Here is a 57,166-nt window from a genome sequence, read left to right as displayed (position 1 = left end):
GGGTTGTGCGAGCATCAGTTCGATGGCTTTCGGCTGGTCGAGATCGGCTTTGCGTTCGTCGTCGAGTTTGCGAAAGGTCGTGCCTGCGCGGTTCAACACCACTTGCCAGCCGTGCTCATCGCACCATTGGGTCAGGTGTTCACGGTCGATACCGGCCGTTTTGTAATCATGAAATTCATAGCTGACTGCGTGTTCATCGAGCCAGGTGCGCGCCTTCTTCATGGTGTCGCAGGCTTTGATGCCAAAAAGGTGCAACGTTTTGCTTGAGTCGGTCAAGGAATTGCCCCCTTTGCAGGTGCTGGAAAAAAAAGGTGAAAGATTATGCCATGGCCTTTGAGTTAATGGCGGTATTCAGGCGGGCCTGCGATGTCGTGCAACATTGGTGTAACGGCCTGCAACGAGTCTAAGCGGCTAATATGGCACTTCTACGCTGTCGATTGCCTGGGGAGCCGCGCTTTATGCAAACCGCCTACACCGTCCTGATCATGCTGATGCTGGTCAGCGTTTCACGCCTGGTTGGACGGGTGATACCGCTGCCGTTGCCACTGGTGCAGATCGCTGCAGGTGCGTTGCTGGCCTGGCCAACACTGGGCCTGCACGTGGCGCTCGACCCTGAATTGTTTCTTTTTCTGTTTCTGCCGCCGCTGTTGTTCTCGGATGGCTGGCGCATGCCCAAGCGCGAATTGTGGCGCCTTCGCGGGCCGATCCTGACGTTAGCGGTGGGTTTGGTGCTGTTTACCGTGGTCGGCGCCGGTTATTTCATTCATTGGTTACTGCCGAGCATTCCGCTGCCGGTGGCGTTTGCGCTTGCGGCGGTGTTGTCACCCACCGATGCCGTGGCCGTTTCGGCGATTTCCCAGAACCGCTTGCCCACACCGTTGATGCACATGCTGCAAGGTGAAGCCTTGATGAATGATGCATCAGGTCTGGTGACGTTCAAGTTTGCTTTGGCCGCGGCCGTCACCGGCGTGTTCTCACTGGCTAACGCCAGCCTGACGTTTGTCCTGGTCGCCGCAGGTGGCTTGGCTGTCGGCGTGGCATTGAGCTGGCTGGTAGGGCGCATGCGTTCCTGGATGATTGCCCGAGGCTGGGACGATCCCGCCACTCATGTGGTGTTCATGTTATTGCTGCCGTTTGCTGCGTATGTGCTGGCTGAGCGACTTGGCGCCTCGGGGATCCTTTCGGCGGTGGCGGCGGGAATGATGCAGAGCTGGCTTGATCTGCTACCGCGTCAGACCAGCACTCGACTGCTCAACCGCAGCGTTTGGTCGTTGTTGGAGTTCGCTTTCAATACCCTCTTAGTTTCTCCTACCTTTCCTGCTGTTGGGGTTGCAGCTGCCGGACATCATCAAAGCGGTCACCAGTCACGAAGCCTCGCTGTGGCCGACGCTGCTTTATCGTTGCCTCGATGTGGTAGCGATTTTTTGTGTGCTGTTGGTGCTGCGGTTTATCTGGGTGCAGAGCACCTGGCGGCTTTCAGGATTGTTGCGCCGCCTGCGCGGGCAGGCTGAAATGACACAGGTTCCGACTGCGCGCTCATGCTGGTTGCTGACGGTCGGCGGCGTGCGTGGGGCCGTCACGCTGGCAGGTGTCTTGTCAGTGCCGCTTTTGATGGGCAGCGAGGCGTTTCCAGAGCGCGACGTGATGATCTTCATTGCCGCCGGGGTCATTTTGCTGTCGCTGATCGCCGCGTGTATCGCCCTGCCGCTGTTGCTGCGCGGTATCGAGAAAAGTCCTGACGACAAACGTCGCAACGAAGTACGAGAAGCCTGGCGAAAAACCGCAGAAGCGGCGATTCATGCGTTGGAAGTTGAAGAGTCAAAACCACAGGACGCTGCCCAGGCAGCGCTGGCCACGGAACTCAAGGCGCGAATAATGTCCGAATATCGGCATCAACTCGATGTGTTCAACGACTCGGCTGAAGCCCAGGCGCTCGCGTTCCAAATGGACTTGCTGGAGCGACGGTTACGCTTGAAAGCACTGCGGGCGCAGCGCCTGGAGTTGTACAGCCTCAGTCGTCATCACCAGATTGGCGATGACGTATTGCGCGAAGTGTTGGGCGAACTGGACCTCAGCGAAGCCAACCTCGGCCAAGTGAAATAAACCCGTTCCCCGTAGGAGCGAGGCTTGCCCGCGAAGGCGTTTGACCTGACACACCGCTTTCGCGGGCAAGCCTCGCTCCTACAGGGGTGGGATTATTTGCGGCGCAGGATGAAGGTGCGAATCCGCTCGGCGGCTTCCACGCACTCGGCCAACGGCGCAACCAGCGCCATCCGCACTCGGCCAGCGCCCGGATTAAACCCATCGACGTCTCGCGACAGATAGGAGCCCGGCACCACGGTCACGTGCTCCTCAACGAACAGGTCTCGGCAGAACGCTTCGTCATCGCCTTCAACGTTTGGCCATAGGTAGAAACCGCCATCGGGGCGTTGTACATCCATCACCGGGCTCAGTATCTCAAGCACTGCATCGTATTTCTCGCGATACAACGCGCGGTTGGCGCGCACATGCACTTCGTCGTTCCATGCCGCGATGCTGGCCAGTTGCGTCTGAACCGGCATCGCGCAGCCGTGGTAGGTGCGGTACAGCAGGAAGCCTTTCAGGATGTCCGCATCACCGGCCACGAAGCCTGAACGCAAGCCGGGAAGGTTGGAGCGCTTGGACAGGCTATGGAATACCACGCAACGTTTGAAATCCTTGCGACCCAGTTCCACGCAGGCGCTGAGCAGGCCTGCTGGCGGCGTTTGTTCGTCGAAGTACAGCTCGCTGTAGCACTCGTCGGCGGCGATCACGAAGTCGTACTCGTCGGCCAGGGCAATCAGCTTTTTCAGGGTTTCGACCGGGATCAGTGCGCCGGTAGGGTTGCCTGGCGAGCACAGGAACAGGATCTGGCAGCGCTTCCAGATGTCGGGCGACACGGCATCGAAATCCGGGTTGAAACCGTTTTCATCAAGGCATGGCAGGTAATGCGGTTTTGCGCCGGCAAGGAACGCTGCACCTTCATAGATCTGATAGAACGGATTCGGGCTGACCACCAAGGCATCTTCGCCACGGTTGACTACGGTCTGGGTGAAGGCAAACAGCGCTTCGCGAGTGCCATTGACCGGCAGCACGTTGCGCGCAGGGTCGAGCCAGCCAGTCGGGACGTTGAAACGGCGTTCGCACCAGGCGCCGATGGCTTCGCGCAATGCCGGGATACCGAGTGTGGTCGGGTATACGGCCATCTGATCCAGGTTGTTTGCCAACGCTTCAGCGACAAAGCTTGGCGAACGGTGCTTCGGCTCGCCAATGGACAGTGCGATGGCACGTTTGTCCGGATTAGGCGTGACACTGCCGAGCAGTGCGCGGAGCTTCTCAAACGGGTAAGGCTGCAACTGGTTCAGAGCGTTGTTCATCGGGGGCCTCTTCTAATGTGGAAGCGAGTCATGTGGTGAGGGGATTTATCCCTCACCACACAGGCTCGCTCACACAGGGGGAATTTGTTAATTCAGATACTGATGCGTGACAGTTTGATATCCGGTTCCTGGCTGACGCTCAGCTGTTCGACGATGGCATCCTGCAAGCGGCTGCACAGCAAGGGGTCGGACAACGGCTGGTTGTTGGCATCGGTAATAAAGAACACGTCTTCAACGCGCTCGCCCAAGGTCGCAATCTTGGCGTTCTGCAGCGACAAGTCGAACTCGAGGAATATCGTCCCGATCCGTGCCAGCAATCCGGGCCGGTCGGGGGCGCTCAGTTCCAGCACCGTCACCGGACGCTGCGCATCGTTGTGAATGGTCACCTGGGGCGCAAACGCGAAATGCTTGAGCTGACGCGGCACGCGGCGCTGGATGATGGTCGGGTAATCGTCAGGGTTGCGCAGGGCTTCGGTCAGGCCGTCGCGGATCTGTTTGACCCGCGCCGGGTTATCGCCAATCGAGTCGCCATCGGTGTCGAGCACGATATAGGTGTCGAGCGTGAACTGACTGCTGGAGGTGATCACTCGCGCGTCGTGAATGTTTAGGTTCAACTGGTCCATTGCGGCCACGGTCACGGCAAAGAAATCGTGTTGGTCGGGTGCATAAATGAAGATCTGCGTGCCACCCTCGAACTCGCGCTGCGTGGTTTCCTTGATCAGTACCAACGGCCCGCCGTCAGCGGGTTGTTGCAAGATTGCATCACTGTGCCAGGCGACGTCGCCGGCGGTGTGGCGCAGGAAGTAGTCATCACCGAGTTGTGCCCACAGTTGTTCGACATCGTCCGGATCGGTGCCGCCACGTACCAGAATGTCCAGCGCGGCGCTCTGGGTTTGACGAATTTGCTCTTCGCGATCAACCGGGTTTTCCAGTCCGCGACGCAAAGCACGCTTGGTCTCGGTGTACAGCTGGCGCAAGAGGCTGGCGCGCCATGAATTCCATAAGGTCGGGTTAGTGGCGTTGATGTCAGCCACGGTCAGCACGTACAGGTAATCGAGGTGAGTTTCGTCGCCGACTATTTGCGCGAAGTCGTGAATCACCTGCGGGTCGGACAAGTCCTTGCGCTGGGCGGTGGTCGACATCACCAAGTGGTTCTGGACCAGCCAAACGATCAGACGGCTGTCCCACACCGGCAACTGATGGCGCTGGCAAAATGCTTCGGCATCCACTGCGCCAATTTCCGAGTGATCGCCGTGCCGGCCCTTGCCGATGTCGTGGTACAGGCCGGCGAGGTAGATCAGTTCAGGCTTGGGCAGCTTGGCCATGAGCTTGCTGGCCAGCGGGAATTTTTCCGACACCTGTGTGTACTGCAGCTTACGCAGATGCTTGATCAGGTTCAGCGTGTGGGCGTCGACGGTATAGATGTGAAACAGGTCGTGTTGCATCTGCCCGACAATAAAGCCGAACTCCGGCAGATAACGCCCAAGAATGCCGTAGCGGTTCATGCGGCGCAGGTTGCGGTGAATGCCGATCTTGCACTTGAACAGTTCGATGAACAGGCTGGTATTTCGAATATCGTTGCGGAATTCGTCGTCTATCAAGTGCCGATGTTCGCGCAGCAAACGGATGGTATCGGCGCGCACGCCTTTGATTTCCGGTTGCTGGGCCATCAACACGAAGATTTCGAGCATGGCAAACGGGGTGCGGCGGAACACATTGTCGTTGCGCGCTTCGATATAGCCATCGTGCAGCTGGAAACGCGAGTTGATCGGTTGCGGCGGTGTTTCGTCCTCCGGCGCCAGAATCACTTCTTCGAAGTGCTGGATGATCAAATCGCTGAGCTGGGCAATGCTCATGACCACGCGGTAATACTGCTGCATGAAGTTTTCGATGGCCTGCTTGGCATCGTCCCCTTCAAAACCCAGCAATCCGGCGATGGTGCGCTGGTAATCGAACAACAACCGGTCTTCGGAGCGTCCGGCAAGCATGTGCAGCGCGTAACGAACCTTCCACAGGAATTCCTGGGAAGAGGCGAGCAGAGCGTTTTCGCTCTCCACCAGGAAACCTTCGCCGGCCAGGGCGCGCAGATTCAGGGTGCCGTACTGGCGGCGCGCCACCCACAAAATCGTCTGGATATCGCGCAGGCCGCCGGGCGAACCTTTGACGTTGGGTTCCAGGTTGTATTCGGTGTCGTTGTACTTGTGGTGACGTGCTTTTTGCTCGGCTCGTTTGGCCAGGAAAAAATCCTTGCTGGGCCACATGTGCGCGGTGCTGGTGACGTCCAGCATGCGCTGGCGCAAGCGCTCAGGGCCGCAGATGGTGCGGCTTTCCATCAGGTTGGTGACGACCGTCAGATCGGCGCGGGCCTCAACAGCGCATTCTTCCACCGAGCGAACGCTCTGACCGACTTCCAGGCCAATGTCCCACAACAGCGTCAGAAAACGCTCAATGGAGTCACGGAAAATTTCATGATCGGCACTGTCCAGCAATATCAGCAGGTCGATGTCTGAATAAGGGTGCAACTCACCACGGCCGTAGCCGCCCACAGCGACCAGTGCGATGTCGGCGTCTTCGCTCCAGTCGAACTGCTCCCAGGCCTTTTGCAGGATGTTATCGACAAACCAGGCGCGGTCCTCGATCAGCCGGCGAATGTCGCGACCACTGCGAAAGCGCCCGTCGAGCACCTCGCGGGCCTGGCGAATAGCCTTCTTGAAGGCTGCAATGGGGCTAGCCTTCAGCGCCAGTTCAGCCTGGAACTGGCCGCGATCGAAAAGTTCTGGATCCACCTGCGGCATCGATTGGCTTTCCTGTCTATAAGGCTGAGAACTGCGCGTCTGAATCAGGCTGAAACGCGCGGGATGGTGTCATCGGCGCGCAACGTGAAAATCTCGTAACCGGTTTCGGTCACCACCAGCGTGTGTTCCCACTGCGCCGATAACTTGCGGTCCTTGGTGATCGCGGTCCAGCCATCGCCCAGCACCTTGGTGTCTGCCTTGCCCTGATTGATCATGGGCTCGATGGTGAAGGTCATGCCGGCTTGCAGTTCCATGCCAGTGCCCGCGCGGCCGTAATGCAGGATTTGCGGCTCTTCGTGGAACACCTTGCCGATACCGTGGCCGCAAAACTCGCGAACGACCGAGAAGCCGTTCTTTTCAGCATGCTTCTGGATCACTTCACCGATATCGCCCAAGCGGCAGCCGGGTTTGACGATTTCGATGGCCTTGTACATGCATTCCTGGGTGATTTTCGACAAGCGCTCAGCCCAGACCGGCACTGTGCCAACGTGGAACATGCGGCTGGTGTCGCCGTGGTAACCGTCCTTGATCACGGTCACGTCGATATTCAACGTGTCGCCATCCTTCAATGGTTTCTCGTTCGGGATACCGTGGCAGACCACGTGGTTGATCGAGGTGCAGATCGACTTGGGGTAGCCTTTGTAGTTGAGCGGGGCAGGAATGGCTTGCTGCACATTGACAATGTAGTCGTGGCAGATACGGTCCAGCTCTTCAGTGGTGACGCCCGGTTTGACATGTTCGGCAATCATTTCCAGCACATCGGCGGCCAGTTTGCCGGCGACACGCATTTTTGCAATGTCCTCTGGAGTCTTGAGGGTGACGGTCATACAGGCTCTCTCTGCGCTCGATGGCGCTTTCTAAAAACAGAACGGGCGTTTCGCAATCAGACTTCGCGGCCCTGAAAAACGCGATTCTAACAGACGATCAGGGCAAATCTGAGCCTCTGTGCATCGCTTCTCTCTATAGATAGGCGCATTCTTGAGCGATTCCAAGGGCGCAGATAAAGGCGCGCGTCAGGAATTGAGAATCCGGGTTCCGTTTTTTCAAGCTCTGTGATATAAAATGCGCCGCTTTCCGGGGATACCCCGAGAGGCTTAAATCCACACACGTGTCGACACGATGACCTGGGTGCCTTCAGCTGATGCTGCTGGTTGGTCATTGGGATACGTGGAGGCCAAACCCGACTTATTAAGGAACTATCATGTCCCAAGTCAACATGCGCGATATGCTGAAGGCCGGTGTGCACTTCGGTCACCAGACCCGTTACTGGAACCCGAAAATGGGTAAGTACATTTTCGGCGCGCGTAACAAGATCCACATCATCAACCTTGAAAAAACCCTGCCAATGTTCAACGAAGCTCTGACTTTCGTAGAGCGCCTGGCCCAGGGCAAAAACAAGATTCTGTTCGTCGGCACCAAGCGTTCCGCTGGCAAGATCGTTGCTGAAGAAGCAGCACGTTGCGGTTCGCCGTACGTCGATCACCGCTGGTTGGGCGGCATGCTGACCAACTTCAAAACCATCCGTGCTTCCATCAAGCGTCTGCGTGACCTTGAAGTGCAAGCCGAAGACGGTACTTTCGCCAAGCTGACCAAGAAAGAAGCGCTGATGCGCACTCGCGATCTTGAGAAGCTCGATCGTTCCCTGGGTGGTATCAAGGACATGGGCGGTCTGCCAGACGCTCTGTTCGTTATCGACGTTGATCACGAGCGCATCGCGATCACCGAAGCCAACAAGCTGGGCATCCCGGTTATCGGCGTAGTCGATACCAACAGCAGCCCGGAAGGCGTTGACTACATCATCCCAGGCAACGATGACGCAATCCGCGCTATCCAGTTGTACATGGGTTCGATGGCTGACGCTGTAATCCGCGGTCGCAACCACGTTGCTGGCGGCACCGAGCAGTTCGTTGAAGAAGCTCCGGTAGCAGCAGCTGAGTAATTGACGCCTTGGCGTTGACTCAGTAAGCAAAAAGGGGGCTTGGCCCCCTTTTTGCCACCTCGAAAACCATTTGTCGGCGCCCACTTGTGGCAGCGCACCCTGTGCGTTTGTAACGTGCAGCGGCTACAAATGGATTCGGGAAGAATTGAACGCCCGTTCGATCGGGTGGAATGGTTGAAAACCTATCCAAGAGGAATTTTGAAATGGCAGAGATTACTGCAGCGTTGGTTAAAGAACTGCGTGAGCGTACTGGCGAAGGCATGATGGATTGCAAAAAGGCCTTGACCAAGGCCGGCGGCGACATCGAAAAAGCCATTGATGACATGCGTGCCTCGGGCGCCATCAAGGCTGCCAAGAAAGCAGGCAACGTAGCTGCTGAAGGCGCTATCGCTATCAAGGAAGACGGCAAGTCCGCCGTTATCCTGGAAGTTAACTCGCAGACCGACTTCCTGGCCCTGCAAGACGACTTCAAAAACTTCGTCGCTGCCAGCGTTGAGAAAGCTTTCGCTGACAAACTGACCGACGCCGCTCCGCTGATCGAAGCTCAAGAAGCCGATCGTCTGGTTCTGGTTGGTAAAGTAGGCGAGAACGTCAACATTCGTCGTTTGACCCGTGTTGAGGGTGACGTTGTTGGTGCTTACCTGCACGGCAACAAGATCGGTGTTGTGGTTGCCCTGAAAGGCGGCAACGTTGAGCTGGCCAAAGACATCGCTATGCACGTAGCGGCGAGCAACCCTGAATTCCTGCTGCCATCGGAAGTTTCTGCTGAAGCGATCGAACGCGAAAAAGCCGTGTTCCTGCAGCTGAACGAAGAAAAAATCAAAGGCAAGCCTGAAAACATCGTTGAAAACATGGTTAAAGGCCGCATCAGTAAGTTCCTGGCCGAGGCGTCCCTGGTTGAGCAGGCGTTCGTCAAGAACCCTGAAATCAAGGTTGGCGAACTGGCCAAGAAAGCCGGTGCTGAAATCGTTTCCTTCACCTACTACAAAGTAGGCGACGGCATCGAGAAGCCGGTCGACAACTTTGCTGAAGAAGTTGCTGCCCAGCTGGCTGCCACCAAGAAGTAAGACGGTTTTTTAACTGTCGCCCTGAAGAGGCTGCCCGCTTACGCGCGCAGCCTCTTTTCAGATGGGGCACCAATTTTTTATTGGTTTCCCTTTGGAACTGGCTTACAAAGTCATGTTCCGATGGCGCTGTAGCAGCGCCAAGCTAGAGTGAACGCCAGCTGTAAACAGCTCGCAAAGAATTTTTAAAATACGCCGCAGGAGAGATTCGCAATGGCTCAGCAGGGCAGTGGTTATCAGGCTCGCTATAAACGCATTCTACTCAAGCTTAGCGGCGAGGCCCTGATGGGCTCCGAAGAATTCGGGATCGACCCGAAGGTTTTGGACCGCATGGCACTCGAAGTTGGCCAACTGGTCGGCATCGGTGTTCAAGTGGGCCTGGTAATCGGCGGCGGTAATCTGTTTCGCGGTGCGGCGCTCAGCGCGGCCGGCATGGACCGGGTTACCGGTGACCACATGGGCATGCTGGCCACTGTGATGAACGCCCTGGCCATGCGCGATGCGCTGGAACGTGCCAATATCTCGGCCATCGTAATGTCGGCTATTTCCATGGTTGGCGTGACCGATCACTACGATCGCCGCAAAGCCATGCGCCATTTGAACGCCAAGGAAGTCGTTATTTTCGCAGCTGGTACGGGCAATCCGTTCTTCACTACGGATTCGGCAGCGTGCCTGCGTGCAATCGAAATCGACGCTGATGTGGTGCTCAAGGCGACCAAGGTCGATGGCGTTTACACTGCCGACCCATTCAAAGACCCGCATGCCGAGAAGTTCGATCATCTGACTTACGATGAAGTACTAGATCGCAAGCTGGGCGTGATGGACCTGACCGCCATTTGCCTGTGCCGCGACCACAAGATGCCGCTGCGCGTATTTAACATGAACAAGCCCGGCGCCCTGCTGAATATCGTACACGGCGGCGCTGAAGGGACCCTGATCGAGGAAGGCCAACAATGATCAACGAAATCAAGAAAGACGCTCAAGAGCGCATGCAAAAAACCCTGGACTCTCTGAACCATGCATTTGGTCAGATTCGTACCGGCAAGGCTCACCCAAGCATTCTGGGCAGCGTGATGGTGCCGTACTACGGTGCAGACACCTCCATCACCCAAGTGGCCAACATCACTGTAAAAGACTCGCGCACCCTGCAAGTCGTGGCCTTTGAGCGCAACATGCTCGGCGCCGTTGACAAAGCGATCCAGAGCGCCGGTTTGAACCTCAATCCGACCAACCTGGGTGAGTTGCTGTTGATCTCCATGCCTGCCCTGACTGAGGAAACCCGTAAGGGCTTCACCAAGCAGGCGCGTAGCGCAGCTGAAGATGCTCGCGTGGCCGTGCGCAACATTCGCCGTGATGCCCTGGGCGATCTGAAAAAACTGGTGAAGGACAAGGAAATCAGCGAAGACGAAGAGCGTCGTGCTGCTGCCGATATCCAGAAACTCACCGACAAGGCTGAGGCCGATATCGACACGGCGACCAAGCAAAAAGAAGCGGACCTGATGGCCGTATAAGGGTCGCGTTTTCATGGATAAGACCAAGCAGACTGCGCCGTCCGCGGTGCCGCGCCATGTCGCGATCATCATGGATGGTAACAATCGTTGGGCGAAAAAACGCTTTATGCCGGGTGTCGCCGGGCATAAGGCGGGCGTGGATGCCGTTCGCGCGGTCATCGAGGTGTGTGCCGAGGCCAAGGTTGAAGTGCTGACGCTGTTCGCATTCTCCAGTGAGAACTGGCAGCGTCCGGCTGATGAAGTCAGCGCCTTGATGGATCTATTCTTCAAGGCGTTGCGTCGTGAGGCCAAGCGCCTGAACGAAAACAACATCAGCCTGCGCATTATTGGTGATCGCTCGCGCTTTCATCCCGAGCTTCAAGCCGCGATGCGTGAAGCTGAGGCGATGACTGCCGGCGCCAATCGCTTTGTCCTGCAGATTGCTGCCAACTACGGCGGTCAGTGGGACATCGCGCAAGCCGCACAGCGTCTGGCGCGTGAGGTTCAGGCCGGCCATTTGCGTCCTGAAGACATCACTCCAGAACTCTTGCAAACCTGTCTGGTAACTGGCGATCTGCCGTTACCGGACTTGTGCATCCGTACGGGCGGTGAGCATCGCATCAGCAACTTCCTGCTGTGGCAGCTTGCTTACACCGAGTTGTACTTTTCCGACCTGTTCTGGCCGGACTTCAAACACGACGCCATGCGCAACGCGCTGGCTGATTTCGCTTCTCGCCAGCGCCGCTTCGGTAAAACGAGCGAGCAGGTCGAGTCTGGAGCCCGGGTTTAATGCTTAAACAACGAATCATCACCGCGCTGATCTTGCTACCGATTGCCCTCTGCGGGTTTTTTCTGCTTGAAGGGTCGGGTTTTGCGCTGTTCATCGGGTTGGTCGTCACGCTGGGTGCATGGGAATGGGCGCGATTGGCTGGCTTCACCGCACAGCCGATTCGGGTCGCCTATGCCGCGATCGTCGCCGTGATGTTGTTCTTCATGTACATCCTGCCGGGTCTGGCGCCTTGGGTTTTAGGCGCTTCGGTAATCTGGTGGGCCGTTGCGACTTACCTGGTGCTGACCTATCCGCGCACCAGTGAGCATTGGGCCAGTGCCGCCTGCAAGCTGGTTATCGGGCTGCTGATTCTGTTGCCGGCCTGGCAAGGTCTGATCGAGATCAAGCAGGCACCTTTGGGTAACTGGTTGATCATGGCGGTGATGGTGCTGGTGTGGGGTGCCGACATCGGCGCTTACTTTTCCGGTCGAGCATTCGGTAAGCGCAAGCTGGCGCCGCACGTCAGTCCGGGCAAGAGCTGGGAAGGCGTCTATGGTGGTTTGCTGCTGAGTCTGGTGATCACTGCAATCGTCGGTTTTGCGCGCGACTGGAGCTTCGCCCAGATGCTGATGGGGCTGATCGGTGCAGCCTTGATCGTGTTCATCTCGGTGGTGGGCGATCTCACCGAAAGCATGTTCAAGCGTCAGTCCGGGATCAAGGACAGCAGTAACTTGCTGCCCGGTCACGGTGGCGTTCTGGATCGGATAGACAGTCTGACTGCAGCGATACCGGTATTTGCCGTGTTGTTGTGGATGGCGGCATCGTGAGTCGGCCGCAGCAGATCACCGTCCTGGGAGCGACTGGTTCGATTGGCCTGAGCACTCTGGACGTTATTGCTCGTCATCCGGACCGTTATCAGGTTTTCGCGTTGAGTGGCTTCACTCGCTTGAGTGAGCTGCTTGCGCTGTGCGTGAAGCATAAGCCGCGCTTTGCTGTTGTGCCGCAGGCGGCGGTGGCTCAGGTCCTTCAGGACGACTTGCAGGCTGCCGGGCTTTCGACTCGGGTGCTGGTAGGGGAGGAGGGGCTTTGTCAGGTCGCGTCCGATCCTCAGGTCGACGCGGTAATGGCGGCCATTGTTGGTGCAGCAGGTTTGCGCCCGACCTTGGCGGCGGTTGAGGCGGGCAAGAAAATCCTGCTGGCCAACAAGGAGGCGCTGGTCATGTCCGGCGCCCTGTTCATGCAGGCTGTGCGCAAAAGCGGCTCGGTGTTACTGCCGATCGACAGTGAGCACAACGCTATTTTCCAATGCATGCCAAATGATTTCGCGCGTGGGCTGGGTGCTGTTGGTGTGCGCCGTATTTTACTCACGGCTTCCGGTGGCCCGTTCCGGCAGACGCCTCTCGCCGAGCTTGCGCATGTTTCCCCTGCGCAAGCGTGTGCCCATCCCAATTGGTCGATGGGGCGCAAGATTTCGGTCGATTCGGCCAGCATGATGAACAAAGGCCTTGAGTTGATCGAGGCCTGCTGGTTGTTCGATGCCAAGCCATCCCAGGTCGAAGTGGTTATTCATCCGCAGAGTGTTATTCACTCGCTCGTCGATTACATCGACGGTTCCGTGCTGGCGCAGTTGGGCAATCCTGATATGCGAACGCCTATTGCCAATGCTTTGGCGTGGCCAGAGCGCATCGACTCAGGCGTGGCCCCACTGGATCTGTTCGCCATCGCTCGTTTGGATTTTCAGGCTCCCGATGAAGAGCGTTTCCCCTGCCTGCGTCTTGCACGTCAGGCAGCCGAGGCTGGCAATAGTGCGCCAGCCATGCTTAATGCTGCGAATGAAGTGGCTGTTGCAGCCTTTCTCGATGGGCGGGTTCGTTACCCGGAAATCGCGAGTATTATCGAGGAAGTCTTGAGTCTCGAGCCTGTAGTGGCGGTCGATGATCTCGAAGCGGTGTTCACGGCCGACGCGAAAGCGCGCGAACTGGCCGGGCAATGGTTGAGTCGTCACGGGCGGTAAGTACTGCGTTACGCTGGCCCATGCAGCACTGAATAGGATTGCGGAGAAAGTAGATGAGCGCGCTCTATATGATTGTCGGCACCCTGGTAGCTCTGGGCGTGCTGGTCACCTTCCACGAATTCGGCCATTTTTGGGTCGCGCGTCGCTGTGGGGTCAAAGTGCTGCGCTTCTCCGTGGGCTTCGGCATGCCGTTGCTGCGCTGGCACGACAAGAAAGGCACTGAATTTGTCGTCGCCGCCATTCCATTGGGCGGTTACGTGAAAATGCTCGACGAGCGTGAAGGTGAGGTGCCGGCCGATCAGGTCGATCAATCCTTCAATCGCAAGTCCGTCCGCCAGCGTATTGCAATTGTTGCCGCGGGTCCGATTGCCAACTTTTTGCTGGCGATGATTTTTTTCTGGGTGCTGGCAATGCTCGGCAGCGAGCAGGTGCGCCCGGTTATTGGTGCCGTTGAGTCAGGCAGCATTGCCGCCAAGGCAGGCTTGAGCGCGGGTCAGGAAATCGTTGCCATCGATGGCGAGCCGACGACCGGCTGGGCTGCGGTGAATCTGCAGTTGGTTCGTCGTCTTGGTGAAACCGGTTCGTTGCAGTTGCTGGTGCGTGACCAGGGTTCCACGGCGGATTCGCCGCGTGAGCTGGCACTGGATAAGTGGCTCAAGGGTGCAGATGAGCCCGATCCGATTCGCTCGTTGGGCATTCGTCCGTGGCGCCCGGCGTTGCCACCGGTTCTGGCAGAGCTCGATTCAAAGGGGCCAGCGCAAGCCGCAGGCTTGAAGACGGGTGACAGGCTGTTGGCACTTGATGGCAAGTCGCTGGATGACTGGCAGCAGGTGGTCGATACCGTCCGTATGCGCCCTGATACCAAAATCCTGCTGCGCATTGAGCGAGATGGTGCTCAAATCGACGTCCCTGTGACGCTGGCTTCGCGCGGCGAGAGCAAGGCGCCTAGTGGTTATCTGGGTGCTGGCGTGAAAGCTGTCGATTGGCCGCCAGAGATGATTCGCGAAGTCAGTTATGGTCCGATCGCCGCGATTGGGGAGGGTGCTCGACGTACCTGGACCATGAGCGTACTGACCCTCGATTCGCTTAAGAAAATGTTGTTCGGCGAGCTCTCGGTAAAAAACTTGAGTGGACCGATAACCATTGCTAAAGTGGCGGGCGCTTCTGCCCAGTCGGGTGTCGCTGATTTCCTGAATTTCCTTGCTTATCTGAGTATTAGCCTGGGAGTTCTGAATTTGTTGCCCATTCCTGTACTGGATGGGGGGCATTTGTTGTTTTATCTGATCGAGTGGACGCGTGGTCGTCCCCTTTCAGATCGGGTGCAGGGTTGGGGGATACAGATCGGTATCAGTTTGGTGGTCGGGGTGATGTTGCTTGCTCTGGTCAATGATCTGGGTCGACTGTAACGCTTCGCTGAATTGCGAATCTGCCGCATTTTGCGGCAGTTTGTTTATTGCCAGTTGGAATAAGAAAGGACTTCATGAAACGTCTGCTGCTAACTGCGGTTCTCACCGTATTGATGATCGCCGAAGTTCACGCCGAGTCCTTCACTATCTCTGATATTCGCGTCAATGGCCTCCAGCGGGTCTCCGCGGGTAGCGTCTTTGGTGCCTTGCCGTTGAACGTCGGTGAACAGGCGGATGATCGTCGCCTGGTGGAATCCACTCGTGCGCTGTTCAAAACCGGGTTCTTTCAAGATATCCAGCTGGGCCGTGATGGCAACGTCCTGGTCATCACGGTAGTCGAGCGTCCGTCCGTCGCCAGTATCGAGATCGAGGGCAACAAGGCGATCTCTACTGAAGACCTGATGAAGGGCCTCAAACAATCCGGTCTGGCCGAGGGCGAGATTTTCCAGCGCGCCACCCTTGAAGGTGTACGTAACGAACTGCAGCGGCAATACGTCGCCCAGGGTCGCTACTCGGCTACGGTCGACACCGAAGTGGTGCCGCAGCCGCGTAACCGCGTTGCGCTGAAGGTGAACATCAACGAAGGCACTGTTGCAGCTATCCAGCACATCAACGTGGTGGGTAACACGGTCTTCCCCGATGATGACCTGATCGACCTCTTCGAACTCAAGACCACCAACTGGTTGTCGTTCTTCAAGAACGATGACAAGTACGCCCGTGAAAAACTCTCCGGTGACCTCGAGCGTCTGCGCTCCTACTACCTGGATCGCGGCTACATCAACATGGATATCGCTTCGACCCAGGTTTCCATCACCCCGGACAAGAAGCACGTCTACATCACTGTCAACGTTAACGAAGGTGAGAAGTACACCGTTCGTGACGTTAAGCTGAGTGGCGATCTGAAGGTTCCTGAAGATCAGGTCAAGTCGCTGCTGCTGGTTCAGAAAGGCCAGGTGTTCTCACGCAAGCTGATGACCACCACCTCCGAGCTGATCACTCGTCGTCTGGGTAACGAAGGCTATACCTTCGCTAACGTCAGCGGCGTGCCACAGCCTCATGATGACGACCACACCGTAGACATCACCTTTGCCGTCGATCCGGGCAAGCGTGCTTACGTAAACCGTATCAACTTCCGCGGCAACACCAAGTCCGAAGACGAAGTGCTGCGTCGTGAAATGCGTCAAATGGAAGGTGGCTGGGCTTCGACCTACCTGATCGACCAATCCAAGACCCGTCTCGAGCGTCTGGGCTTCTTTAAAGAAGTAAACGTTGAAACGCCGGCTGTTCCTGGTGTCGATGACCAGGTAGACGTGAACTACAGCGTTGAAGAGCAGGCTTCCGGTTCGATCACCGCCAGTGTCGGTTTCGCCCAGAGTGCCGGTCTTATCCTCGGTGGTTCGATTACCCAGAACAACTTCCTGGGTACGGGTAACAAGGTCAGCATCGGTTTGACTCGCAGCGAATACCAAAGCCGATATAACTTCGGTTATGTCGACCCGTACTGGACTGCAGACGGCGTGAGCCTGGGTTACAACGCGTTCTACCGCACCACTGACTACAAAGACCTCGATGTCGATGTAGCGAGCTATGCCGTCGACAGCCTCGGTGCTGGTGTCAGCGTTGGTTACCCGATCAGTGAGACCTCGCGTCTGACCTTCGGCCTGACTGCTCAACAAGACAAGATCAAGACTGGCGTCTACACCGTTGACGAGATTTTCGACTTCGTTAACAAGGAAGGCGACAATTACCTGAACTTCAAGGCTTCGGCCGGTTGGTCCGAATCAACGCTGAACAAAGGCGTGCTCGCAACGCGTGGTCATTCCCAGAGCCTGACCCTGGAAACCACGACCCCGGGCAGCGACCTTTCGTTCTTCAAACTGGATTACCGTGGCCAGTTGTTCCAGCCTTTGACCGACAACTACACCATGCGCCTGCACACCGAGTTGGGTTATGGCGATGGTTACGGTTCGACCGACGGCTTGCCGTTTTATGAAAACTACTATGCTGGTGGTTTCAACTCGGTTCGTGGCTTCAAGGACAGCACCCTGGGTCCTCGCAGTACGCCAAGTACCGGCAAAAACCCGGGTACAGCGGTCGACCCGGACCAGGATCCACTGCCGTTCGGTGGTAACGTCCTGATCCAGGGCGGTGTGGAGGTTCTGTTCCCTCTGCCATTCGTCAAAGATCAACGCTCCCTGCGCACCTCGGTATTCTGGGATGTGGGTAACGTATTCGACTCCAAGTGCAAATCACCAACGAACGCGGATGGTTCGAAGGCCAACACACAGTGCAACGACATCAGCCTGAGCAACATGGCCAGTTCCGTCGGTGTCGGTGTGACCTGGGTTACTGCACTGGGTCCTCTGAGCTTCGCGTTGGCCATGCCGATCAAGAAACCGGATGACGCTGAGACTCAAGTGTTCCAATTCTCCCTCGGCCAGACGTTCTAAGCGTCTGACCCAAGATAACGACAATGGATTTTGTAGGAGTGCATCGTGCGTAAGTTGACTCAATTGGTTCTCCTGGCGACCGTACTGGTTGCAGGTCCGGCTTTTGCCGACATGAAAATTGCCGTCCTGAACTATCAGATGGCGTTGCTCGAATCCGACGCGGCCAAGAAGTACGCCGTCGATGCCGAGAAAAAATTCGGTCCGCAATTGACCAAACTCAAAACTCTGGAAAGCAGCGCCAAGGGTATTCAGGATCGTCTGATGGCTGGCGGCGACAAGATGCAACAAGGCGAGCGTGAACGTCTTGAGCTGGAGTTCAAGCAAAAGGCCCGTGACTTCCAGTTCCAGTCCAAGGAGCTGAACGAAGCCAAAGCCGTTGCTGACCGTGAAATGCTGAAGCAGCTGAAGCCGAAACTGGACAGCGCTGTGGAAGAAGTCATCAAGAAAGGTGCTTTTGACCTGGTCTTCGAGCGTGGCGCAGTGATCGATGTCAAACCTCAGTACGACATCACTCGCCAGGTTATCGAGCGCATGAATCAGCTGAAGTAACCCATGACAGTGACCATAAAACTCGGCCAGTTGGCCGAGTTCCTCGGCGCCACCCTGCGTGGCGACCCGGAGAAAGAAATTACTGGGCTAGCCACTTTACGAGAGGCTGGCCCAGCTCAGTTGAGCTTTCTCGCAAATCCTCAATACCGCAAATACCTGGCTGAGTGTCAGGCCGCAGCGCTGTTGCTGAAGGCCGCCGACGCTGAAAGTTTTGCGGGTGATGCGCTGGTCGTTCCTGATCCGTATCTGGCTTACGCGCGAATTTCGCACTTGTTCGATCCCAAACCCAAGGCTGCTGCCGGTATTCATCCAACAGCTGTCGTTGCTGAGGATGCGGTCATTGACCCTGCGGCAAGTATCGGTGCTTTTGCAGTGATCGAAAGTTGTGCGCGTATTGCAGCGGGCGTGACCATTGGCGCTCATTGCTTCATTGGGGCGCGCTGCGAGATTGGCGAGGGCGGCTGGCTGGCTCCGCGAGTGACGCTTTACCACGACGTGCGCATTGGCAAACGGGTAGTGATTCAATCGGGTGCCGTATTGGGGGGCGAAGGTTTCGGTTTCGCCAACGAGAAAGGCATCTGGCAGAAGATTGCCCAGATTGGCGGGGTTCTTGTCGGTGATGATGTCGAGATTGGCGTGAATACCGCCGTCGATCGCGGCGCGCTGGCCGACACCATCCTCGGTAATGGCGTGAAACTCGACAATCAGATACAGATCGCTCACAACGTTCAGGTCGGTGATCACACTGCCATGGCCGCTTGTGTAGGGATTTCCGGCAGCACCAAAATTGGCAAGCATTGCATGCTTGCAGGTGGCGTAGGCCTGGTGGGGCATATTGAAGTTTGTGACAACGTTTTCCTGACCGGGATGACCATGGTGACTCACTCGATTACCGAACCTGGGTCCTATTCTTCCGGTACGGCCATGCAGCCGGCTGCCGAGTGGCGCAAAAGCGCGGCACGCATCCGTCAGCTCGATGACATCGCGCGACGTCTGCGACAGTTGGAAAAGCGTGTAGGGGAAGTGACCCCTGACGAGAATGCTTCATCAGATGGCTGATACCATTTCCATATCAAGTGTGCACAGCCGCTAGGGTGCCTCCTTGATTTGCTAGAGGGGCGCGCGTCAGTCGCGCGCTCCCAATCTTTACATAGGCTTCCCCCCGAAATGATGGACATCAACGAGATTCGCGAATACCTGCCTCACCGTTACCCGTTCCTGCTGGTGGACCGCGTAGTGGAACTGGATGTGGAAGGCAAGCGCATTCGCGCCTACAAGAATGTCAGCATCAACGAACCATTTTTCAACGGTCACTTTCCTGCGCACCCAATCATGCCGGGCGTTCTGATCATTGAAGCGATGGCTCAGGCTGCCGGGATCCTTGGTTTCAAAATGCTCGACGTGAAGCCGGCCGACGGTACGCTCTACTATTTCGTAGGTTCCGACAAACTGCGCTTCCGCCAGCCAGTATTGCCTGGTGATCAGCTGATTCTTGAAGCCAAGTTCCTGAGCTGCAAGCGTCAGATCTGGAAGTTCGAGTGCCAGGCCTCGGTCGACGGCAAGCCAGTATGCTCTGCTGAAATCATCTGCGCGGAACGCAAACTATGAGTTTGATTGACCCTCGCGCAATCATCGATCCGACGGCCGTACTGGCCGACGACGTCGAGGTTGGCCCTTGGTCGATCATCGGCGCAGGTGTGGAAATCGGCGAGGGGACAGTTATCGGGCCGCACGTGATTCTCAAAGGCCCAACCCGAATCGGTAAGCACAATCGCATCTACCAGTTTTCGTCGGTAGGCGAAGACACGCCCGACCTGAAATACAAAGGCGAGGAAACCCGCCTTGTCATCGGTGACCATAACGTCATCCGCGAAGGCGTGACGATTCACCGTGGCACTGTTCAGGATCGTTCGGAAACGACCCTGGGCGATCACAACCTGATTATGGCTTATGCCCATATCGGTCACGACAGCGTCATTGGCAACCACTGCATCCTGGTCAACAACACCGCATTGGCTGGGCATGTGCACGTTGAGGACTGGGCGATCCTGTCTGGTTTTACCCTGGTTCACCAGTATTGCCACATCGGCGCCCACAGCTTTTCTGGCATGGGCACGGCGATTGGCAAGGATGTGCCGGCTTACGTCACGGTGTTCGGCAACCCGGCCGAAGCCCGCAGCATGAATTTCGAGGGCATGCGCCGTCGTGGTTTCAGCGAAGAGGCGATCCATGCACTGCGTCGCGCTTATAAAGTGGTTTACCGCCAGGGCCTGACGGTGGACCAAGCGCTCGCGGAACTGGCCGAACCATCGGTTCAGTTTCCGGAAGTCGCGGTATTCCGTGATTCCATCCAGTCCTCGACTCGCGGCATCACTCGTTAACCATGGCTAATCTGCGTATTGCGCTGGTGGCGGGTGAAGCTTCCGGTGACATTTTGGGTGCGGGGCTCATGCGCGCACTCAAGTCCCAGCATCCGGCAGTCGAATTCATCGGCGTCGGTGGTCCGCTGATGCAGGCAGAAGGTCTGGTTTCATACTTCCCGATGGAACGCCTTTCGGTAATGGGCCTGGTGGAAGTGCTTGGCCGGTTGCGCGAGCTTCTGGCGCGGCGAAAAAAACTGGTCGCTGACCTGATCGCTGCCAAACCGGATGTTTTCATCGGCATCGATGCCCCTGATTTCAATCTCAATATCGAACTCAAGCTGCGTCAGGCCGGAATCAAAACCGTGCATTACGTCAGCCCTTCGGTATGGGCCTGGCGGCAGAAACGCGTGCTGAAAATTCGCGAAGGCTGCGATTTGATGCTGACGCTGTTCCCGTTCGAGGCAAAATTCTACGAAGAAAAGGGTGTGCCGGTGCGGTTTGTCGGTCACTCGCTGGCCGATGCCATTCCCCTGGAAGCGGATCGCGCTGCAGCACGTGCCGAGCTTGGCTTGCCAGAAGGACCTCTGGTGGCGTTGATGCCTGGCAGCCGTGGCGGCGAAGTCGGACGTCTCGGTGCTTTGTTCCTCGACACTGCCCAGCGTCTGCGGGCCATGCGCCCCAGCGTGCGTTTTGTCATGCCTTGCGCCAGCCCCGAGCGTCGCGCGCAACTTGAAGCGCTGCTGGCCGGCCGTGATTTGCCACTGACTTTACTCGATGGTAAGTCGCACCTTGCGCTGGCTGCCTGCGATGCGGTGTTGATCGCCTCCGGAACCGCGACCCTTGAAGCGTTGCTGTACAAGCGTCCGATGGTGGTGGCTTATCGCCTGTCGCCGTTGACGTTCTGGATCCTCAAGCGGATGGTGAAAAGCCCTTACGTTTCGCTGCCGAACCTGTTGGCTCAGCGCTTGCTGGTGCCGGAGTTGCTGCAAGACGATGCGACTGTAGAGGCGTTAGCTCAAACATTGTCGCCGCTGATCGACGGCGGGGAAGAGCAGACCCGTGGTTTTGATGAAATTCACCGCACTTTGCGCCTCGATGCCTCTAATCAGGCAGCCGACGCGGTATTGAAACTGATCGGCGAAAAACAATGAGCAAAACAACTATGCAAATGGGCCTGGATTTCACCTTGGTCGCTGAAGTTGAAGAGCTGGTCGCAGGCGTCGACGAAGTCGGTCGCGGGCCGCTCTGCGGTGCAGTGGTTACCGCAGCGGTAATCCTCGATCCGAATCGTCCGATTCTGGGTCTGAACGATTCGAAAAAGCTCACCGAAGCCCGCCGCGAAAAGCTCTACGACGAAATCTGCGAGAAGGCCCTCAGTTGGTGTATCGCCCGCGCAGAAGTTGAAGAAATCGACGATCTGAATATCCTGCACGCCACCATGTTGGCCATGCAGCGCGCTATCGAAGGCCTGCACATTACGCCGAAACTGGCGATGATCGACGGTAACCGCTGCCCGAAACTGGCGATGCGCGCCGAAGCCGTGATCAAGGGCGATAGCAAGGTGCCGGCCATTGCTGCGGCATCGATTCTGGCCAAGGTCAGCCGTGATCGCGAAATGGCTGCCTTCGAGTTGATTTATCCGGGCTACGGTATCGGTGGCCATAAAGGCTACCCGACTCCCGTTCATCTGGAAGCTCTGGCGCGTTTGGGGCCAACGCCTATTCACCGCCGCTCGTTTGCCCCGGTGCGCCTGGCTTACGAAGCGCGAGAAAGTCTGATCCTGAGTTAGTCGCAAGGCTGATGTTTTTCCAAAGGCCCGGTACAATCCGGGCCTTGTTGTTTTCATGACATAACGCAGGATCACTATGCCGGCTTCATTCGTTCATCTACGCCTGCACACTGAATATTCCCTGGTCGACGGTCTGGTGCGGATCAAACCGCTGGTCAAGACGCTGGTCGGCATGAACATGCCCGCCGTGGCGGTCACCGACCAGAACAACATGTGTTCCCTGGTCAAATTCTATAAAGCCTCCATGGGCGCAGGCATCAAGCCGATCTGCGGCGCCGACCTGTGGCTGTCGAACAAGGATCCGGACAACGCGCTGAGCCGGATCAGCCTGTTGGCAATGAATGCTGTGGGTTATCGCAACCTGACGGAGCTGATCTCCCGTGGGTTCATTGACGGTCAGCGTAATGGCTCGGTCATTATCGAGCGTGAATGGGTGGCCGAAGCCAGCGAAGGCTTGATCATGCTGTCGGCGGCGAAGGAAGGCGAAATTGGCCTGGCCATGCTCAGTGGCAATCCAGCTGAGGCGGAAAACCTGGCCCGTGAATGGATGACAGTATTTCCAGACCGCTTCTACCTGGAAATTCAACGCACCAGCCGTCCCAACGATGAAGAGCAATTGCACGGTGCGGTGGCGCTGGCCGAAAAAATCGGTGCTCCGTTGGTCGCAACCAACGATGTGCGCTTTATCAAGCAGGAAGATTTTGCCGCCCACGAAACCCGTGTCTGCATCGGCGAAGGCCGCGCGCTCGACGATCCTCGCCGCTCGAAGAACTACAGTGATCAGCAATACCTCAAAAGCGCTGAGGAAATGGCCGAGTTGTTCAGCGACTTGCCAGAGGCGCTGGAAAACACTGTAGAGATCGCCAAGCGTTGCAACATTGAAGTGAAGCTGGGTAAGCACTTCCTGCCCAACTTCCCGATTCCAGATGGCATGACCATCGACGAGTATTTCCGCAAGGTGTCGTTCGACGGACTGGAAGAGCGGCTGACCGTTCTGTTGCCCAGGGACACTACCGAAGACTACGAAGCCAAGCGCCAGGTGTACGTTGACCGGTTGAATTTCGAGCTGGATATCATCATCCAGATGGGATTCCCCGGTTACTTCCTGATCGTGATGGACTTCATCCAGTGGGCCAAGAGTAATGGCGTGCCGGTGGGCCCGGGTCGTGGGTCGGGTGCCGGTTCGCTGGTGGCGTATGTGCAGAAGATCACTGACCTTGATCCGCTGGAATATGACCTGCTGTTCGAACGTTTCCTTAACCCGGAACGGGTATCCATGCCCGACTTCGACGTCGACTTTTGCATGGACGGTCGTGACCGTGTCATCGAGTACGTGGCCGAGAAGTATGGTCGCAACGCGGTAAGTCAGATCATTACTTTCGGTTCCATGGCCGCCAAGGCTGTCGTCCGAGACGTGGCGCGGGTGCAGGGCAAGTCTTACGGCTTGGCGGACCGTTTGTCGAAGATGATTCCGTTCGAAGTCGGCATGACCCTGGAGAAGGCCTACGAGCAGGAAGAAATTCTCCGTGACTTCATCAAGGTCGATGAAGAGGCTGCGGAAATCTGGGAGATGGCGCGCAAGCTCGAAGGCGTGGTGCGTAACGTCGGTAAACACGCCGGTGGTGTGGTTATCGCCCCAACCAAACTGACTGACTTCTCGCCGATTTATTGCGACGAGGCCGGTGATGGTCTGGTAACCCAGTTCGACAAGGACGACGTTGAAGCGGCCGGTCTGGTGAAGTTCGACTTCCTCGGTCTGCGAACGCTGACCGTTATTGACTGGGCGCTGAAAACCATCAATCGCGACCGCGCGAAGGTGGATGAGCCGCCACTGGACATTGCTTTCATTCCGCTGGATGACAAACCGACTTACCAGTTGTTGCAAAAAGCCGAGACCACAGCGGTGTTCCAGCTCGAGTCGCGCGGCATGAAAGAGCTGATCAAAAAGCTCAAGCCCGACTGCCTGGAAGACTTGATCGCACTGGTGGCCCTGTTTCGTCCGGGCCCGCTGCAGTCAGGCATGGTTGACGACTTTATTAACCGTAAACACGGTCGCGCCGAGCTGGCGTACCCGCACTCGGACTACCAGTACGAAGGCCTGAAGCCGGTGCTGGCACCGACTTACGGCATCATCCTGTATCAAGAACAGGTGATGCAGATTGCCCAGGTCATGGCCGGTTACACCCTCGGCGGTGCGGACATGCTGCGTCGGGCCATGGGTAAGAAAAAACCCGAAGAAATGGCCAAGCAGCGTGGCGGTTTCATTGAAGGTTGCAAGACCAACAATATCGAAGCCGACCTGGCAGGTAACATTTTCGATCTGGTGGAAAAATTCGCCGGTTATGGTTTCAACAAGTCTCACTCTGCTGCCTACGGCCTGGTGTCCTATCAGACGGCGTGGCTGAAAACGCACTACCCGGCACCGTTCATGGCGGCAGTTCTGTCTGCAGACATGCACAACACCGACAAGGTCGTGACCTTGATCGAAGAAATTCGCACCATGAAGCTGCGTCTCGACGCGCCGGATGTGAATACTTCCGAGTTCAAATTCACGGTTAACGACGAAGGCCGCATCATTTACGGGCTGGGCGCGATCAAGGGTGTCGGCGAAGGGCCGGTCGAGGCGATTACCGAAGCGCGTCAGGACGGTCCGTTCAAGGACTTGTTCGATTTCTGCGCGCGGGTCGATCTCAAGCGCATCAACAAGCGCACGCTCGATGGCCTGATTCGAAGCGGTGCGCTGGATCGTCTGGGGCCTTACTTTCATGACGAGCCAAAGGCTTATCAAGCGAGCATCGACCAGAACCGCGCCGTCTTGCTCAATGCGATGGAAGGGGCGATCAAGGCTGCCGAACAAACCGCCCGAACCCATGACAGTGGCCATGCCGACCTGTTTGGCGGACTGTTTGTGGAAGCAGATGCCGACGTTTACGCCAATCACCGCAAGGCCAAGGAACTGACCCTGAAGGAGCGGCTCAAAGGCGAAAAAGACACCTTGGGCCTGTACCTGACCGGCCACCCGATTGATGAATATGAAGGTGAAATCCGCCGTTTTGCACGCCAGCGCATCATCGACCTGAAGCCGGCCCGCGATACTCAAACCGTTGCCGGGATGATTATTGCCCTGCGTGTAATGAAGAACAAAAAGGGCGATAAGATGGGGTTCATCACCCTTGATGACCGCTCGGGACGGATCGAAGCGTCACTGTTTGCCGAGGCATTTCATTCGGCGCAGTCGTTGTTGCAGACGGACGCGATGGTGGTGGTCGAAGGTGAAGTCAGCAACGATGACTTTTCCGGCGGTCTGCGCCTGCGGGTCAAGCGCGTGATGAGCATGGAAGATGCTCGCACCAATCTGGCTGAAAGCTTGCGCCTGAAGCTGCAAACCAAGGATTTGAAAGGTGATCAGCTACGCTGGCTGGGTGAGTTGTTCAAGCGCCATCGCGGTGCTTGCCCTATCACCATGGAGTACACGAGCCCCGATGCGAAGGCCTTGCTGCAGTTCGGCGAGACTTGGCGAATTGATCCGGCTGATGCCTTGATTCAAGCCTTGCGTGACCAGTTCGGGCGAGACAACGTCTTCCTCCAATACCGTTGACGGTCAGGTGCCATTTCTTGTCATCAAGCATGTGCCCTGATCTCGACCCAATTTTTAATCTCGACCTGAACGCGCCTCTCCCTTAAGGTAGGGCGCGAATAGACAACCGGCCGGCCCAAGCTCACTTGGACGTCGACCCAAGACGGACGCCTATGAACCCGAATTTTCTAGATTTCGAACAGCCGATCGCCGACCTGCAAGCCAAGATCGAAGAGTTGCGCTTGGTCGGTAATGACAATTCGCTGAATATCGGCGATGAGATCTCCCGCCTGCAGGACAAAAGCAGCACGCTCACCGAAGACATCTTCGGCAAGCTGACCAGCTGGCAGATCGCGCGTCTGGCGCGTCACCCGCGCCGCCCGTACACCCTTGATTACATCGAGCACATCTTTACCGAGTTCGATGAATTGCACGGCGACCGTCACTTCTCCGACGACGCGGCAATCGTGGGTGGTATTGCCCGTCTGGACGATCAGCCGGTAATGATCATCGGTCACCAGAAAGGCCGTGAAGTGCGCGAGAAAGTTCGCCGCAACTTCGGCATGCCGCGTCCGGAAGGCTACCGCAAGGCTTGTCGCCTGATGGAAATGGCCGAACGCTTCAAGATGCCGATCCTGACCTTCATCGACACGCCAGGTGCATACCCGGGTATTGACGCTGAAGAGCGTAACCAGAGCGAAGCAATTGCCTGGAACCTGCGCGTGATGGCTCGCCTGAAAACTCCAATCATTGCCACCGTTATCGGTGAAGGTGGTTCCGGTGGTGCGTTGGCGATCGGGGTGTGTGATCAGTTGAACATGCTGCAGTACTCGACCTATGCGGTGATTTCGCCGGAAGGGTGCGCTTCGATCCTGTGGAAAACAGCCGAAAAGGCACCGGATGCCGCTGAAGCGATGGGCATCACTGCCGAACGCCTGAAAGGTCTGGGTATCGTTGACAAGGTGATCGGCGAACCATTGGGCGGCGCTCATCGCGATCCAGCGGCGGCTGCAGCTTCGATCCGTGCTGAGCTGAGTTCGCAATTGGCGATGTTGAAGAAGTTCGATAACGAAGCGCTGCTCAAGCGTCGTTACGATCGACTGATGAGCTACGGTCTCTGATCTGACCTTGGCTTCAATGTGGGAGCGGGCTTACTCGCGAAAGCGGTATAACATTCAACTCATACGTTGAACGTTACGCCGCTTTCGCGAGCAAGCCCGCTCCCACATTTGTTTTGTGTGAAGTGATCGATATGAGCCAGCCCATGATTGATCTGCCTGCCAGGCTCCTGCTGAATCTGAAACCTTGGCGCACCGCCGCCACTTGGCGCATCGCCTTCTCCGGCGGCCTCGACTCCACGGTCCTGCTGCACCTTCTCGCACACCTCGCAAAAACCGAAAGCCTGCCAGCGCTCAGCGCCCTTCATGTTCATCATGGCCTACAGGCTGCGGCAGATGCGTGGCCGGCACATTGCCAGTCGGTCTGTGATGCGTTGGGTGTGCCGCTCAAGGTGGTTCACGTTCAGGTTCAGTCTGGCGCCAGTCTGGAGCAAGTGGCCCGTGATGCGCGTTATGCGGCGTTCGTTGAAAACATCCAGGTCAATGAAGTGCTGATGACCGCCCAGCATCGTGACGATCAGGCCGAAACGTTGTTGTTTCGTTTGCTGCGCGGGGCAGGGGTGCGCGGATTGTCGGGCATGCCGAGCGAGCGCTCTTTGGGGGCGGGACGTCTTTTGCGGCCGCTGCTGGATATCACGCGTGCCGAGCTTGAGGCCTACGCAGGCGAGCATCAATTGAGCTGGATCGAAGACCCCTCCAACCAGGACCGGCACTATTCGCGTAACTACTTGCGTCATCAGGTATTCCCGGTGCTGACCGAGCGCTGGCCGCAAGCAGTGGCAACCATGGCCCGAAGCGCTGCGCATCTGAGCGAAGCGCAGGGTTTGCTGGATGAGCTTGCGCATGTCGATCTGGCGCGCGCCATCACGGTCAGTGAGTTCGATTGGCTGGGTTTGCCGTCCCTGGAATTGTCGGCGCTGGAGGGGCTTTCTGCCGCTCGCCAGCGTAATGCGTTGAGTTATTGGCTCAATGCGCTCACGCGCCCCCCCGACAGCGACCATTGGTCGGGCTGGGAGCAATTGCGCGATGCCACGGGCGATGCGCAGCCGATCTGGCGGTTGGCCGATGGCGAATTGCACCGCGCAGGTGGGCGCATCTGGTGGTTGTCCGGGCAGTGTCTGCAGGGGCCTCCTGCGGCAGTTAACTGGGTTGATCCTGCGCGATCGCTGACATTACCGGGTAACGGCGAGCTGACAATCGCAGGCCGTACTCCCGATGGTCCACTGCATATCCGCTATCGTGAGGGAGGCGAAGTCATGACGTTGCCGGGGCGCGGTCACCGGGATCTGAAGCGTTTGCTCAATGAAAGCGGTGTGCCGTCATTCGTCCGTGGCAGATTGCCGCTGCTGTATCGGGGCGAGCAATTGCTGGCGGTGGCCAACCTGCCGGGCCTGAATGGTAACGTCGAAGAGGGCTGGCATTTGCATTGGCGGCCATTAAGCGAAGATCAAGGTTTGAGCTGAAAGGGGCTTTCCGGTAGACTACGCTCCCTTCTTGATACAACTTCTGTGGATTCGCCTGAATTGCAGGAGTTGCCGATTACCAAGCAGTCTTTGCTGGGCGATTCCAAAAAATGTGTAGCGAGCAACGTACCGGTGTTTCATCTCCCGGTCTGTCACAACGCGGCGGTTTTTTCGAAAGGTGCACTGTGATTAATGCAGGTGATCGGGGGCTTCGGCCTTCCTTCGCTTTCCCCGGCGGCTCGGACCGCTTTAACGCAGACTTCTAGGGTTTTTCATGACGCGCTACATATTCGTCACGGGCGGTGTTGTTTCTTCATTGGGGAAAGGCATTGCATCGGCTTCATTGGCGGCCATCCTGGAGGCGCGGGGACTTAAGGTCACCATGCTGAAGCTGGACCCGTACATCAACGTCGATCCAGGCACCATGAGCCCGTTCCAGCACGGTGAAGTGTTCGTCACCCACGACGGCGCCGAGACTGACCTGGACCTTGGGCACTACGAGCGGTTCATCCGCACGACCATGACCCAGAACAACAACTTCACCACTGGCCGTGTTTACGAACACGTGCTGCGCAAAGAGCGCCGTGGTGATTACCTGGGTGCAACCATCCAGGTCATTCCGCACATCACCGACGAAATCAAGCGCCGCATCATCAAGGGTGCCGGCGATGCTGACGTTGCGATGGTCGAAATCGGTGGCACCGTAGGTGACATCGAGTCGCAACCGTTCCTCGAAGCCATCCGCCAATTGCGTTTTGAAGTCGGCGCCAAGCGCGCGATGCTGATGCACCTGACATTGGTGCCGTACATCGCGACTGCGGGCGAGACCAAAACCAAGCCAACCCAGCACTCGGTCAAGGAACTGCGTTCCATCGGCCTGCAGCCTGATGTGCTGGTTTGCCGCTCCGATCACCCGATCGACATCTCCTCGCGCCGCAAGATCGCGCAGTTCACCAACGTTGAAGAACGTGCGGTGATCGCGCTGGAAGACGCCGATACCATTTACAAAATCCCGGGCATCCTGCACTCGCAGGGCCTGGATGATTTTGTTGTCGAGCGTTTCGGCCTGCAATGTGGCGGTGCCGATCTGTCCGAGTGGGAAGCCGTGGTCGACGCCAAGCTCAACCCTGAGCACGAAGTCACCATCGCCATGGTCGGCAAGTACATGGAGCTGCTGGATGCCTACAAGTCGTTGATCGAGGCGATGAGTCACGCCGGTATCAGCAACCGTACCAAGGTCAACCTGCGTTACATCGATTCCGAAGACATCGAAAACCAGGGCACTGCGCTGCTGGAAGGCGTGGACGCGATTCTCGTACCTGGTGGCTTCGGTCTACGCGGCGTGGAAGGCAAGATCACCGCCGTTCAGTACGCTCGTGAGAACAAGGTTCCGTACCTCGGCATCTGCCTGGGCATGCAAGTGGCCGTCATCGAGTTCGCACGTAATGTGTTGGGCTGGAAAGACGCCAACTCCACCGAGTTTGATCGTGCAAGCGGTCACCCGGTCGTCGGTTTGATCACCGAGTGGGAAGACGCCACCGGCGCCGTCGAAACCCGTACCGAAACGTCCGACCTGGGCGGCACCATGCGCCTTGGCGCGCAGGATTGCCTGCTGGAACCGGGTTCCCTGGTTCACGATTGCTATGCCAAAGACGTGATCGTCGAGCGTCATCGCCATCGTTATGAAGTGAACAATAATCTGCTGCCGCAACTCATGGAGGCCGGCCTGAAAATCTCCGGTCGCTCTGGTGATGGCGCACTGGTTGAAGTGGTTGAAGCACCGGATCATCCATGGTTCGTGGCCTGCCAGTTCCACCCGGAATTCACCTCGACGCCGCGTGACGGTCACCCGTTGTTCAGCGGTTTTGTTAAAGCCGCGTTGACTCAACACCAGAAGAAGGCGTGAAGCAAATGGCGCAGAAGATCATCCGTGTAGGCGACATCGAGATTGCCAACGACAAGCCAATGGTGCTTTTCGGTGGCATGAACGTGCTGGAAAGCCGTGACATGGCGATGCAGGTCTGCGAAGAGTACGTAAAGGTTACCGAAAAACTCGGTATCCCTTACGTGTTCAAGGCCAGCTTCGACAAGGCCAACCGATCTTCCGTGACGTCTTACCGCGGCCCTGGCCTGGAAGAGGGCATGCGAATCTTCCAGGACATCAAGCAAGCGTTCGGCGTGCCGATCATCACCGACGTTCACGAGCCGGATCAGGCTGCGATTGTCGCTGAAGTCTGCGACATCATTCAGTTGCCGGCCTTCCTGTCGCGCCAGACCGACCTGGTGGTTGCGATGGCCAAGACTGGTGCAGTGATCAACATCAAGAAAGCCCAGTTCCTCGCGCCTCAGGAAATGAAACACATCCTGAGCAAATGCGTAGAAGCCGGTAACGATCAGTTGATCCTCTGCGAGCGTGGTTCGAGCTTCGGCTACAACAACCTGGTGGTCGACATGCTTGGCTTCGGCATCATGAAGCAGTTCGAATACCCGGTATTCTTCGACGTGACCCACGCGCTGCAAATGCCCGGTGGTCGTGCCGACTCTGCAGGTGGGCGCCGTGCCCAGGTTCTGGATCTGGCGAAAGCCGGGATCAGCCAATCGCTTGCCGGCCTGTTCCTGGAAGCGCATCCAGATCCGGACAACGCCAAATGTGACGGCCCTTGCGCCTTGCGCCTGGACAAACTGGAGCCATTCCTGGCCCAGCTCAAAGCATTGGACGAACTGGTGAAGAGTTTTCCGACGGTAGAAACCGCGTAAAGCTCTTTTCTCCGGTAAAGTACCGCACGATTTAATGTTCAGGCCCTCGGGCCTGAGCCTTATCGTCCGCAAGTCTGCCCGCTGCGAACCACTTGCCGACGGTAAAAGATTTCCTCTAGCTGCGTCGTTTTCGTCAACTTTGGAGTGTTTACAACAATGGCAAAAATCGTCGACATCAAAGGTCGTGAAGTTCTCGACTCCCGTGGCAATCCCACCGTCGAAGCGGACGTGCTTCTCGATAACGGCATCATCGGCAGCGCGTGCGCGCCGTCCGGTGCTTCCACTGGCTCGCGTGAAGCGCTCGAGCTGCGTGATGGCGACAAGAGCCGTTACCTGGGCAAAGGCGTTCTCAAAGCCGTGGCCAATATCAACGGTCCGATCCGTGACCTGTTGAAGGGCACTGACCCAAGTGATCAGAAAGCGCTGGATCACGCGATGATCAAGCTCGACGGTACCGAAAACAAAGGTTCTTTGGGCGCCAACGCCATCCTCGCCGTTTCCCTGGCCGCGGCCAAGGCAGCAGCACAGGACCAGGACCTGCCGCTGTACGCTCACATTGCCAACCTGAACGGCACACCGGGCGTCTACTCGATGCCGGTTCCAATGATGAACATCATCAACGGTGGCGAGCACGCTGATAACAACGTCGACATCCAGGAATTCATGGTTCAGCCGGTAGGCGCCAAGTCTTTCTCGGAAGGTCTGCGTATGGGCACCGAGATTTTCCATCACCTGAAAGCTGTTCTGAAGGCTCGTGGCCTCAGCACTGCGGTCGGTGACGAAGGTGGTTTCGCACCAAACCTGGCCTCCAACGAAGACGCATTGAAAGTGATTTCCGAAGCGGTGGCCAACGCGGGTTACAAATTGGGCACCGACGTGACCCTGGCGCTGGACTGCGCAGCGAGCGAATTCTACGAAGACGGCAAATACAACCTGTCCGGCGAAGGTCATGTATTCACCTCTGAAGGTTTCGCTGATTACCTCAAAGGCCTGACCGAGCGCTACCCGATCATCTCCATCGAAGATGGCCTGGACGAGTCCGATTGGGCTGGCTGGAAAGTCCTCACCGACAAGATCGGCGAGAAAATCCAACTGGTAGGCGACGACCTGTTCGTTACCAACACCAAGATCCTGAAAGAAGGCATCGATAAAAAGATCGCCAATTCGATCCTGATCAAGTTCAACCAGATCGGCACCCTGACCGAAACCCTGGAAGCTATCCAGATGGCCAAGGCCGCTGGTTACACGGCTGTGATCTCGCACCGTTCCGGCGAAACCGAAGATTCGACCATTGCCGACCTGGCTGTGGGCACTGCGGCTGGCCAGATCAAAACGGGTTCCCTGTGCCGTTCCGACCGTGTTTCCAAGTACAACCAACTGCTGCGTATCGAAGAGCAGTTGAATGGCAAAGCCAAGTACAACGGTCGCAGCGAGTTCCGCGGTTGATCGAAAACTGATAAAAGACACCTGATTGTGTCGAAAAAATCGCTACGGCGACGTTTTTGCCACTAATCTGATGCCTTATAAGCACAAGCCTGGGTCTTCCAGGCTTCGTGCTATCAGAAGCTTCAAAGTTTTTGCATGGCTGTCTTTTTTCACTGGATACCTGATATTCGATGCGCAGTCCCAATTGGTTGTTCCTCGTCTTGCTCTTGCTGCTGGCTGGCCTGCAATACCGCCTGTGGGTGGGTAATGGCAGCCTGGCGCAGGTTGCCGAGCTGACTCAGCAGATCGCGGATCAGCACGCTGAGAACGAAGGTTTGCTGGAACGCAATCGGGTGATGGACGCCGAGGTCAGCGAGTTGAAAAAAGGCATGGAAACCGTTGAAGAGCGGGCTCGCCATGAGTTGGGCATGGTCAAGGACGGTGAAACCCTTTACCAGCTAGCGCAATGAACCCCTTGTTGCCGGCCTTCTGGGCCGTCATTCCCGCCGCGGGTGTTGGTGCCCGTATGGCCGCGGATCGTCCCAAACAGTATTTGCAATTGGGCGGTCGCACTATTCTCGAACACAGCCTTGGCTGTTTCCTCGATCATCCATCCCTGAAGGGGCTGGTGGTCTGTCTTGCTGTGGATGATCCTTACTGGCCAGGCCTGGCAAGTGCTGGCGACGCGCGCATCCAGCGTGTTGACGGTGGTAGCGAGCGTTCCGGGTCAGTGCTCAATGCTCTGCTGCACTTGCATGCGCAGGGCGCAGACGGTGACGATTGGGTGCTGGTACACGATGCAGCGCGTCCCAATTTAAGCCGTGACGACCTGGACACGTTGTTGGGTGAGCTGGCAGATGATCCGGTCGGTGGGCTGTTGGCGGTTCCTGCTCGCGATACCCTTAAACGTGTCGACAAGCACGGTCGTGTCATTGAAACCGTGGATCGCAGCGTGATCTGGCAAGCCTATACGCCACAAATGTTTCGCCTCGGCGCGTTGCATCGAGCCTTGGCCGATAGCCTGGTGGCGGACGCAGTGATCACTGACGAGTCGTCGGCAATGGAGTGGGCCGGTTTGGCGCCACGCCTCATCGAAGGCCGATCCGACAACCTCAAGGTCACGCGCCCCGAAGACCTGGAATGGTTGCGTCAACGTTGGGCTAATCGCCGCTGAGTGCTTTATTGACTGCTCGACCGCCATCGCGAGCAGGCTCGCTCCCACAATGGATCTTCAGTGAACATGACCCGTGTGCCCGCCCACAATTAACTGTGGGAGCGAGCCTGCTCGCGATGGCGGCAGTCCAGGCACCGCATAACTTGCGCAAAGATACCTGCAACTCCTAACTCCGGTACTCCGGTCGTTGCGCCAGCCCTTCTTTCAAGTAATCCACCAGTTTGCGCACCTTCGGTGACAAATGCCGTTGCTGTGGGTAAAGCGCCCACACCGCGGTGTTTGGGGGCTGATGGGCATCCAGTAGTGAAATCAGTTCACCGCTTTTGAGATGTTCCAACACGTAATAGTCCGGTAGCTGACACAAACCCACCCCTTGTAGCGTCGCGTCCAAAACTGCCTGCCCGCTATTGCAGCGCCAGTTTCCTTGCACCCGCTGAGAAAATTCCCGGCCATTCTGTTCCAGTTGCCACAGGTCCGAACTCCCTATCAGGCAGTTATGACGACTGAGCTCCGACAAGCTGTGTGGGCGACCGTACCGTTCGATGTAAGACGGTGACGCGCAGAGGTACATGCGTCGTGGCGCCAGGCGAGTGGCGACCAGCCTTGAGTCTTGAAGGCGACCGAGGCGGATGGCCAGATCCAGGCCTTCATGCACCAGATCGAGCGGTCGGTTACTCAGTTCGATGTCTATTCGCAGTTGCGGATACACACCCATAAAACGTGTCACCAGCGGCACAATGAAGCGTTCGCCATAGGCCACCGCACACGTCATGCGCAGCATGCCTTTGGGTTCGCTGGTCAGGTCGCCAACCGCGCGCAACGCTTCTTCACGGCCATCCTGCAAGCGTTGGCAATGTTGTAGAAAAGTTTGCCCGGCTTCAGTCAGCGTAACCCGGCGGGTGCTGCGGTAGAGCAAACGCGTCTGAAGTCGCTCTTCAAGGCGTACGATTTGGCGACTGATATGAGAGGAAGAAACACCGAGCCGTTCAGCCGCCGCAGTGAACTGGCTGCATTCGGCCACGGCAACAAACTCGTCGATACCTTCCCAGCGGTTGTCAGACATTAATGATTATCCCTGTACAGCAATAATGTTTTGCTTTTGTCCCGATTATTAACCGATAGGCACTGTATTACACTCCCGGTCTCGTTTTTATTTAATGGAGAGTCACCATGATCAAGTCACGCGCGGCCGTTGCCTTCGAGGCCAAGAAACCTCTGGAAATCGTCGAAGTCGATGTCGCCATGCCGAAAGCTGGCGAGGTGTTGCTGCGAGTGGTTGCATCCGGTGTCTGCCATACCGATGCCTACACGCTGTCTGGTGCTGACCCGGAAGGTATTTTCCCGTCGATCCTCGGTCATGAAGGCGGCGCGGTGGTTGAGGCCATCGGCGAGGGCGTGACCTCGGTAGCCGTTGGTGATCACGTGATTCCGCTGTACACCCCGGAATGCCGTCAGTGCAAATTCTGCCTGTCGGGCAAGACCAACCTGTGTCAGGCCATTCGTGCGACTCAGGGCAAAGGCCTGATGCCAGATGGCACCTCGCGCTTTTCCTACAAGGGCCAGCCGATTTTCCACTACATGGGGACGTCGACCTTTTCCGAGTACACCGTGCTGCCGGAAATCTCGGTTGCCAAAATCCCTAAAGAAGCACCACTCGAAAAAGTCTGCCTGTTGGGCTGTGGCGTCACGACCGGCATCGGTGCCGTGCTGAACACCGCCAAAGTGAAGCCTGGTGATACCGTCGCCATTTTTGGCCTCGGTGGCATCGGTCTTTCGGCCGTCATTGGCGCGGCCAAAGCCAAGGCTGCGCGAATCATCGCTATCGACATCAACCCGGCCAAGTTCGAAATCGCCAAACAGTTGGGTGCAACCGAATGCGTCAATCCGAAGGATTTTGATCGCCCAATCCAGGAAGTCATTGTCGACATGACCGATGGCGGCGTCGATTTCTCATTTGAGTGCATTGGCAACGTTCAGTTGATGCGCGCGGCCCTCGAGTGCTGCCACAAGGGATGGGGCGAATCGGTCATCATCGGCGTCGCCGGTGCGGGCCAGGAAATATCCACCCGCCCGTTCCAGTTGGTAACCGGCCGCGTCTGGCGCGGTTCGGCATTTGGCGGGGTGCGCGGTCGCACCGAATTGCCGAGCTATGTGGAAATGGCCGAAACCGGCGAAATTCCGCTCGATACCTTTATCACCCACACCATGGGCCTGGAAGATATCAACAAGGCATTCGACCTGATGCACGAAGGCAAAAGCATCCGTAGCGTCATCCACTTCTGAGGTCGGTCATGAGCCTGGAAAATATTTCCTGTCAGAAAAGCTTCGGTGGCTGGCACAAGCGTTACCGGCACCGCTCCGACGTGCTTGGCTGCGACATGGTGTTTGCCGTTTACCTGCCGCCGCAAGCGGAGCAGGGCGGCAAGTTGCCGGTGTTGTATTGGTTGTCGGGTCTGACCTGCACCGATGAAAACTTCATGCAGAAGGCCGGCGCCATGCGCATGGCCGCCGAGCTGGGGTTGATCATTGTTGCGCCGGACACCAGCCCTCGCGGCGCCGATGTGCCGGGTGATCCGGATGGAGCATGGGATTTCGGCCTGGGTGCCGGTTTTTATCTGAACGCCACGCAGGATCCTTGGGCGCGGCACTATCGGATGCATGACTATGTCGTGCAGGAATTGCCGGCATTGGTTGAAGCCCATTTCCCGGCTTCGGACAAACGTGGCATCAGCGGTCACTCCATGGGCGGGCATGGTGCTCTGGTGTGTGCATTGCGAAACCCAGGGCGTTACGCGTCAGTCTCGGCGTTTTCGCCGATCAATAATCCGATGGACTGTCCGTGGGGGCAGAAGGCCTTTTCGCGATACCTGGGTGAGGACCGTTCAAAATGGCGCGAATGGGATGCCTGTGCATTGATTGCCGAGGCGGATGAAAAGCTGCCATTGCTGGTCGACCAAGGTGATCGAGACGATTTTCTTGCCACCCAGCTCAAGCCGCAAGCGTTGCAACAAGCTGCCAAACTGGCCGGTCATCCGCTGACGTTGCGCTTGCAACCCGGCTACGACCACAGCTATTTCTTCATCGCCAGCTTCATCGACGACCATTTGCAGCATCACGGGCGCGCTCTAAGCGCTTAGGGGCTGTTGACGCTCTTTGACGGGCGCGAGGCGCGCCAGGTTGCGCGAGGCACTGCAACGCGGCCGCCACCCAACGTCAACAGACCCTAATGTCTGACAAAGCAGGTAGAATCACGCCCTGACAAAAATCGGGGCGTTTTTTTATGCGTATTGGCCACGGCTATGATGTGCACCGTTTCGCTGAAGGCGATTTCATTACTCTGGGCGGCGTGCGCATTGCACACGGCTTCGGGCTGCTCGCTCATTCCGACGGTGATGTCCTGCTGCACGCCTTGAGCGATGCCTTGCTCGGCGCGGCCGCGTTGGGTGATATCGGCAAGCATTTTCCGGATACCGACCCCACCTTCAAAGGCGCTGACAGTCGTGCGCTGTTGCGTCATGTCGTCGCGCTGGTCCATGCCAAGGGCTGGAAAGTCGGCAACGTCGATAACACTATCGTCGCCCAGGCGCCGAAAATGGCCCCGCATATCGAATCGATGCGCGCGCTGATTGCCGCGGATCTTCAAGTTGAGTTGGATCAAGTGAACGTTAAAGCTACCACCACCGAAAAACTCGGCTTTGTCGGTCGCGAAGAAGGGATTGCCGTGCACTCCGTTGCCTTGTTGCTTCGCGCATGAACGAAGCGCAACTGCTCGGGCCTCGCGCCTACGGTCCTTCTTTAGGCTCTGCTGTCCTGAAAGCGGTCGCTGAAGATTTTCAGGTCGATGAGGTGCTCGACATCCCGCTCAGTGGCGACGGTGAGCATCTGTGGATCTGGGTCGAAAAACGCGGCCTCAATACCGAAGAGGCGGCCCGGCGCATTGCCAAGGCTGCAGGCGTACCCTTGCGTACCGTCAGTTATGCGGGGCTCAAGGATCGTCAGGCGTTGACGCGTCAGTGGTTCAGCGTACAACTGCCAGGCAAGGCCGATCCCGATCTGTCGCCGGCAGAAAACGACACGCTGAAAATCCTCAAGACCGGCCGGCACAAGCGCAAGCTGCAACGTGGCGCTCACTCGGCCAACGGTTTCACCCTGCGCTTGACGCAATTCGCCGGCGACAAAGCGGCCGTCGAATCGCGACTGCAACAGATTAGCCAGCACGGCATTCCCAACTACTTCGGCGCCCAGCGTTTTGGCTTCGACGGTGGCAACGTGGTTGATGCCCGTAGTTGGGCTGCCCGCAAGGCCTTGCCGGAACAGCGCAATATGCGTTCGCGCCTGCTCTCGACAGCGCGCAGTTTTCTGTTTAACCAAGTGCTGGCAGCACGTGTCGCCGACGGTACCTGGCAGCGCGCCCAAGTGGGCGACCTGTTGGCTTTTACCGACAGCCGAAGTTTTTTTCCAGCAGGTGAAGCGGAATGCAACGACCCGCGGCTGGCGATTCTCGACCTGCATCCAACCGGTCCGCAGTGGGGCGAAGGTGACTCGCCGACGACAGGTGTTGTCCATGAACTGGAGCAGGCAATCGCTGCGCGCGAGGCGGATCTGCGCGATTGGTTGATTAACGCCGGTATGAGTCACGAACGTCGCATCCTGCGGCTGCCCATTGCCGGGTTGACGTGGCATTATCCCGAGCCTGACATTCTGCAACTGGAATTCGTCCTGCCGGCCGGATGCTTCGCCACCGTATTGGTGCGCGAACTCGTCGATCTGGTGCCGGTGGGGCAGACGGACAGCCCATGCGTATTCTGATTTCTAACGACGATGGGGTAACCGCACCCGGTCTTGCCGCGCTTTATGCTGCGCTGGCGGATTACACCGAGTGCGTGGTTATCGCCCCGGACCAAGACAAGAGTGGCGCCAGCAGTTCGCTGACGCTCGACCGTCCGTTGCACCCGCAAACCCTGGCCAATGGTTTTATCAGCCTCAATGGCACGCCTACCGATTGCGTGCACTTGGGCCTCAATGGCTTGCTGGAACATCAGCCGGACATGGTCGTTTCGGGTATCAACCTGGGGGCTAACCTTGGGGATGATGTCCTGTATTCAGGGACGGTGGCGGCGGCCCTTGAAGGGCGTTTTCTGGAACGTCCTTCGTTTGCCTTTTCGCTGGTCTCCCGGCAGGTGGATAACCTTGCCACGGCGGCTTACTTTGCGCGCAAACTGGTTGAGGCTCACGCCGACCTCGACCTGCCACCGCGCACGGTACTTAACGTGAATATTCCCAATTTGCCGTTGGACCACATCCGCGGTATTCAACTGACCCGCCTAGGCCATCGCGCCCGTGCCGCGGCGCCGATGAAAGTGGTTGATCCGCGGGGTAAGTCCGGTTACTGGATTGCTGCCGCCGGGGACGCCGAAGACGGTGGCCCGGGTACGGATTTTCATGCGGTCATGCAAGGCTATGTTTCAATCACACCACTGCAACTGGATCGCACCTTCAATGATGCCTTCAGAAGTCTCGATGGCTGGCTGGAGGGACTGCGTTAATGGCTCGTGAGCAAGACGATATTCTGCGTCGCGGGATTGGGATGACGTCCCAGCGTACCCGCGAACGCCTGATCCAGCGTCTGTATGACGAGGGACTTTCCAACGCCAGGGTGCTGGAGGTCATTCGTCGTACGCCGCGTCATCTGTTTGTCGATGAAGCGCTTGCGCATCGCGCATACGAAGATACCGCGCTGCCGATCGGTCATAACCAGACAATTTCCCAGCCCTATATGGTGGCGCGCATGAGCGAGTTGCTGCTTGAGGCGGGGCCGCTCGATAAAGTCATGGAGATCGGCACAGGCTCCGGCTATCAAACGGCGGTGTTGTCGCAACTGGTCGAGCGCGTGTTTTCCGTTGAGCGCATCAAGGTATTGCAAGATCGGGCCAAAGAGCGCCTGGTCGAGTTGAACCTGCGTAATGTGGTTTTCCGCTGGGGTGATGGCTGGGAGGGCTGGCCGGCGTTGGCGCCTTACAACGGAATTATCGTGACAGCGGTGGCTACCGATGTGCCTCAGGCGTTGCTTGATCAATTGGCACCAGGGGGGCGTCTGGTCATTCCGGTCGGCTCTGGCGAGGTTCAACAGTTGATGCTGATTATCCGTGAGGAGCAGGGCTTCTCCAGGCACGTATTGGGCGCCGTACGCTTCGTCCCATTGCTGAATGGGCCACTTGCCTGAGCATTTGTTTCAATGCGCTGAATTCCTTTCGATTGCCCCTGTCTTACAGCGGCATCGATGATTTTAATGAACTCACCGTCAGGCATTAAACGTGTTCGCCAAGCCAATTCGCTTCAATAAAGGTAAAGCATGCACGGCCCGTTATACTTGCGACACTTCGTGCCGGATTACGGCAATCCAAATTTTCAGCCACCACAAAGGGAGCGGCGGGTGAGTCTCACAGTCATTGCGCAGCGAATGGGTAGAACGAGCTTTCAGCGCCTGGTGACTGGCCTTGTCTTGAGCACCTTGCTGGTCGGTTGTTCCAGCAATAAATCGAGCGACGTGCGCGTTGTCGATCGCAACAACGCTGTCGCCCAGCGTCCAGCAGTCACTACCGGTCAGTATGTCGTTCGACCTAAAGATACCCTGTTCTCCATTGCTTTCCGTTACGGCTGGGACTACAAGGCCCTGGCTGCCCGCAACAACATACCCATGCCGTATACGATCCACCCAGGTCAGACCATTCGCTTCGATGGCCGGACCGGTTCAACACCTACGGCGGCCGCAAGCGAGTCGAGTTCAACGCCTTCATCGTCGATTAAAACTACGGTCATCCGGCGTCAGCCCAACGGCGCAACAACCAGTTCCACGGTGGTTGCACCGTCCGTCGCCAGCAAGCCAGCACCGGCGCCACTGCCGCCTGCAGGCCCGGCTCCGACCGGATGGGGATGGCCATCTAATGGCATTTTGATTGGAAAATTCTCTTCAAACGGTAGTTTGAATAAAGGAATTGATATCGCCGGAGATTTGGGACAGCCTGTTTTAGCTGCGTCTGATGGGACGGTTGTATACGCCGGGAGTGGCTTAAGGGGCTACGGCGAATTAGTCATCATCAAACACAGCGATACCTACGTCAGTGCCTACGGACATAACCGCAGGCTGTTGGTTCGGGAGGGGCAGCAGGTCAAGGTCGGACAGACAATTGCCGAAATGGGGTCAACGGGTACAGACCGGGTGAAACTGCATTTTGAGATTCGCCGACAAGGTAAACCTGTAGATCCACTGCAGTTCCTGCCACGTCGTTGATTTGTTTCCAGCCTGTTCCGTCACGTAGAGGGAACAGGCTCCAGCGTTGCCAAGGATAAAGGCGCCGCTTGAGCTTGAGGTCGAACTCACCAAAGGACTATAACAATGGCTCTCAGTAAAGAAGTGCCGGAGTTTGACATCGACGATGAGGTTCTCCTGATGGAGACCGCCATCGTTACGGATTCGATGTCGAATGATGAAGGGGCTGCTCCACCTTCTGTTCGTGCCAAATCCAAACACTCCGCTTCGTTGAAGCAACACAAGTACATTGATTACACACGTGCGCTCGATGCCACGCAGTTGTACCTCAATGAAATCGGCTTTTCCCCTCTGTTGTCCCCCGAAGAAGAAGTTCACTTTGCGCGTCTTTCGCAAAGTGGAGATCCGGCTGGGCGCAAGCGCATGATTGAAAGTAACCTGCGGCTGGTGGTGAAAATCGCCCGGCGCTACGTCAATCGTGGTTTGTCTTTGCTGGACCTGATCGAGGAGGGCAACCTGGGGCTGATACGAGCGGTTGAAAAATTCGATCCTGAGCGCGGCTTCCGCTTTTCGACGTACGCGACCTGGTGGATTCGTCAGACCATCGAACGCGCCATCATGAATCAGACCCGGACTATCCGGTTGCCGATCCATGTGGTCAAAGAGCTCAACGTGTACTTGCGCGCAGCACGGGAACTGACGCAAAAACTCGATCACGAACCCTCACCCGAAGAAATCGCCAACCTGCTGGAAAAACCGGTGGGTGAAGTCAAGCGCATGCTTGGCTTGAACGAGCGCGTTTCTTCGGTCGACGTCTCGCTGGGTCCGGATTCGGATAAAACCCTGCTGGACACCCTTACCGACGACCGTCCTACCGATCCATGTGAACTGCTGCAGGATGACGACCTGTCGCAGAGCATCGATCAATGGCTCTCTGAGTTGACCGACAAGCAGCGCGAAGTGGTTATACGCCGCTTTGGCCTGCGCGGGCACGAGAGCAGTACCCTGGAAGATGTAGGCCTGGAAATTGGCTTGACCCGCGAGCGCGTCAGGCAGATCCAGGTTGAAGGCCTGAAACGCCTTCGGGAGATTCTCGAGAAGAACGGCCTGTCGAGCGAATCGCTGTTTCAATAAGCGCATCGCCAGCCAGGCAGCAAAAGCCCCGACTGGTTCGGGGCTTTTTGTTTCTGGCGTTTTTCAGGTGAAGCCTGATGATTGTTGTCTCGCTTTGTAAGCCTTCGCTTACTTTTTCGTAAGTGTTCGTTATTTTTACAGGTTGGTAACCTACGACTTTCCTACAGAAAGAAACTCAGGCTGTTGATTCATAAGAACATTTTTTGTAGGTCTCTTGGCGCAATAACGCATTGGGTCAATGTGCGTCGATTGCGAAGATAGGGGAACTCTCTAATATTCAGATTGTGTCAACGGACAGACGCACTCTTCAAGGATGAAGGGAAAGGAATTCGCAGGATGCGATTTCATCAGGATGATGAAAAGGACTAAAGGGAATAGGGAAAAAATGTGGGCGGGTCAAACCGCCCCTTTTTTTGCCTGCAGAAAAGCAAAAAGGCCCGTGAGGGCCTTTTTGAGAACGCGGGGGTAATCAGCGTTCGAGGTCTTTGAGCTTGCTACCAACGGATTTGTTGATCACGCGGTCAAACTCTTCAGCGTCTGGCATCGATTCTTTCTTTTCAGTGATGTTGGGCCAGATTTCGGCAAGCTCAACGTTCAGCTGAATGAATTCCTGCATGTCTTCCGGGACTTCATCTTCGGAGAAGATAGCCACGGCAGGGCATTCTGGTTCGCACAGTGCGCAGTCGATGCACTCATCCGGGTGAATCACCAGGAAGTTCGGGCCTTCGTAAAAGCAGTCCACCGGACAGACTTCTACGCAGTCGGTGTACTTGCACTTGATGCAGTTGTCGGTGACGACGAAGGTCATTTCTAATTCTCTCCTCAGGCGGCGGCAGCGGAGCCCCTTCAGGACGGGGTCGCCAGGTTCGGGAGCGATAGTCTGCAGACCAGGCTATTAGCCTGCAGCATCCCAAACCGCGCGAGATTCTAACAGCTTGCAGGCAAGTGCGTTAGATCCGTGTCTTTAATGTATAGAGCATTTCCAAAGCCCTGCGTGGCGTCAGGTCATCCAGATCAAGCTTGGCCAGTTCATCCAGCACCGGATGCGGCAGGCTGGCAAACATGTCGCTTTGCTGCGGAGCGGCCGGTTTGCCCTTGCTTGGCTTGGGAACTTCATGCGGCAACGCAGTGGCTTCGAGTCGACCCAGGTGCTCGCGAGCCCGTACGATCACTTCGCTTGGCACGCCCGCCAACTGTGCAACGGCCAGGCCATAGCTCTGACTGGCGGGGCCTGGCAGCACATGGTGAAGGAACACGATGCGCTCGTTGTGCTCGGTGGCGTTGAGATGCACGTTGGCAACAAGCGGTTGAGCTTCCGGCAACACCGTCAGTTCAAAATAGTGAGTGGCGAACAACGTGTAAGCCCGCAAGTACGCCAGGCGTTCGGCTGCGGCCCAAGCCAGCGAGAGGCCGTCGAATGTGCTGGTGCCGCGACCGACTTCGTCCATCAGCACCAAGCTGCGCTCGGTGGCGTTGTGCAGAATATTGGCGGTCTCGCTCATTTCGACCATGAAAGTCGAGCGCCCACCGGCGAGGTCATCGCTGGAGCCGATTCGAGTGAAAATCCGGTCCACCAGCGACAACTCACAACTCGCTGCCGGGACGAAACTGCCGATGTGTGCCAGCAACACGATCAACGCGGTCTGTCGCATGTAGGTCGATTTACCGCCCATGTTCGGGCCGGTGATCACCAGCATGCGGGTGTTGTCATCCAGGCTCAGGTCGTTGGCCACGAAAGGCGTACTCAGCACTTGCTCGACCACCGGGTGACGGCCCTGGGTGATGCGCATGCAGGGCTCGTCGACAAAACGCGGACAGTTCAGGTCCAGGTTCAGCGCGCGTTCTGCAAGGTTGCTCAAAACGTCCAGTTCTGCCAGTGCGGCCGCCGTGTCCTGCAACGGTGGCAATTGCGAAATCAGGTCTTCAAGCAAGGCTTCGTACAGCATCTTCTCGCGGGCCAGTGCGCGGCTCTTGGCTGACAGGGCTTTGTCTTCAAACGCCTTCAGTTCTGGCGTGATAAACCGCTCTGCACCTTTTAATGTCTGGCGGCGAATGTAATCGGCAGGCGCCGATTCGGCCTGTTTGCTCGGCAATTCGATGAAATAACCATGGATACGGTTATAGCCGACCTTCAGGTGCGACAGGCCTGTGCGAGCTTTTTCACGCGCCTCCAGATCAATCAGGAACTGCCCGGCGTTTTCGCTAAGCGACTGCAGGTCATCAAGTTCACTGTCGTAGCCGGTCTTCAACACGCCGCCGTCACGGATCACCGCGGGCGGGTTGTCGATAATGGCTTTTTCCAACAGTGCCGCCAGTTCCGGGTAGGTGCTGGTGGTTCGCGCCAATTGAATTATGTGGGGCGCTTCAAGTTCGGTCATTGCGATTTGCAGTTCTGGCAATGCACCCAGTGCGTCACGCAGGCGGGCAAGGTCGCGAGGGCGCGCATTGCGCAGGCCGATTCGCGCCAGGATCCGCTCGATGTCGCCAATCTCCTTGAGCTGTGGTTGCAGCTTTTCGAAACGGTAGCTGTCGAGCAGACAGGTAATAGAGGTCTGGCGCGCCAGCAATACGCTGAGATCGCGCAGCGGACGGTTTAGCCAACGCGTCAGCAGGCGACTGCCCATTGCGGTCTGGCAACGGTCGACCACCGATTGCAGCGTGTTCTCACGACCACCGGCCAGGTTGGTGTCCAGCTCCAGATTGCGCCGACTCGCGCCATCCAGCACTACGGTGTCATCCAGGCACTCATGGCGCAGGCTGCGCAAGTGCGGCAGGGCAGTGCGCTGGGTTTCCTTGGCATAGCTGAGCAGGCAACCGGCGGCGCCGATGGCCAGCGTCAGATTCTCGCAGCCGAAACCTTTGAGGTCTTGCGTCGAAAATTGCTGGCAGAGACTTTTCAGCGCCGAGTCCCGCTCGAAATCCCACGGCGCACGGCGACGAACGCCACGACGCTTCTCGGCAGGCAGGTCTTTTGGCCAGTCATCCGGGATCATCAGCTCCACAGGATTGACGCGTTCCAGCTCCGCCAGCAGATTTTCCCAGCCCTTGATTTCCAGCACGCTGAAGTTGCCGCTGGTGATGTCCAGCACCGCCAGGCCGAACAGGCGTTCGTCACCCAGGACAGCGGCAATCAGGTTGTCGCGACGCTCATCCAGCAGCGCCTCGTCACTCACCGTTCCCGGCGTGATGATCCGCACCACCTGACGATCCACGGGCCCCTTGCTGGTTGCCGGATCGCCGACCTGCTCACAGATCACCACCGATTCGCCGAGCTTGACCAGTTTCGCCAGGTAACCTTCCGCCGCGTGGTAAGGAATCCCACACATGGGAATTGCCTGGCCTGCCGATTGCCCACGGGCCGTCAGTGTAATGTCCAGCAACTTGGCGGCTTTCTTCGCATCTTCATAGAAAATTTCGTAGAAATCGCCCATGCGATAGAACATCAGCTGGTCAGGATGCTGGTTCTTCAGGCGCCAATATTGTTGCATCATCGGCGTGTGACTGGACAAATCGGAGATGGCTTTATTCATCGGATATCAGGCAAATTCGTTGAAAGGTGTAGGGCAAAGGAGGGACAGCGGCCCGGCTTTTCCGCGATGGGCGCAAGGTTACCATGGGCGGTCCGCTCGACGCAGGCATCAAAGCCTCGCGATGATCGTCTGCTGAATATTCAGCGTGTATGCGCTATTTATGCAGTTTTGCATTTGTCTTGCGCGAAAAGAACACGCATTATGCGCTTTATGCAAAAACGCAATGTTTCTACTGTCTTAAGAGCACTGCTCGACCAGCACGGAATCTCCCCCACGGAGCTGCACCGTCGCACCGGCGTGCCTCAATCCACTCTCTCGCGGATTCTCAGCGGGAAGATCGTCGATCCCTCGGATAAACACATCTCGAAAATCGCCGAGTACTTCGCCGTGAGCACTGATCAGTTGCGCGGGCGCGCCGATGTAACGCTGCCCGCCGCTGCCGGGCGCAACGAATTACATTCCGAACTCAAGGACATAAGTCTGTGGGACGACGATACACCGGTCGATGACGACGAGGTGTCGGTCCCCTTTCTTCGTGAGGTTGAATTGGCTGCAGGATCAGGAAGATTCGTCATTGAAGAAAGCGAGCGCTCTAGCCTGCGCTTTGGCAAACGCAGCTTGCGGCACAATGGCGTGCAGTTCGATCAGGCCAAATGCGTGACCGTACGGGGCAACAGCATGTTGCCTGTGTTGCGCGATGGCGCCACCGTCGGCGTCAATGCCGGTAAATGCGCAATCGGCGACATCGTTGACGGTGACCTTTACGCGATCAATCACAACGGGCAACTGCGGGTGAAACAACTCTATCGTCTGCCGACCGGCATTCGTCTGCGCAGCTTCAATCGTGACGAACATCCGGATGAGGACTACACCTTCCAGGAAATCCAGGAAGAGCAGATCGTCATCCTCGGTCACGTCTTCTGGTGGGGCATGTACGCCCGTTAACCTCATCACCTTCAAATGAAACCCGCCATCAGCGGGTTTTTTTTCGCCTGCCAATCGGTGCCTTGGCCCTTTGTTCACGGGACTTAAATGCGCTGGTGCATTTTCAGTGCATAAATAAATGCATTTGTGCATTGACTGTATATGCATCCATGCATATTCTTTGTCTCAAGCCGCTCAACAAAGCAGCTCGAAACGAAGCTCTTTAGTTCCAGAACACAGGCAGCGATGAACCGGCCTCAACGGTTCAGAGGGTTGGCAACTGACCCGGGTGTGCAGCGTAAAGCACCAGAAGCAGTTATCCGGCGGGCAGGGACCGCGGTCGGAAAAACAATTTGAATCGATCTGTACCGCGCCAGTAGCGCCGAACGATCAACGCGAAGGACCGCATTACTGAAAAGCCCGGGTGACCGGGCTTTTTGGAATGCCTACCTGATGACATGTAATCAACGAGACATCACTTGCAAGACACGTAGGAATCTCATTCATCACCCAGGAGGGCGTGACATGACAAACGAGCAACAAGCGTTGCTGGACATGCCGATCTGGCTGGTCATCGTGCTCGCCCTGATCGGCGGGGTGTGCGGCGAAATGTGGCGCGCCGACAAGGAGGGCGCTCGTGGCTGGTCATTGCTGCGGCGCCTGGCCCTGCGTTCAGGGGCCTGCATGATCTGCGGAGTCTCGGCGATCATGCTGCTGTACGCCGCTGGCATGTCGATCTGGGCGGCTGGCGCGTTTGGCTGCCTGACGGCTATGGCCGGAGCCGACGTTGCCATTGGCCTTTATGAACGCTGGGCGGCCAAACGCATCGGCGTGTGCGACGTGCCGCCACGAGACTCCCACCCAGACCCGTAATGTGCGCCTCCACTCTGCCGTTCTGGCAACCCCGATCTGCTGCATGAATCGACGCAGCAATCGCTTCGATTTTTCAACAGGAAGCCAATTATGTCCCTCGACATCGATAAGCCGTCGCGGCTGTTGTTTGCCATTGCCGAGGCGTTGCGCTCGGCTGGCTTGGGTTTGAAGGTTGCAGGTCGTCAAGACTTCGACGGCACGTTCGATCAGGCGTGGACCCTGATCGCCATCGAGCGCAATGCACCTGGCGGCCGCGCCAACGACGGGCGCATCGCCCATGTTCTGACGGTATCGCTGCAAATCATTGTGTCGCCGACGCTGGACGATCCGGGGCTGGCCGCTTGCGATCTGGCCAGCGTGCTCAAGGGTTTGATCACCGATAACCGTTGGGGGTTGCCGGGCAGTCAATGTGATTTGCCCATGAGCATCGACGCCTTGCCGACAATGTTTATCAGCGAAACGCGGGAATACCTCGCCTGGACACTCTCTTTCACCCAGACCCTCTACCTCGGTGCATTGCTGCTCGACGATCGGCTGGGCATCCCGAAATTTGCCAGAACCTGGGAAGTCTCGGACATCAACGACCCCAACCAATACACCGAACTGGAGGACTGAGCCATGTTCGATGCGCTTTTGCGTCAGCAACTCGGCCCGATCATCGAACGGTTGGCCGAGATGGAAACCGAACTCGAAGACCTGCACCGACGAACCGATAGCCTGTGCCGTATCGGCGTGTGCCAAGAGGTCGATGCTGCCAGCAACACCTGCAAGGTGAGACACGGCGAATTGCTGACGCCGGCCATTCGTTTTTTCAATCCCAGCGCCGGGGCTCAAAGCGAGTCGCGGATACCTACGGTCGGCGAGCAATGCCTGCTGCTGAACCATGGCGGCGGTGAGGGCGGCGCTCAGTCCGTCGCGTTGTTCGGGCTGAACGCCGATCAGTTTCCACCCGCTTCGACTCAGGCTTCGTTGACGCGTCGCCTTTATCTGGACGGTACGGAAAGTGGCTATGACGACGCGAGTCATGCCTTGCACTGGAAAAACGGCCCGACGACGTTCACCGGCTCGCGCCAAGCGCTCGAATTGAACATTGGTGCGGCGCGGCTGGCGATGTCGCCCGAGGCCGTCGAACTGCAACTGGGCGCGGTCGGTTTGCGACTCGACGCGTCCGGTGTGCACCTGAGCGGCCCGGTGGTGGATCACCAGGGACGCGTCATCAGTACCGCATAAAGAGTTTCCCATGATCGGAATCGATAGAAACACCGGGGTGGCCGTCGACGACTGGCCACAGTTTGTGCAGCGCGCAACCCGGGCGCTGACCACGCCGTTAGGTACCCGACAGAAGCGTCCATTGTACGGCTCGTTGATCCCGGATCTGCTGGGGCAAAACCTTGGCGATGACGTGCTGATCCTTGCGCAGAGCTTTGCCGCTCAAGCGTTCTATAACGAGCAGAACGGCATTGGCGACTTCCAGCCAAGTGTCGTTGTGGCCAACCGCCAAGGGGCCGGGCTGGTGCTGCGTTTCGCCGGCACCTGGCACAACCGCAAACAGACATTCGAGGTGGTGACATGAGCATGTTGATACCCGGTCAGAACCAACTGGCTGAACCTTCGATCGTCACCGTCGAAGCGTTCGAGGACTTGCTCGCAGAGTTCAAGGCGTTTGTTGTCGAGTACGTCGGCGCCCGTGCACCGGAGACGGCGACGAAGCTCAAGATCAGTCTCGACAATGAAAGCGAGTTGCTGACTCTGGCCCTTGAAGCTTTTTGTGTGCGTCTGCAAATTCACGAGCGCAAATACAATGCTCGTATCAAACAAATGCTCGCGTGGTGGGCGACCGGCAGCAATCTCGATGCGCGCCTCGCCGATATGGGCCTCGAGCGTCAGTTGCTGGACCCCGGCGATCCGGCGGCATTCCCGCCGATTGCTCCGGTGTTCGAGAGCGACGATGACGCCAGGCTGCGTTACTACCTGGCGCCGCATGCGCCCGCCGCAGGTTCACGCATGCAGTACCGCCGTGAAGTGTTCACGCTCGGCGAGCGCCCCACCGTAAACGTCGACACTCATGCTCCCGGTGAGGTGACGGTGACTTATACCTTCGATCCCGATGGGTTCGCGGCGCAGGTCAAGGACGGCAACGGGCGGCGCACGTCACCCGGCGAGGTGATGGTCACGGTGCTGGCGCGCGAGGGCGATGGCGGCGCATCCGACGATTTGCTCGACGCCGTGCGCCGACACTTTGCGAGGCCTGATGTACGGCCGGAAACGGATCGCGTAACGGTGCAAGGTGCGCACATCAAACATTACAAAATCCGGGTCATTGCCCGGATCAACGCCGGCCCGGATTCGGGGCTGACCAGGCTCGCGGCGCAACAACAATTGCAGGCGTATGCACACAGTTGTCATCGACTGGAGGGGCGCGTGGATCCGAGCTGGATCGATTACACGCTGCACGATGCCGGTGCTGTTCAATTGGAGATTCTGGAGCCGCTCGAACCGATTGTGACCAGCGCTTTTGAAGCGCCGTACTGCACCGGTGTCGAGGTGGAGGTGCTCACGCTATGAGTGACCCAATGCTTCACCCCAGTCTGCTGCCCGCTAACAGTTCACCGTTGGAAAAAGCCCTCGACCTGGGCTTTGGCCAACTGCTTGACCGCATCGAACCACCATTCCCCGAGCTGATGAACCCGACCGCAACACCCTCGGCATTTCTGCCTTATCTGGCGGCGGATCGTGGTGTCAGCGAATGGAGCGCCGAAGCCGCCGAGACCGAAAAGCGTTTGACCGTTCAACTCGCCTGGCCCACGGCACGACAAGCCGGCACCCGACAAGCGCTGGAAAATGCGGCCAAGGGTTTACGCCTGATCCCGGAAATCCGCGCGTGGTACGAGCAAACACCGCAGGGCCAGCCCTACAGCTTTTCCGTGCGGGCCTTCACCGAACAACCTTACAGCGAAGCCATCGACGCACGTCTCGACCGACGCTTGGCAGACGCAAAAAGCGAACGCGACATGTTGTCGGTGTCTGTCGGCTTGAGCGCATTCGGTAATCACGTGATGGGTGCGGCGACGGTGTGCGGGGAGCTGACGACGGTATATCCGATTGTCATCGAAGGGCTTCAGGCATCGGGCCAGGCCTATATAGCCGCCGGGCTTTACGCCGTTGAAACATCCACTATTTATCCTCAGGGGACCTAAATGGCCGACTATTACACCCTGCTAACCAATGCCGGGATCGCCTATGAAACTGCCTGCAAGGCAGCGGGCATACCGATCAAACTGTCTCAGCTCTCGGTCGGTGACGGCGGCGGCGCGGTTTACAACCCGGCCGCGACCGCTACAGCGCTCAAACGTGAAGTGTGGCGCGGGCCACTGAACGCATTGTTCCAGGATGAGAAAAACCCGAGCTGGTTGCTGGCTGAAGTGACTATTCCACCGGATGTCGGCGGCTGGTATGTGCGTGAAGCCGGCATCTGGACCGACACTGGCATTCTTTACGCCATCGTCAAATACCCGGAATCATTCAAACCAGTACTGGCAACGTCGGGTTCGGGGAAAGAGTTTTATATCCGCTCGATATTCGAGACCAGCAATGCGTCGCTGGTGACATTGTTGATCGACGACACCGTGGTCAAAGCCACCCGCGCTTGGGTCATGAGTTACCTCGCCGATGAACTGGCGAAGCTCGATGGCAAGCAATCGGTGCGTGCAGCCACTACGGAAAACATCGTGCTCAGTGGTGCGCAACAGATCGATGGCGTGGCTGTGGTGTCGGGCCAGCGAGTACTGGTGACCGCGCAAACGGCTGCGAAAGACAACGGGATTTATGTCGCGGCTAATGGCGCGTGGGTTCGCTCTACCGATTCCGACAGCAGCGCCAAGGTCACCCCGGGCCTGACCGTAATGGTCGAAGAGGGCAACGCAAACGGTGACTCACTTTGGCACTTGATCACCAATGGCCCGATCACCCTGGGCACCACCGCGCTGACCTTCGAAATGCTCGCCGGCAGAACCGGAATCCAGGCAGGGACTTACAAGAGCCTGACGGTCGACAAGTATGGCCGCGCCACTGGCGGCACTAATCCAGAAACGCTGGCAGGTTTTGGTATTAAGGACACGTATACCAAGGCTGAAATCGAAGCAATGATCGCCCAGGCGTCGGCGTTGCCGGTGGGGACGATGGTGGCGTTTCCCGTGAACAAAGTTGCGCCCGGGTTTCTGGAAATTGATGGCAGTGTGAAGAGCATTGCGCTCTATCCGGATTTGGCCAGTTTCCTTGGGACGGCGTTCAACAAGGGTAATGAGGGCGCCGGTAATTTCCGTTTGCCTGAGTCACGCGGCGAGTTTTTGCGGGGCTGGGATCATGGGCGCGGTGTTGATATTGGGCGTGCTATCGGCAGCTATCAGGACGATGATTTTAAGTCTCACACGCATGCCGCCATCGACATAATGCGAAATTCCTGGCCAGGGCAGACACCAGGCGGATCGGGTTCAGGTCTCGGATTCGATGATCCTGGGCATTTAGCTAATATTGCAGCTTCGGGTGGTGTAGAAACTCGTCCGCGCAACTTGGCTGTGATGTGGTGTATCAAGGCCTGGAACGCACCGATCAATCAGGGGAATGTTGATATTGCTGTGTTGGCTGCTGAAGTTCAGTTGGCTAGGTCGTTGGGGATCGCAGGTAGTTACAAAAGGTTGTCTATCACGACCTCTGGCTTAAGCGCTGACATTGCGGTGACTGCCGATAAATTAGTGGTGGGCTCTGGAAATCTTTGTAGGGTTTTGAGCAGCGTAAACATTAATTTTAATGGGTTGTCCGTCGGGGCTAACGGTCTAGATGTTGGCGCCATAGCAGCGTCAACCTGGTATGCGGTTTGGGTTGTCTGGAATGACACTACCGCGAAAGCGGCGGGCTTACTTTCGTTGAGTGGAGCAGCTCCAAATTTACCGGTTGGGTTCTCGTACATGGCGCTTGTTGGTTGGGTCTTTACAGACGCTACTGCCAATAAGTTCCCCCTATCGCAAATCAAGAAAGACAAGCGAGTTGTCTGGAGAATTGCACCCGGTAGTAACGTTGTTGCTGCGCGTCGCATGGCAAACGGTGCGGCCGGAAATGTCACTGCGCCAGTTTGGGTGGCGGTAGCTACTACCGCCTTTGTATCGCCTACGGCCAGTTCAATCGAACTTGAACTTGTACAGGTTTCGGCTTCCGCAGCGGCCGTTGCTCCTAATGCCAGCTACGGCGGGGTTTCCGACACCAACAACCCTCCACCGATTTGCTCGGTTTTCCTCGGTGGCTCTGGTGGCACCCATGGAAAGAACAGAGGGGATCTAGTACTTGAGTCGGCCAGCATTTACTGGGCTTCGTTAAGTGAGAACTTATTCTGCTTGGGTTATGAGGACAGTGTATGAGCATTGGGTGGGCTGTTAAAAATGATCTGTCGGGTACGCGTTCATTTGATAGTGAACACAACACGCTTCTGGATGATGAGTATTTTGTCGACATCAACGATGGGCCTGAGCCCGAAGTTGTACCGCCGATTCCGAGTAGCGACATGCTTAGCGCGCTTGCGAAAGAGCGGCGCGACAAGCTACTGGCCGTTGCCGCAAATCGAATGGGACCCCTTAAAGACGCGGTGGATACCGACCGTGCGACGGGCGATGAAGTTTCTCGCCTAGCGCAGTGGAAAGGCTATCGAATCGACTTGAACCGGATCGAGTTACAAGCAGGCTTTCCGCTCGATATCGACTGGCCCCTGTCGCCTGACGAAGTCCCGACCCAATAAACGCCCCGCGCCCACGGGGCGTTTTCTTTTGCGCAAAACAACACAAGAACACAACAACCGACAGCCCCTTACCCAAGGGGCTTTTTCGTTTATGGAGAAACCGAAATGGCAGAACGCCAAACCTACACCGTGCTCGTCCCATTCCCCACTGGGCGTGGCCATTGGTCGAACGTCGGCCAGGAACTGAGCCTGCTGGATGTGGAGGCCAGTGCGTTGCGCAGCGCGGGTCGTCTGCAGCTTAAAAAATCCGAGGGCGTTGAGTCGTCCTCCCATTTCATTCCGGCCCAAAAGGCCGTTGCCAAGAAGGCTGAATAACCATGGCTGAGGTTTTGAATTTCGAGCACAACGGCATCACCGTCAATGCCACTGAATCTCCCGAGGCCATGGGTGGCCTGGGCGACAACGTCATTGGCCTGGTCGGCACCGCACCGAATGCGCACTTGTCGATTCCCAAGAATGCCCCGTTTCGAATCAGCAGTTTCACCACTCAGGCGCTGCTCGATCCAACCGGCGCCGAATCGGGCACGTTGTTTCAAGCCGTGTTCCAGATCCTGAAAGTGGTCAAGGTGCCGGTGTACGTGGTGATCGTCGAAGAGGGCGTCACGCCGGCCGATACGTTGAACAACGTGATCGGCGGCGACGAGGCGCTGACCGGGCGCAAACTCGGGCTCGCCGCGTTGAGCGGGGTGCCCGAAGACTTGACCATCATCGGCGCGCCGGGCTTCACCAGCACCAAAGCGGTGGCCAGCGAATTTGCCTCTTTTGGCAAGCGGATCAAGGCGCGCGTGGTGCTCGATGGCAAGGATGCCGCCGTCGCCGACCAAGTGTCCTACAGCGAAGAACTGGGCGGTGCGGACCTTGGCTTCGATCGTTGCTTGCTGGTGCACAACATGCCATCGGTGTATTCCAAAGCCGCGAAGAAAAACGTCTTCCTGTCGCCGTCGAGCCTGGCCATCGCCGCACTGGCGAAGGTCAAGCAATGGGAGAGCCCAGGCAATCAGGTGACTTACGCCGAAGACGTTTCGCGGGGGGTGGAATACAACATCCTCGACACCTCCACCGAAGGCGACCTGCTCAACCGCTACGGCATCAGCTACTACGCGCGCACCATTCTGGGCGGCTTCTCGTTGCTGGGTAACCGCTCGATCACCGGCAAGTTCATCAGCTACGTCGGCCTCGAAGACGCCATCAGCCGCAAATTGGTCAAGGCTGGCCAGAAAGCCATGGCCAAGAACCTGACCAAGTCGTTCATGGACCAAGAGGTCAAGCGCATCAACGACTGGCTGCAAACCCTGGTCGCCGACGAAACCATCCCCGGCGGCAGCGTGTACCTGCACCCGGAATTGAACAGCGTCGAGAAGTACAAAAACGGCACCTGGTACGTGGTGATCGACTACGGCCGCTACGCGCCAAATGAACACATGATTTATCAACTCAATGCCCGCGATGAAATCATCGAGCAGTTCCTGGAGGACGTTCTCTAATGTTTACCAACCGCGTAAGACAGGCCATCGCGGCCACCCTGCAAGGCCTGCCGTTGTCGGCAACGGTGGAGGAATTCACCCCGCCGAAGATCGAATTCGACATGGAAGAAATGCGTGGCGGCCGTTTCATTGCCGAAGAAATGGCCAAGGGCAGCAAGGCACTGACTGCCACCTTGAAGCTGCAAGGCATGGGGCCCGAATTGATGCTCGCACTGGGTGTGCAACTGGGCGACGACATTCTGTTGAATGTGCGTGAGGGCGGTCAGGATCAGGACGGCAACACCTGGTTTACCTACCACACCGTCGGCGGCAAGTTGAAATCCCTGGCGGAAACGATGCTCAAGATGAACGAAAAACCCACCACGACCCTGGAGCTTTCCTGCCGCACCTACAACCGTCTGGAAAACGGTGTCCCGGTGATCGACATCGACGTGCGCACCCAGAAGTTCGTGCTCAACGGCGTCGACATTCTCGGCGGTGCCCGCCGCGCAGTGCTGATGCCTTAAAACGGTGGGAGGGAGCCTTCTTGCGATGGCGGTGTATCAGGCACATGGACGTTGGATGCACTGCCACTTTCGCGAACAGGCTCGCTCCCACATGGGTTTGGCGTTGGCCCCTCTCAATCACCAAGGAGTTTTTTGCATGTCCTGGATACCACCCCAACACGCCTTGTTGTCGCCCATTACCGGTGACGATGGAGCGCAAATCGAGCAGATTCAGCTCAAGCCCTTGTACTACGCCGCGCAAAAAGAGGCCCTGGCCCGCGCCGGCGACGATGAAGACGATCAGTTCTTCGAACTGGCGTTGCTGGCAACCGGGTTGTCGGTCAAGGAACTCGATCAACTCAAGCGCCCGGATTACGTGAGCATCGCGCAGTACGTTCACGACATGTCGACGCAACCCACTTCGTACTTTCTGGCGCAGGCTGATGAAGTCCTGCAAATGCCGGAGGATCCGGATCAGATCCAGTTGCTGTTACCGCTCAACGCAGCGGGCCGCAGCCTGCCGTCGCTGAGCCTGGAAATGCCGGTTTTGCGTGCAACCAAAGCCATGAAAAAACTCAAGACGCCCAAGGAGCGCGCCGAGTTCATCACGGCTCATTGCACCGGCCTGATGATCCCCGATCTGGCCCTGTTGAGCGTGCCCGACTGGACGCAACTTCAGGTGCGCATCGACGATTTTTTAAACAAACCGGCGGCCTTCTTTCGGAGCGCGACATCGACGTAATCCTCGATGTGGTGCCGCTCATTTACTCGGTAAGTGAAGCGGAAATTCTGCAATGGGACGTCGGCAAGGCCTTGCGCCGCTACGACATCGCGATCAATCGCCTTGGTGTGAAACAGGAGTAGAGCGGGATGGCAGACAGTCCATATGCGCTTTCTGGTGCCGCGATAAACAGCATTGAATCGCCGCGAGACGGCAATACATTTGAAGCAACCGGGCTCGCGGGACTGAGGGATCCGTTGTCGCAATTGAGCCTGGACCTGATCACGACCAGCCTCGACATAAGTCTGCTGGTGGCCGAGCAGGAGAAACTGGTTGATGCGCTGATTTCACTGAATGTCACGCTGTCTTCGCAGCGCGCATTTGCCCCGATGAGCGTTGCTGGTGTGGCTGAACCCGATGAGTCGCATTCGCTATCGGCGGTACGCAGCACCACAGAGTTGCATGAGTCGGAAGTAGTCGACCGCAGCCAGCTGCAACACCCGGATAAAAAACAACTTCAAATGGCGGTGGTCGATCAGTCGCAGGTGACTCGCCAGAAAACGGCTACCTTCACCGAGCGAACGGTTGGTCCGCAATATGAGCGTGACACCGCAGCCTTGGCCTCGGCGCCCGGGATGGATCGCGTCGGTGCAGGCAACCGCGTCGAGAGCACACTGCTCGTTGTCCGGACAGCCGATGTTGCCTCGGTCACACCCTCTGCTGCCGACGCTGGTCGCCCAACTCTTCACTCGTTTGAACCCGCCCAAAAGCCATTATCACTGAAGCCTGCATTGGCCGGTGAAGACGCGCTAGCAGCATCGGCGCCGCTAGCCAAAGCGGCTACGAAAGCGACGGCCGACAATCCTGCTACACCTTCGAAAGCAGACGTCACCGCGTATGACGGGAGCCTGAGTCGACTTTCGACGGCTCAATCCAGTGTACTTGCACCGGTATCCGGTATCGCTGCGGGAGCCATCAATTCGCTGGCCGATGGCTTGAGCTGGCTGGCTGAACACAGTCCAAAAGTGGCTGCCGCTTTGGGGTTGGTTGGCGCGGCGCTGACATCGCTTGGCGTCGGTTTGCTTAAAGCCGGGTTGGACGCGGTCCTCACCAGAAACGCCACGAAACTTCTTAAGCTGGGTGCGGCGCGTTTGCCGCCCAGCGTCGGCGATTTGATTGCCGACGTCGATAAAGTTGGCACCAAAAATAAAGGCAAAAATAAAGCTAAAGGCACTACCGGTCGCAAGGGCAAGCAGCCAGGATTGCGTGCCGCCCGTACCAGCGCTCCGCGTCCGGCGCTGCCTAGTCGCCTCAACGCCTCTGTTGCTGTCGCTAAGTCAGTCAGCAAGCGATTCGCTCCTTTGACGTTGCTCACGGCCGGATTCGACGGGGTAAAAGCGTTGATGGCCGGCGATTACAAAGC

At 57.4% G+C, this 57,166-nt stretch carries 53 protein-coding genes and 1 pseudogene (2 of these 54 running past the window's edge); 47 read left to right on the top strand and 7 right to left on the bottom strand.

Translation table 11 applies throughout. The annotated features are described in order from the left end of the window. Window positions 1–276: the 5' portion of an ArsC family reductase gene (locus tag ACQR3R_RS14800; RefSeq protein ID WP_428273033.1), read on the bottom strand. The gene continues 87 nt to the left of window position 1, outside the view; only the first 276 of its 363 coding nucleotides appear in the window; the start codon lies at window positions 274–276; its stop codon lies off the left edge, out of view. Window positions 277–416: 140 nt separating this feature from the next. Between ACQR3R_RS14800 and ACQR3R_RS14795 the strand changes: the two are divergent. Next, window positions 417–1,286: pseudogene (locus tag ACQR3R_RS14795) on the top strand (cation:proton antiporter); the annotation flags it as partial. Between the two features lie 37 nt (window positions 1,287–1,323). After that, entirely contained in the window at window positions 1,324–2,103 is a 780-nt protein-coding gene (locus ACQR3R_RS14790) for a cation:proton antiporter domain-containing protein (protein WP_428273032.1), read from the top strand. Between the two features lie 92 nt (window positions 2,104–2,195). On the opposite strand, the gene dapC is transcribed toward ACQR3R_RS14790, so the two are convergent. From dapC to map, 3 genes are all read right to left on the bottom strand, one after another. After that, window positions 2,196–3,395, bottom strand: coding sequence for a succinyldiaminopimelate transaminase (gene dapC / locus ACQR3R_RS14785; RefSeq protein WP_428273031.1), 1,200 nt, complete (start codon window positions 3,393–3,395; stop codon window positions 2,196–2,198). Window positions 3,396–3,487: 92 nt separating this feature from the next. Continuing rightward, window positions 3,488–6,190 carry a [protein-PII] uridylyltransferase gene (locus tag ACQR3R_RS14780; RefSeq protein WP_428273030.1) on the bottom strand — a complete coding sequence of 901 codons (2,703 nt, stop codon included), beginning with the start codon at window positions 6,188–6,190 and terminating at the stop codon, window positions 3,488–3,490. A 44-nt stretch (window positions 6,191–6,234) separates the two neighbouring features. Beyond that, complete coding sequence (map, locus tag ACQR3R_RS14775; protein WP_428273029.1) at window positions 6,235–7,017, bottom strand: type I methionyl aminopeptidase; 783 nt, start codon at window positions 7,015–7,017, stop codon at window positions 6,235–6,237. Between the two features lie 374 nt (window positions 7,018–7,391). On the opposite strand from map, the gene rpsB reads away from it, so the two are divergent. From rpsB to ispD, 23 genes are all read left to right on the top strand, one after another. Further along, window positions 7,392–8,129 carry a 30S ribosomal protein S2 gene (gene rpsB / locus ACQR3R_RS14770; protein ID WP_003219330.1) on the top strand — a complete coding sequence of 246 codons (738 nt, stop codon included), beginning with the start codon at window positions 7,392–7,394 and terminating at the stop codon, window positions 8,127–8,129. A 203-nt stretch (window positions 8,130–8,332) separates the two neighbouring features. After that, window positions 8,333–9,196, top strand: coding sequence for a translation elongation factor Ts (gene tsf, locus ACQR3R_RS14765; protein ID WP_008432237.1), 864 nt, complete (start codon window positions 8,333–8,335; stop codon window positions 9,194–9,196). A 210-nt stretch (window positions 9,197–9,406) separates the two neighbouring features. Then, window positions 9,407–10,150 carry a UMP kinase gene (pyrH, locus tag ACQR3R_RS14760; RefSeq protein ID WP_003172271.1) on the top strand — a complete coding sequence of 248 codons (744 nt, stop codon included), beginning with the start codon at window positions 9,407–9,409 and terminating at the stop codon, window positions 10,148–10,150. Continuing rightward, the gene (gene frr / locus ACQR3R_RS14755; protein ID WP_428273028.1) at window positions 10,147–10,704 is read left to right on the top strand and encodes a ribosome recycling factor; all 558 of its coding nucleotides are present in this window, start codon (window positions 10,147–10,149) and stop codon (window positions 10,702–10,704) included. Before pyrH ends, frr begins: the two co-directional genes overlap by 4 nt. 13 nt (window positions 10,705–10,717) lie before the next feature. Further along, a complete protein-coding gene (gene uppS / locus ACQR3R_RS14750) occupies window positions 10,718–11,473 on the top strand; it encodes a polyprenyl diphosphate synthase (RefSeq protein ID WP_428273027.1) in 756 nt (251 codons plus the stop codon). Continuing rightward, the gene (locus ACQR3R_RS14745) at window positions 11,473–12,279 is read left to right on the top strand and encodes a phosphatidate cytidylyltransferase (protein ID WP_428273026.1); all 807 of its coding nucleotides are present in this window, start codon (window positions 11,473–11,475) and stop codon (window positions 12,277–12,279) included. The genes uppS and ACQR3R_RS14745 overlap by 1 nt, the downstream gene beginning before the upstream one ends. Beyond that, complete coding sequence (gene ispC, locus ACQR3R_RS14740; protein ID WP_428273025.1) at window positions 12,276–13,466, top strand: 1-deoxy-D-xylulose-5-phosphate reductoisomerase; 1,191 nt, start codon at window positions 12,276–12,278, stop codon at window positions 13,464–13,466. The genes ACQR3R_RS14745 and ispC overlap by 4 nt, the downstream gene beginning before the upstream one ends. Window positions 13,467–13,519: 53 nt before the next feature. After that, window positions 13,520–14,872: a sigma E protease regulator RseP gene (gene rseP / locus ACQR3R_RS14735; RefSeq protein ID WP_428273024.1), complete on the top strand. Its 1,353-nt coding sequence runs from the start codon at window positions 13,520–13,522 to the stop codon at window positions 14,870–14,872. Between the two features lie 74 nt (window positions 14,873–14,946). Continuing rightward, the gene (gene bamA, locus ACQR3R_RS14730; RefSeq protein ID WP_428273023.1) at window positions 14,947–17,322 is read left to right on the top strand and encodes an outer membrane protein assembly factor BamA; all 2,376 of its coding nucleotides are present in this window, start codon (window positions 14,947–14,949) and stop codon (window positions 17,320–17,322) included. 45 nt (window positions 17,323–17,367) lie between these two features. Continuing rightward, window positions 17,368–17,871 carry an OmpH/Skp family outer membrane protein gene (locus ACQR3R_RS14725; RefSeq protein ID WP_008028980.1) on the top strand — a complete coding sequence of 168 codons (504 nt, stop codon included), beginning with the start codon at window positions 17,368–17,370 and terminating at the stop codon, window positions 17,869–17,871. Between the two features lie 3 nt (window positions 17,872–17,874). Then, entirely contained in the window at window positions 17,875–18,930 is a 1,056-nt protein-coding gene (gene lpxD, locus ACQR3R_RS14720; protein ID WP_428273022.1) for a UDP-3-O-(3-hydroxymyristoyl)glucosamine N-acyltransferase, read from the top strand. A 108-nt stretch (window positions 18,931–19,038) separates the two neighbouring features. Then, a complete protein-coding gene (gene fabZ, locus ACQR3R_RS14715; protein ID WP_128607522.1) occupies window positions 19,039–19,479 on the top strand; it encodes a 3-hydroxyacyl-ACP dehydratase FabZ in 441 nt (146 codons plus the stop codon). After that, a complete protein-coding gene (lpxA, locus tag ACQR3R_RS14710; protein ID WP_428273021.1) occupies window positions 19,476–20,252 on the top strand; it encodes an acyl-ACP--UDP-N-acetylglucosamine O-acyltransferase in 777 nt (258 codons plus the stop codon). The genes fabZ and lpxA overlap by 4 nt, the downstream gene beginning before the upstream one ends. A 2-nt stretch (window positions 20,253–20,254) precedes the next feature. After that, window positions 20,255–21,385: a lipid-A-disaccharide synthase gene (lpxB, locus tag ACQR3R_RS14705; protein ID WP_428273020.1), complete on the top strand. Its 1,131-nt coding sequence runs from the start codon at window positions 20,255–20,257 to the stop codon at window positions 21,383–21,385. Continuing rightward, a complete protein-coding gene (gene rnhB / locus ACQR3R_RS14700) occupies window positions 21,382–22,023 on the top strand; it encodes a ribonuclease HII (protein WP_428273019.1) in 642 nt (213 codons plus the stop codon). The genes lpxB and rnhB overlap by 4 nt, the downstream gene beginning before the upstream one ends. 76 nt (window positions 22,024–22,099) lie before the next feature. After that, window positions 22,100–25,621, top strand: coding sequence for a DNA polymerase III subunit alpha (gene dnaE, locus ACQR3R_RS14695; protein WP_428273018.1), 3,522 nt, complete (start codon window positions 22,100–22,102; stop codon window positions 25,619–25,621). Between the two features lie 152 nt (window positions 25,622–25,773). Continuing rightward, entirely contained in the window at window positions 25,774–26,721 is a 948-nt protein-coding gene (locus ACQR3R_RS14690) for an acetyl-CoA carboxylase carboxyltransferase subunit alpha (protein ID WP_428273017.1), read from the top strand. Window positions 26,722–26,864: 143 nt separating this feature from the next. Continuing rightward, the gene (gene tilS, locus ACQR3R_RS14685) at window positions 26,865–28,181 is read left to right on the top strand and encodes a tRNA lysidine(34) synthetase TilS (RefSeq protein WP_428273016.1); all 1,317 of its coding nucleotides are present in this window, start codon (window positions 26,865–26,867) and stop codon (window positions 28,179–28,181) included. A 274-nt stretch (window positions 28,182–28,455) separates the two neighbouring features. Then, window positions 28,456–30,087, top strand: coding sequence for a CTP synthase (locus tag ACQR3R_RS14680; protein WP_428273015.1), 1,632 nt, complete (start codon window positions 28,456–28,458; stop codon window positions 30,085–30,087). 5 nt (window positions 30,088–30,092) lie between these two features. Next, complete coding sequence (gene kdsA, locus ACQR3R_RS14675) at window positions 30,093–30,938, top strand: 3-deoxy-8-phosphooctulonate synthase (RefSeq protein WP_428273014.1); 846 nt, start codon at window positions 30,093–30,095, stop codon at window positions 30,936–30,938. A 156-nt stretch (window positions 30,939–31,094) separates the two neighbouring features. Next, window positions 31,095–32,384 carry a phosphopyruvate hydratase gene (eno, locus tag ACQR3R_RS14670; protein ID WP_428273013.1) on the top strand — a complete coding sequence of 430 codons (1,290 nt, stop codon included), beginning with the start codon at window positions 31,095–31,097 and terminating at the stop codon, window positions 32,382–32,384. A 170-nt stretch (window positions 32,385–32,554) separates the two neighbouring features. Next, window positions 32,555–32,833, top strand: a complete 279-nt coding sequence (gene ftsB / locus ACQR3R_RS14665) for a cell division protein FtsB (protein WP_008028992.1) — start codon at window positions 32,555–32,557, stop codon at window positions 32,831–32,833. Beyond that, window positions 32,830–33,537 (top strand): 2-C-methyl-D-erythritol 4-phosphate cytidylyltransferase, encoded by a 708-nt coding sequence (gene ispD, locus ACQR3R_RS14660; protein ID WP_428273012.1) that lies wholly within the window; start codon window positions 32,830–32,832, stop codon window positions 33,535–33,537. Before ftsB ends, ispD begins: the two co-directional genes overlap by 4 nt. Window positions 33,538–33,703: 166 nt before the next feature. Here ispD and ACQR3R_RS14655 read toward each other — a convergent pair whose 3' ends face one another. Next, window positions 33,704–34,600, bottom strand: coding sequence for a LysR substrate-binding domain-containing protein (locus tag ACQR3R_RS14655; RefSeq protein WP_428273011.1), 897 nt, complete (start codon window positions 34,598–34,600; stop codon window positions 33,704–33,706). 107 nt (window positions 34,601–34,707) lie between these two features. Between ACQR3R_RS14655 and ACQR3R_RS14650 the strand changes: the two genes are divergently transcribed. From ACQR3R_RS14650 to rpoS, 8 genes are all read left to right on the top strand, one after another. Beyond that, the gene (locus tag ACQR3R_RS14650) at window positions 34,708–35,820 is read left to right on the top strand and encodes an S-(hydroxymethyl)glutathione dehydrogenase/class III alcohol dehydrogenase (protein ID WP_054616002.1); all 1,113 of its coding nucleotides are present in this window, start codon (window positions 34,708–34,710) and stop codon (window positions 35,818–35,820) included. 8 nt (window positions 35,821–35,828) lie between these two features. Continuing rightward, window positions 35,829–36,674 carry an S-formylglutathione hydrolase gene (fghA, locus tag ACQR3R_RS14645; protein WP_428273010.1) on the top strand — a complete coding sequence of 282 codons (846 nt, stop codon included), beginning with the start codon at window positions 35,829–35,831 and terminating at the stop codon, window positions 36,672–36,674. Between the two features lie 143 nt (window positions 36,675–36,817). After that, on the top strand, window positions 36,818–37,291 hold the full coding sequence (gene ispF, locus ACQR3R_RS14640) for a 2-C-methyl-D-erythritol 2,4-cyclodiphosphate synthase (RefSeq protein ID WP_407012220.1): 474 nt from the start codon (window positions 36,818–36,820) through the stop codon (window positions 37,289–37,291). Then, window positions 37,288–38,346, top strand: coding sequence for a tRNA pseudouridine(13) synthase TruD (truD, locus tag ACQR3R_RS14635; protein ID WP_428273009.1), 1,059 nt, complete (start codon window positions 37,288–37,290; stop codon window positions 38,344–38,346). Before ispF ends, truD begins: the two co-directional genes overlap by 4 nt. Continuing rightward, the gene (gene surE / locus ACQR3R_RS14630) at window positions 38,334–39,083 is read left to right on the top strand and encodes a 5'/3'-nucleotidase SurE (protein WP_428273008.1); all 750 of its coding nucleotides are present in this window, start codon (window positions 38,334–38,336) and stop codon (window positions 39,081–39,083) included. The genes truD and surE overlap by 13 nt, the downstream gene beginning before the upstream one ends. Continuing rightward, window positions 39,083–39,760 (top strand): protein-L-isoaspartate(D-aspartate) O-methyltransferase, encoded by a 678-nt coding sequence (locus ACQR3R_RS14625; RefSeq protein ID WP_428273007.1) that lies wholly within the window; start codon window positions 39,083–39,085, stop codon window positions 39,758–39,760. Before surE ends, ACQR3R_RS14625 begins: the two co-directional genes overlap by 1 nt. A 129-nt stretch (window positions 39,761–39,889) precedes the next feature. Next, window positions 39,890–40,828: a peptidoglycan DD-metalloendopeptidase family protein gene (locus ACQR3R_RS14620; RefSeq protein WP_428273006.1), complete on the top strand. Its 939-nt coding sequence runs from the start codon at window positions 39,890–39,892 to the stop codon at window positions 40,826–40,828. A gap of 105 nt (window positions 40,829–40,933) precedes the next feature. After that, entirely contained in the window at window positions 40,934–41,941 is a 1,008-nt protein-coding gene (gene rpoS / locus ACQR3R_RS14615) for an RNA polymerase sigma factor RpoS (protein WP_428273005.1), read from the top strand. Between the two features lie 469 nt (window positions 41,942–42,410). Here rpoS and fdxA read toward each other — a convergent pair whose 3' ends face one another. Further along, window positions 42,411–42,749, bottom strand: coding sequence for a ferredoxin FdxA (gene fdxA / locus ACQR3R_RS14610; RefSeq protein ID WP_428273004.1), 339 nt, complete (start codon window positions 42,747–42,749; stop codon window positions 42,411–42,413). Between the two features lie 142 nt (window positions 42,750–42,891). Beyond that, entirely contained in the window at window positions 42,892–45,471 is a 2,580-nt protein-coding gene (gene mutS / locus ACQR3R_RS14605) for a DNA mismatch repair protein MutS (protein ID WP_428273003.1), read from the bottom strand. Window positions 45,472–45,672: 201 nt separating this feature from the next. Between mutS and ACQR3R_RS14600 the strand changes: the two genes are divergently transcribed. From ACQR3R_RS14600 to ACQR3R_RS14535, 14 genes are all read left to right on the top strand, one after another. Then, on the top strand, window positions 45,673–46,416 hold the full coding sequence (locus ACQR3R_RS14600) for a S24 family peptidase (RefSeq protein ID WP_428273002.1): 744 nt from the start codon (window positions 45,673–45,675) through the stop codon (window positions 46,414–46,416). 504 nt (window positions 46,417–46,920) lie between these two features. Then, window positions 46,921–47,268 carry a phage holin family protein gene (locus ACQR3R_RS14595; protein ID WP_428273001.1) on the top strand — a complete coding sequence of 116 codons (348 nt, stop codon included), beginning with the start codon at window positions 46,921–46,923 and terminating at the stop codon, window positions 47,266–47,268. Between the two features lie 90 nt (window positions 47,269–47,358). Next, the gene (locus ACQR3R_RS14590; protein ID WP_428273000.1) at window positions 47,359–47,883 is read left to right on the top strand and encodes a hypothetical protein; all 525 of its coding nucleotides are present in this window, start codon (window positions 47,359–47,361) and stop codon (window positions 47,881–47,883) included. 3 nt (window positions 47,884–47,886) lie between these two features. After that, window positions 47,887–48,498 carry a phage baseplate assembly protein V gene (locus ACQR3R_RS14585; protein WP_428272999.1) on the top strand — a complete coding sequence of 204 codons (612 nt, stop codon included), beginning with the start codon at window positions 47,887–47,889 and terminating at the stop codon, window positions 48,496–48,498. A 10-nt stretch (window positions 48,499–48,508) separates the two neighbouring features. Continuing rightward, window positions 48,509–48,841: a hypothetical protein gene (locus ACQR3R_RS14580; protein ID WP_428272998.1), complete on the top strand. Its 333-nt coding sequence runs from the start codon at window positions 48,509–48,511 to the stop codon at window positions 48,839–48,841. Next, a complete protein-coding gene (locus tag ACQR3R_RS14575) occupies window positions 48,838–49,833 on the top strand; it encodes a baseplate J/gp47 family protein (RefSeq protein ID WP_428272997.1) in 996 nt (331 codons plus the stop codon). Before ACQR3R_RS14580 ends, ACQR3R_RS14575 begins: the two co-directional genes overlap by 4 nt. Further along, entirely contained in the window at window positions 49,830–50,465 is a 636-nt protein-coding gene (locus tag ACQR3R_RS14570) for a phage tail protein I (protein ID WP_428272996.1), read from the top strand. The genes ACQR3R_RS14575 and ACQR3R_RS14570 overlap by 4 nt, the downstream gene beginning before the upstream one ends. Beyond that, window positions 50,466–52,679, top strand: a complete 2,214-nt coding sequence (locus ACQR3R_RS14565; protein ID WP_428272995.1) for a phage tail-collar fiber domain-containing protein — start codon at window positions 50,466–50,468, stop codon at window positions 52,677–52,679. Then, window positions 52,676–53,053, top strand: a complete 378-nt coding sequence (locus ACQR3R_RS14560; protein ID WP_428272994.1) for a tail fiber assembly protein — start codon at window positions 52,676–52,678, stop codon at window positions 53,051–53,053. The genes ACQR3R_RS14565 and ACQR3R_RS14560 overlap by 4 nt, the downstream gene beginning before the upstream one ends. 105 nt (window positions 53,054–53,158) lie before the next feature. Then, a complete protein-coding gene (locus tag ACQR3R_RS14555; RefSeq protein ID WP_428272993.1) occupies window positions 53,159–53,368 on the top strand; it encodes a hypothetical protein in 210 nt (69 codons plus the stop codon). A gap of 2 nt (window positions 53,369–53,370) precedes the next feature. Beyond that, window positions 53,371–54,537: a hypothetical protein gene (locus ACQR3R_RS14550; RefSeq protein ID WP_428272992.1), complete on the top strand. Its 1,167-nt coding sequence runs from the start codon at window positions 53,371–53,373 to the stop codon at window positions 54,535–54,537. Then, on the top strand, window positions 54,537–55,043 hold the full coding sequence (locus ACQR3R_RS14545; RefSeq protein ID WP_428272991.1) for a phage major tail tube protein: 507 nt from the start codon (window positions 54,537–54,539) through the stop codon (window positions 55,041–55,043). Before ACQR3R_RS14550 ends, ACQR3R_RS14545 begins: the two co-directional genes overlap by 1 nt. A gap of 136 nt (window positions 55,044–55,179) precedes the next feature. After that, entirely contained in the window at window positions 55,180–55,764 is a 585-nt protein-coding gene (locus ACQR3R_RS14540) for a phage tail assembly protein (protein WP_428272990.1), read from the top strand. A 128-nt stretch (window positions 55,765–55,892) separates the two neighbouring features. Beyond that, window positions 55,893–57,166, top strand: the 5' portion of a protein-coding gene (locus ACQR3R_RS14535; protein ID WP_428272989.1) for a hypothetical protein. Its footprint extends 448 nt past the window's final position; the window shows 1,274 of its 1,722 coding nt (coding positions 1–1,274); the start codon lies at window positions 55,893–55,895; its stop codon lies beyond the right edge, outside the window.

The organism is Gordonia sp. IEGM753 (assembly GCF_050321825.1).
Taxonomy (GTDB): domain Bacteria; phylum Pseudomonadota; class Gammaproteobacteria; order Pseudomonadales; family Pseudomonadaceae; genus Aquipseudomonas.
The sequence above is the reverse complement of the archived record's forward strand: the minus strand, read 5'-3'. Positions and strand labels throughout refer to the sequence as shown.

Excerpts from the sequence above, each read along its gene's own strand:
- dapC (WP_428273031.1), bottom strand. The coding sequence starts at position 3,395 with ATGAACAACGCTCTGAACCAGTTGCAGCCTTACCCGTTTGAGAAGCTC.
- ACQR3R_RS14780 (WP_428273030.1), bottom strand. The coding sequence starts at position 6,190 with ATGCCGCAGGTGGATCCAGAACTTTTCGATCGCGGCCAGTTCCAGGCT.
- map (WP_428273029.1), bottom strand. The coding sequence starts at position 7,017 with ATGACCGTCACCCTCAAGACTCCAGAGGACATTGCAAAAATGCGTGTC.
- rpsB (WP_003219330.1), top strand. The coding sequence starts at position 7,392 with ATGTCCCAAGTCAACATGCGCGATATGCTGAAGGCCGGTGTGCACTTC.
- tsf (WP_008432237.1), top strand. The coding sequence starts at position 8,333 with ATGGCAGAGATTACTGCAGCGTTGGTTAAAGAACTGCGTGAGCGTACT.
- pyrH (WP_003172271.1), top strand. The coding sequence starts at position 9,407 with ATGGCTCAGCAGGGCAGTGGTTATCAGGCTCGCTATAAACGCATTCTA.
- frr (WP_428273028.1), top strand. The coding sequence starts at position 10,147 with ATGATCAACGAAATCAAGAAAGACGCTCAAGAGCGCATGCAAAAAACC.
- uppS (WP_428273027.1), top strand. The coding sequence starts at position 10,718 with ATGGATAAGACCAAGCAGACTGCGCCGTCCGCGGTGCCGCGCCATGTC.
- ACQR3R_RS14745 (WP_428273026.1), top strand. The coding sequence starts at position 11,473 with ATGCTTAAACAACGAATCATCACCGCGCTGATCTTGCTACCGATTGCC.
- rseP (WP_428273024.1), top strand. The coding sequence starts at position 13,520 with ATGAGCGCGCTCTATATGATTGTCGGCACCCTGGTAGCTCTGGGCGTG.
- bamA (WP_428273023.1), top strand. The coding sequence starts at position 14,947 with ATGAAACGTCTGCTGCTAACTGCGGTTCTCACCGTATTGATGATCGCC.
- lpxD (WP_428273022.1), top strand. The coding sequence starts at position 17,875 with ATGACAGTGACCATAAAACTCGGCCAGTTGGCCGAGTTCCTCGGCGCC.
- fabZ (WP_128607522.1), top strand. The coding sequence starts at position 19,039 with ATGATGGACATCAACGAGATTCGCGAATACCTGCCTCACCGTTACCCG.
- lpxA (WP_428273021.1), top strand. The coding sequence starts at position 19,476 with ATGAGTTTGATTGACCCTCGCGCAATCATCGATCCGACGGCCGTACTG.
- lpxB (WP_428273020.1), top strand. The coding sequence starts at position 20,255 with ATGGCTAATCTGCGTATTGCGCTGGTGGCGGGTGAAGCTTCCGGTGAC.
- rnhB (WP_428273019.1), top strand. The coding sequence starts at position 21,382 with ATGAGCAAAACAACTATGCAAATGGGCCTGGATTTCACCTTGGTCGCT.
- dnaE (WP_428273018.1), top strand. The coding sequence starts at position 22,100 with ATGCCGGCTTCATTCGTTCATCTACGCCTGCACACTGAATATTCCCTG.
- ACQR3R_RS14690 (WP_428273017.1), top strand. The coding sequence starts at position 25,774 with ATGAACCCGAATTTTCTAGATTTCGAACAGCCGATCGCCGACCTGCAA.
- tilS (WP_428273016.1), top strand. The coding sequence starts at position 26,865 with ATGATTGATCTGCCTGCCAGGCTCCTGCTGAATCTGAAACCTTGGCGC.
- ACQR3R_RS14680 (WP_428273015.1), top strand. The coding sequence starts at position 28,456 with ATGACGCGCTACATATTCGTCACGGGCGGTGTTGTTTCTTCATTGGGG.
- kdsA (WP_428273014.1), top strand. The coding sequence starts at position 30,093 with ATGGCGCAGAAGATCATCCGTGTAGGCGACATCGAGATTGCCAACGAC.
- eno (WP_428273013.1), top strand. The coding sequence starts at position 31,095 with ATGGCAAAAATCGTCGACATCAAAGGTCGTGAAGTTCTCGACTCCCGT.
- ftsB (WP_008028992.1), top strand. The coding sequence starts at position 32,555 with ATGCGCAGTCCCAATTGGTTGTTCCTCGTCTTGCTCTTGCTGCTGGCT.
- ispD (WP_428273012.1), top strand. The coding sequence starts at position 32,830 with ATGAACCCCTTGTTGCCGGCCTTCTGGGCCGTCATTCCCGCCGCGGGT.
- ACQR3R_RS14655 (WP_428273011.1), bottom strand. The coding sequence starts at position 34,600 with ATGTCTGACAACCGCTGGGAAGGTATCGACGAGTTTGTTGCCGTGGCC.
- ACQR3R_RS14650 (WP_054616002.1), top strand. The coding sequence starts at position 34,708 with ATGATCAAGTCACGCGCGGCCGTTGCCTTCGAGGCCAAGAAACCTCTG.
- fghA (WP_428273010.1), top strand. The coding sequence starts at position 35,829 with ATGAGCCTGGAAAATATTTCCTGTCAGAAAAGCTTCGGTGGCTGGCAC.
- ispF (WP_407012220.1), top strand. The coding sequence starts at position 36,818 with ATGCGTATTGGCCACGGCTATGATGTGCACCGTTTCGCTGAAGGCGAT.
- truD (WP_428273009.1), top strand. The coding sequence starts at position 37,288 with ATGAACGAAGCGCAACTGCTCGGGCCTCGCGCCTACGGTCCTTCTTTA.
- surE (WP_428273008.1), top strand. The coding sequence starts at position 38,334 with ATGCGTATTCTGATTTCTAACGACGATGGGGTAACCGCACCCGGTCTT.
- ACQR3R_RS14625 (WP_428273007.1), top strand. The coding sequence starts at position 39,083 with ATGGCTCGTGAGCAAGACGATATTCTGCGTCGCGGGATTGGGATGACG.
- ACQR3R_RS14620 (WP_428273006.1), top strand. The coding sequence starts at position 39,890 with ATGCACGGCCCGTTATACTTGCGACACTTCGTGCCGGATTACGGCAAT.
- rpoS (WP_428273005.1), top strand. The coding sequence starts at position 40,934 with ATGGCTCTCAGTAAAGAAGTGCCGGAGTTTGACATCGACGATGAGGTT.
- fdxA (WP_428273004.1), bottom strand. The coding sequence starts at position 42,749 with ATGACCTTCGTCGTCACCGACAACTGCATCAAGTGCAAGTACACCGAC.
- mutS (WP_428273003.1), bottom strand. The coding sequence starts at position 45,471 with ATGAATAAAGCCATCTCCGATTTGTCCAGTCACACGCCGATGATGCAA.
- ACQR3R_RS14600 (WP_428273002.1), top strand. The coding sequence starts at position 45,673 with ATGCGCTTTATGCAAAAACGCAATGTTTCTACTGTCTTAAGAGCACTG.
- ACQR3R_RS14595 (WP_428273001.1), top strand. The coding sequence starts at position 46,921 with ATGACAAACGAGCAACAAGCGTTGCTGGACATGCCGATCTGGCTGGTC.
- ACQR3R_RS14590 (WP_428273000.1), top strand. The coding sequence starts at position 47,359 with ATGTCCCTCGACATCGATAAGCCGTCGCGGCTGTTGTTTGCCATTGCC.
- ACQR3R_RS14585 (WP_428272999.1), top strand. The coding sequence starts at position 47,887 with ATGTTCGATGCGCTTTTGCGTCAGCAACTCGGCCCGATCATCGAACGG.
- ACQR3R_RS14580 (WP_428272998.1), top strand. The coding sequence starts at position 48,509 with ATGATCGGAATCGATAGAAACACCGGGGTGGCCGTCGACGACTGGCCA.
- ACQR3R_RS14575 (WP_428272997.1), top strand. The coding sequence starts at position 48,838 with ATGAGCATGTTGATACCCGGTCAGAACCAACTGGCTGAACCTTCGATC.
- ACQR3R_RS14570 (WP_428272996.1), top strand. The coding sequence starts at position 49,830 with ATGAGTGACCCAATGCTTCACCCCAGTCTGCTGCCCGCTAACAGTTCA.
- ACQR3R_RS14565 (WP_428272995.1), top strand. The coding sequence starts at position 50,466 with ATGGCCGACTATTACACCCTGCTAACCAATGCCGGGATCGCCTATGAA.
- ACQR3R_RS14560 (WP_428272994.1), top strand. The coding sequence starts at position 52,676 with ATGAGCATTGGGTGGGCTGTTAAAAATGATCTGTCGGGTACGCGTTCA.
- ACQR3R_RS14555 (WP_428272993.1), top strand. The coding sequence starts at position 53,159 with ATGGCAGAACGCCAAACCTACACCGTGCTCGTCCCATTCCCCACTGGG.
- ACQR3R_RS14550 (WP_428272992.1), top strand. The coding sequence starts at position 53,371 with ATGGCTGAGGTTTTGAATTTCGAGCACAACGGCATCACCGTCAATGCC.
- ACQR3R_RS14545 (WP_428272991.1), top strand. The coding sequence starts at position 54,537 with ATGTTTACCAACCGCGTAAGACAGGCCATCGCGGCCACCCTGCAAGGC.
- ACQR3R_RS14540 (WP_428272990.1), top strand. The coding sequence starts at position 55,180 with ATGTCCTGGATACCACCCCAACACGCCTTGTTGTCGCCCATTACCGGT.